The sequence below is a fragment of the Pseudomonas sp. WT-JTC genome (genome assembly GCF_056711565.1).
In genome coordinates this window covers 5028622-5084133 of sequence record NZ_CM160042.1, presented here as the reverse complement: position 1 = coordinate 5084133, position 55512 = coordinate 5028622, and the positions used below count along the sequence as shown (strand labels likewise).

The following is a 55512-nucleotide window of genomic DNA, read 5'->3' as shown; positions in this document are numbered from 1 at the left end:
ATTTCCTATGACCCGCTGTTGGTGCGTTATGTGCTGCAAAGGCTGTATGCAAGTGAAGGCATGCCCCTGGTGCCCTGCCATCCCCGAGATCTCCTGAACATGGCACTCGATCACCAGCGTTATACGGGCGGTTCCGGACCATTGTCACCGAAAGAGTTGGAATGGGCCTGGCACAACTACTTCGTCCAGCTCGACTTTCTTTGATACGGAGATACTGACATGAGCTCTCGTACGCTTACCCTGATAGGCGCTTCCCTGGTCATGGGCCTTGGGGCAGCATGGCTGGCCGATTCCTGGCTGAGCGCGCGGCTCAATGCCACCCCGGATGACCACCTTCGAAGCGTAGTGGTCGCCACGGTAGAGATTCCATTCGGGCAGATGGTCGAGGCCCAGCAGGTCACGACTGTACGCATGCCCATGGACACGATCCCGGACGATGCCTTCGATGCCAGCGAAAAAGCCGTGGGCAAGATCGCAACGTTCGACATTCTGCGCGGCGACATCGTGCGCGGTGCACGTCTGAGCGAGCACCTGGGGGGCAGCACCCTGGCCTCTTTGATTGCGCCTGACAAACGCGCCATATCGGTACGCGTGGACGATGTGGTCGGCGTGGGCGGATTCCTGTTGCCGGGCAACCGGGTCGATGTACTGGCGACCAAAACCACCAATGCCGGCAGTAACAGCGCCACGTCCAGGACCATCCTCGAGAACCTGCGGGTGTTGGCGGTGGATCAGACCGCGGGTACCGACAAGACCCAACCGGTCGTAGTGCGCGCCGTGACCCTGGAAATGTCGGCCGCTGAAGCGGAAACCCTGGTTACGGCGCAGACCGAAGGCAAGTTGCAACTGGCGCTGCGTAACCCGTTGAACCTCGAGAAGAAAACCGCGACCGGTGCGCCTGTTGCGCCGGCCATGGCTGTGGCCACCGTCGCGGAGCCAAAACCCGTGGTACCGCGCTACAGGGGCGAGGGTGGCGGGGCTATCACCGTTATCCGCGGGATCGAAACCAAAGAAGTCAGAGTTCGCTGACAGGGAGCAACAGGTGCCTGGGCACCTCGGCATTGGCAAAGCCGATCCGGATCAGTATCGGCAATCGAGGGCTTGATGATGAATCTTCGTATTCAGCGGCCGTTCACTTCGACGCCAAGGCGCCAGGTAGGATCGGTGAGTGTATTGATGGTACTCTCGTTGGCGGTGATGGCCATGATGGCAGCGTTGGCTTTGGACGGCGGGCATATGCTGCTGAACAAAACGCGCCTGCAGAATGCGGTGGACGCCGCCGCCCTGAGTGGCGCCAAGACCCTGAGTCAGGTGGAGGGGGGCGTCAACAGTGCCAGCGCGACGCGTACCGCCGCCCTCAATACGCTGACACAGAATGCCAATGCCACGGGCAACAACGAATTGGCCACGTCTGTCGGCGGCAATGCCGGTGCATTTGCAGTTGTGGAACTGGCAAGCAGCGTCTATGGCCCGTTCTCCTATCCCGGGCCGGCCGATGCCAAGTACGTTCGGGTATCGGTACCAAGCTATAACCTGACGGGATTTTTCTGGAACTTCGCCCAGACATTCGGCCCTGGCGGCCTGGGAGCCAAAGCGGTGGCGGCGATCGCCACCGCTGGCCCCAGCCCTACCACCCCCTGCGATCTTGCACCTTTGATGGTTTGTGGCAATCCGGCTCAGTACAACCCGGGCGCCGGCCTGTTCTGGGGCTTTCAATTTGGTGATTTGCAAGTATTGAAGACGGCTGCCGGCAGTTCGTCGCCCATTGGTCCAGGCAACTTTCAGTTACTCGATTTTGGCTCGGGCGGCAGTCAGGTCAGGGAGGATCTGGCCGGAGGCGGCAAGGTCTGTCGCGATGTTGGGGACAATGTCCAGACCGCTCCTGGCAACACGGCCGGCCCCACCTCTCAAGGCCTGAATACGCGCTTCGGCATCTACAACGGCGGCCAGATCAGTGCCTCCGCCTATCCACCGGATCTGGTGACCACGTCCAGTAACCCTGCAATCACTGACAACGGCACAGGCCCGAAATACCAGGGGCAAGCCGTCACCTCGAACAATGGCAATCTCACGGCGGGCGGCAACGCGATACTGGACTATAACGACTGGCGTGCGAGCGTTGCCGCGTGTGTGGCAGGGGGGAGTGGTTGTCAGGGCAACGGGGTGTTCGAGCGTCGGATGCTGAAAGTCGTGGTGGGCAACTGCACCGGCAAACAGGGCGGTTCAACCTCGATCCCCGTCCTCGGTTTTGGCTGTTATTTCGTTGTGCAGCCCATGAGTGGCGGCGGCGGCGACTCGCAGATCTTTGGCCAGTTCGTGAAGGAGTGCGAAGGCGACAACGTGGCCGGCCCCTCGCCGTCAACCTCTTCCGGCCCGCAGATCATTCAGCTCTACAAAACCTATCTCAACGGCAGCGGCACTCCGAGCACTGACTCGTAGGAGGCGTCATGAGACTTCACGGATTTAAGAATCGGCAGCGCCAGCAAGGCCTGGCCATGGTGGAGTTCACCCTGGTCCTGCCGGTGTTGCTGTTGCTGATGCTGGCCTTCGGTGAGTTCGGCCGCATGCTCTATCAGTACAACATCCTGCTACAGGCCAGCCGCGATGCCGACCGTTTCGTCGCCAACCAGGCCTGGAACTCGACGCTGGGTACGATCACTCTGAGCAATACGCTACTGACCCAGACGAAAAACGTTGCGGTGTATGGCGTGCCGGCCAACACCGGGACCGCTGTGGTGTCAGGGTTGACGACTGGCAACGTGGTCGTCGCCGCGGTGGGCACCGACCATGTGCGGGTCACCATCACTTATACGTTCTGCCCGGTGATTGGCGCTGGCAATTGCACCGGATCGCTTCCCGGTTTTTTTGGTAATCAGATTGCACTGAGCATTCCGCTGGTCGCCACTACCGTGATGAGGGCTCTGTGATGAATAGAAAACACATGCGCGGCACCTATACGGTGGAGTTCGCCTTCATTGGTCTGCTGATGTTCACGTTGTTGTTCGGCGTGTTGGAAATGGGCCGCCTGTACTTCACGATCAATGCGCTGGATGAAGCCGTGCGCCGCGGTACACGCCTGGCGGCGGTGTGCAATATCAGCGATCCGGTGGTGTTGCGGCGGGCGATCTTCAACGCGGCGGGCGATGCAGGTAATAGCCAGCTGATCGGCAATCTGGCCACCACCAACCTGACGTTGACCTATCTGGACGTGAATGGTGCTCTGGTGGCCAACCCCGGCGACCTGGTCAGCGCCAACGGTTTTCGTGCCATCCGCTATGTCCGGCTAAGTTTGCAAAACTTCGTTTTCAATCTGTTTATTCCCGGGTTCGGCGTGCCCATTACCTTGCCCGCATTCAGGGCAACGTTGCCACGTGAAAGCCTCGGGCGTCATTCCGATTCCGGGGAGATCACGCCATGCTGAATACCAGGGACACTCCTCTCTCCAGTTCGACCGGCAAAGCCGGGCTCAGGTTGCTGATCAGCAGCCGTGATGCCACGTCGTTGCGCGATCTGCAGAGCGTCTGCCAACGCATGCCCGGCCTGGAGGTGAGTACTCGCCTGGTGAGCAATGGGCATGTCGACCCGCTCTACGGTCTGGACCGGATGCCCGATCTGTTGCTGTTGCGCGTCAGCCACCTATGGCGTGAAGAGCTGGCGGCACTGTTGCAGCGCCCGGCCCATGAACGTCCGCCGATGTTGGTGTGCGGACTGCTGAGTGAACAGGAAGGCATGCGCCTGGCGATGCAGGCCGGCGCCCGTGATGTGCTGCCGGAGCCCGTCGCCGAGACAGAACTGGTTGCCGCCTTGAATCGGCTGGTCATGGAGGTTCGGACAGGCAGCGGGGCAGTAGGAAAATTGCTCGCCGTGATCAGCGCCAAGGGCGGTTCCGGCGGCACCATGCTGGCCTGCAACCTGGCTCAGCAGCTCAGCATCAAGGGTGGCAGTACCCTGTTGCTGGACATGGACCTGCAATTTGGCAGCGTGACGCATTACCTGGATGTGGCGCAGACCCACAGCCATCTGGAGGTGTTGCATCAGATCGACGGCATGGACAGCGTCGCGCTGCGCGGTTTTTGCAGCCACTTCAGCCCGACCTTGCATGTGCTGGGTGGCCGGGCCGGTGAACTGTGTCTGCCGCAGGATGCCCAACCCGAGCAACTTGACACCCTGATGCAGTTGGCCCGCGCCAGCTATGACTGGGTGGTGGTCGATCTGCCGCGGCAGATCGACCACCTCACAGGCTCCGTGCTGGAACAGGTGGATAGGGTGTACGTGGTGGTGCAGCAGAGCGTCAGCCATCTGCGCGATGCCAGCGCCCTGGTGCGGATTCTTCGCGAAGACCTGGGCGTGCGTGGGGATCAATTGCAGATAGTGGTCAACCGCTATGACAAGACGGCAGCGGTCAGCCTCAAGGATATCGGCGAGGCCCTGCGCTGCACGAACCTGTCGAAATTACCTAACGACTTCAACCTGGTCAGCCAGAGTCAGAACACTGGCGTGCCGTTGGGTGTGCATGCGCCGAAGGCGGCGATCACCGTTGCCCTGCGCAACGTGGCCGATGAGTTGGTCGGCAACCAGATGGCTGGAAAAAAAGGCGTGCTCAAACGCGCCTTCAACCGTTTTTTCGGGGGGTGACCCATGATCAGCGACTTTCGTAACCGCTTGCGCAAACAGGCCGGTAAACCCGCCTCATCACCGGCTGGCCAGCCGGGTGACGAGCTGCTGGATCCGGCGGAGGAAGTCATGGCGTGGGAACGTGCAACGCCGGACGTTCTTTACGAAACCAGAAGTCAGGTCACCCCGGTAGAAGCCGAGTGGCGAGAAAGGATCTACCAGCAGTTGCTCAAGGTCATGGACCTGTCCATGCTGGACTCCCTTGAACAGGCTGAGGCCGCGCGGCAGATTCGCGACATTTGCCAGCGCCTGCTCGATGAACATTCGGCACCGGTGAGTACTTCCAGCCGCCAGTTGATCATCAAGCAGATCACCGACGAGGTGCTCGGCCTTGGCCCTCTGGAACCGTTGCTGGCTGACCACAGCGTGTCCGACATTCTGGTCAACGGCTTTGCCTCGGTCTATGTCGAGCGCTTCGGCAAACTGCAACGCACCGATGTGCGCTTTCGCGATGATCAGCATTTGCTGAACATCATTGACCGCATCGTCTCCAGCCTGGGTCGGCGTATCGACGAGTCCTCGCCATTGGTGGACGCCCGGCTCAAGGACGGTTCACGGGTCAACGCGATTATTCCGCCGCTGGCCATCGACGGCCCGAGCATGTCGATCCGGCGCTTTGCGGTGGACCTGCTCAATACCGACAGCCTGATCCAGGTTGGGACCTTGACCCCGGCCATTGCCCTGCTGCTCAAGGCGATTGTCCGTGGGCGCTTGAACGTGCTGATTTCCGGCGGTACCGGCAGCGGCAAGACCACCATGCTCAATGTGCTGTCCAGTTTCATTCCGCACAACGAGCGCATCGTCACCATCGAAGACTCGGCCGAACTGCAACTGCAGCAGCCCCACGTGGTGCGCCTGGAAACCCGGCCTTCGAACATCGAGGGACGTGGCGAGGTGAGCCAGCGGGAGTTGGTACGCAACAGCCTGCGTATGCGGCCGGACCGCATCGTGATCGGCGAAGTGCGCGGCGTCGAGGCGCTGGACATGTTGACTGCGATGAACACCGGCCACGACGGCTCGTTGACCACGATCCACGCCAACACCGCGCGCGATGCGTTGGGGCGGATCGAGAACATGGTGTCGATGACCGGGGCGACCTTCCCGATCAAGGCCATGCGTCAGCAGATCGCTTCGGCCATCGATGTGGTGATCCAGCTGGAACGCCAGGAGGACGGCAAGCGCCGACTGGTCAGTGTGCAGGAAATCAACGGCATGGAAGGCGAGATCATCACCATGACCGAAATCTTCTCCTTTGCGCGCCATGGCATGGGCGAAAACGGCGAAGTGCTGGGTGATTATCGGCCCAGCGGCATGATCCCCGCCTTCCGCGATGTGCTGGCCAAGCGCGGCATCGAGTTGCCGCTGACGATGTTCAGACCTGAGTGGATGGAGGCACGGCAGCCATGAACCAGGTTCCCAGTGAATTCATTCTGATGTTCCTCGGCATGGTGTTTATCGCTGTCTTCCTCCTGTCCCAGGGCGTGGCGGTGCCGGTATTCGGCGAGGCCGGCAAGATGCGCAAACGCATTCGCGGTCGCTTGCATGTACTGGAGAAAGCCAACCATCTACCCAACATGCAAACGGTATTGAGACAGAAGTACCTGACGCGTTTGTCGCCACTGGAGGCCAGGCTTGAGCAGCTGCCCTTTATGGAAGCATTGACGCAAATGATTGAGCAGTCCGGGCACGAGTATCGGGCCTATCGGGTATTGCTGCTCGGGCTGGTGCTGGGTGTCTGGGCGGGTATCCTGATCTGGATGGTCTCGCCAATCTGGTGGATGGCACTGATCGCGGGTTTCGCGGTCTTCTGGTTACCACTGCTAAAAATCTCTCGTGACCGTAGCAAGCGTTTCGCTGCGTTCGAGGAAGGCCTGCCGGACGCGCTGGATGCCATGTGCCGCGCTCTGCGCGCCGGACACCCATTCAACGAAACCCTGCGCCTGGTGGCCGAGGAGCACAAGGGGCCGGTGGCTCAGGAGTTCGGCCTGACCTTCGCCGATATCAACTATGGCAACGATGTGCGCCGGGCCATGCTCGGTCTGCTGGAGAGAATGCCCAGCATGACGGTGATGATGCTGGTGACCTCGATCCTTATTCATCGCGAGACCGGCGGTAATCTGACCGAGGTGCTGGAGCGTCTGAGTAGCCTGATTCGCGGGCGTTTCCGTTTCCAGCGCAAGATTAAGACCTTGTCGGCTGAAGGACGTATATCGGCTTGGGTGCTGGTGGCCACTCCCTTCGTGTTGGCTGCGGTGATCCTGGCCACAACCCCCAGTTACTTGCCTTTGCTGGTCAATGATCCGCTTGGCCACAAGCTGATCATCGGGGCTTTCGGCGCCATGTTGCTCGGGATTCTCTGGATCCGCAAAATCATCCGGATTCAGGTTTGAGTGGTATTCGTTTCGCGGAGGTGCAGGTCATGGACTATTTGCTCGGGTTGTTCAGTCAGGTGGCGGGCAATGCGCAGTTGGCGCGTATGTTGTTCGTCTGTGCCATCGGTTTGAGTGCGGTGTTCGCAGCCTTCACTGTGATGTTGCTGGTGTTGGGGCTACAGGATCCGGTACAGCGTCGTCTGGCACTTATCAAACGCGGTCATTCAGGGAATGTCGCCGGGCAGGACGCGCCGGGCAATCTGCAGTTATTGCTGGAGCGGGTCGGTCAACGCTTTGGCTCGGCTGAGGCGGCTAAGACGTCTGCCACCCAAACCCTGTTGATGCACGCCGGTTACCGCTCGCCTTCGGCGGTTCAGATGTACTGGGCGGTGCGCTTGCTGTTGCCACTGATTTCGGTTGGCCTTGCGCTGTTATTGTTGCCGATGTTCTCCGGGCTTACTCTGAATATGGGGTTGTTGGTGGTGTCAATGACGGCTGCTGTCGGGTGGTTGCTACCCGCGGTGTATGTCGACAAGCGCAAGCAGGCCAGGCAGGGCAGCCTGCGTGCCGCCTTTCCGGATGCCCTGGACCTGATGGTGGTGTGCGTGGAGTCGGGTCTGGCATTGCCGCAGACCATCGAGCGGGTGGCGGAGGAAATGTCGGTCAGCCAAGTTGAATTGGCGGAGGAGCTGGCGCTGGTCAACGCGCAAATCCGCGCCGGTGTTCCCAGTACCGAAGCGCTCAAGCAACTGGCTGTGCGCACCGGGCTGGAGGATGTGCAAGGGTTGGTCAGCCTGTTGGCGCAAAGTATCCGCTTCGGCACCAGCGTGGCCGACACCCTGCGCATCTATGCCGATGAGTTCCGTGACCGGCGTACGCAGGCCGCCGAAGAGAAGGGGGCGAAAATCGGTACCAAGCTGGTATTTCCGCTGATTTTCTGCCTGTGGCCAAGCTTCTTTCTGGTAGCCATTGGTCCCCCTCTGATCAGGGTAATCAGAGCATTCGGGTGAGGTCAAACGGCCGGAGGCTGTCGAGTGCGATGGCCTTGCCACCCGAGTCTGATCTGCACTTTCCTGCCATGGACCTACACCTCTGTTCCGGTGTAATCCGGTCAGGGTTGGACAATGTGTAGAGACCACTACTTTCCTGCACACGACATCAAGCCCGGCTTTGCAGCCAGGCCACTCTGGACTACGCCAGAGGCTGATCACCCATCGACAGGCCTCAGTTGCCGCTACCGATAGTCATTTGTCCCGCTGCATCTTGGTCAAAATATTGCGGAATCGGGTAGCTGAAGCTATTCAGCCAGCGCTGCATGGCCAGGTCACGTTCGGTGGCCGAAGCGGTTTGCAGTATTGGGGAGGCAACCACACCGCGAATCTGCAGCTGCAACCACTGTTCGGTGCCTTGTTGATACGGCGAAGAAGGGCCCGGCTCAATGGCCCAGGCAGTGGTGGACAGGCAAGTCATGCACAGGATCAACAGCCTTTTGGTATTCATCTCGACTCCTCGTACGTTCTACTTGTTCGCACTGGAAGAGGCATCGGCTACCTCAGCCTTGCGATTCCCATCGGTAGCCACCACTTTCTTGGCGGAGGCCTTGAGTTTTTCCGCGCGGCTTTGAGCCTCTGCGACTTGCTTGGGGCTCAAGTCAGCGCGGGTCACCAGTTCAGCAGCCCCCTTCCAGTTATCCTGGTAGATCAGCAGCGTCACCATGTTGAGTGCCGCCAGTGTGTTGGCCTGCTTGAGCTCCATGGCGGTCATGAACTCAAAGCGTGCTTCGGGGATCCGTCGCTGATTGAGGTAGACGACCCCCAGGTCATTGCGCATCCTTTCGTCGGTAGGGGCCATCTTCACCGCACGCTCAAGGTGAGTGGCAGCGCTGGCGTTATCATTTCTGGCGGCGGCCAACTGGCCCAGGCCATGTTCCCCTTCAGCCGCCAAACAGGTGCCGAGCAAGCTTTCGTACAACGGCTGCGCGTCGCCGCCACGGCCCATCAAGCGCAGCACCCGAGCCTTGCGCAGGCGAACCTGGACCAGGTTATCGGGCAAACCTTCCAGATTCGCCAGGCTGGCATACAAACGGCCTTCTTCGGCCATGTTGTCGGCCAGGTTCAGGGACAGTTCTTGCTCCGAACCGGGCTTGGCACAGCTGGCCGGCCGCGAAGCAGTGCCATTGCTTGCACAACCTGCGAGCATCAATGTCGCCACTATTGCAATGACTGCTTTCATCGAAGGTCCTCTGGCGACAACAGGTTGAACGCCTGGCCAATGGCAATACAGCTGGCCCGGCAAGCGTTCAAGGTCACCGTTACGAGTGAGGGCGAGGCAAGTCCGGTTCAGGCTTCGGTTCATTGCGAGAGCCCGCTGAGACTGTCGAAGTCGCCATTTTCGAGGAAAAACATGCGGTAGAAGTTCGGGTCGTAATTGCGCAGTTGTTCGCCAGGCAATGACGGCAGTTGTGCATTGGCCGCCAGTGGCTGGACCAGATGCGGGGTGACGATCATCAGCAGTTCGCGCTCTTCACGGTTGATGGTGTTGTCGCGGAAAAACGCACCCAGCACCGGGATATCGCCCAGCCCCGGAAACTTGTTCACCTGAGAATCGTTGTGGGAGCTGATCAGGCCGCTGATGACGAAGCTTTCGCCGTCGGCCAGGGAGATGCTGGTATCGGTACGGCGCACGGTCAGGGCCGGGACTACCGTGCCGGCGATGCTCACGGCGTTGGTGAAGTCCAGTTCACTGACTTCCGGCGCCACCTTCAGCGCGATACGGTTTTTCCCGACGATGGTCGGCGTCAGGGTCAGGCGGATACCGAACTCCTTGTACTCGATGAAAATGTTATCGCTGCCTGAACTGGGCACCGGAATCGGTATTTCACCGCCGGCCAGGAAGCTCGCACTCTGCCCACTGAGCGCTACCAGGCTTGGCCGCGCCAGGGTGTAGGCGAAACCACTGCCTTCCAGCGCATTGAGCGCCACCAGGGTATTGCCGGTAGCAAAAGTGAGGTTGAAGTTGTTGTTGTTCACCGGTACCACCGGCGTGACAATGCCGCCGATGGTGGGCAAGGTTCTCGGCGAGCCGAACAGGAAATTGCCGCGGATGCCGAAAATCGAGGCGGAGGCTTCCTTGAGCTTGGTCCGGCTGACTTCAACGAAGCGGATATCGGTCTGCACCTGGCTCGGCAGCAGCGGGTCGTCGGAAGGCACCGACGGCACGCTGGTCAGCGCCGACGTGGCTTTACCCTTGACGAACACCATGCTTTGGCGCGGCGTTTTCGAACAGGCGGTCCAGACCATCAGGCTGGTGGTCCCCGGCGCAATGCCCGTGAGTATGAAAGCGTTGCTGCCGCTGGGTTGCACGTCGGCAATTTTCGGGTCACCCACCGCCAGTTGCGTTACCGGAACGGGGCTGCGCAGTTCACTCTGCAGTCCCTGGCCGACCTCGTACGTTGTCGGCCAATTTTCCAGTTGCGGACAGTTGGCCGGCGCGGCCTGAGCCGCATCCACGCTGAGGCCCACCCAGAACAGGCCATGGATAATTCGCTTGAAAGCGGGCACGGGATGAAGGCTCATTTGGTACATCCTCACTGGATAGGCCGTCTTTAGGCAGACTTGGTTGTCTCGGATCACTTCACGGGGATCGGGCTATCCCCCCCAATGCGCCAGACCTCTTATCCACGGCCCTGGCGTTATTCCTTGCGTACTACACACGAGCGGGTGCAATTCGCTGATCCGGCTGGACAGCGAGCGACCTTTGCTGAAACGGTTTTTAGTGATCCGGTTACCTGGACTGCCTGTCGGAGCGATACTCGCGCCTGTGGACGGTACGGTCCGCCAACCTGGTTCCCCCGCAAAGTAATCGGCACTGAAGGTACAGAGCCGGAAAACGCCTGCCAGGATCATGGTGAGGTAACTCCTTTTGCCAGTCCGCTATCTGATCACTGAAGCTGACGTGGAAATTCGGTCCGTCATGACTTCTTATTGTTTGAAGGTAGTTCAATCAATCCAAAGTGCCATGATTTTTAAGAAAACCATTGGTGCAAAGACTGGAGCCAGGCGGGTGGGCGGGGTCGCAGCGCAATGCGCTCGCCTGATGTCGACCCGTTGCGCTGAAGCAAAAAAAGGCCCGCCAGTCTGACTGAGCGGGCCTTTTGCGTTCCAGGCAATGCTTGCATCGAAAAAGTCAGGCGTCTCACGAACGCCCTGTGTTCAGTCCACGTGGTAGTGGACCGACAGCGTGCCTTTCTTTTGCGAAAGGGTGCTGATCGTGATCGCGCCCAAATCCTTCAGGCTACGTACATGGGTGCCGCCGCAACCGTAGGCGGGCAGTTCACCGAAACCGATCTCCCGGACGCCTTCGCGCAGTGAGGTCAGGCGCGGCAGATCGTGGTCGATCCACTGCCCGATGCCCTGCTCAATTGTCCGGGCCTCAACGTCCTGCGCCGAGTTACCCGGTTTGAATTGCACACGACCTTCACCAGGCCAGTGATGCGCCTTGATCGGCATCCAGCCCATGGCTTGTACAAAGTGCCCGATCAAATGCCCGGCCGAATGCATGCGCGTGTTGAACAACCGCTGTTGTTCGTCGACGCGGATTTGAGTCATGCCGGTTTTTACGGGGCGGTCGACAAAGTGAATGATCCGCTCGGGATCCTGGACCACGCGCAGCACCTGGCTTTCGCCGATCCAGCCGGTGTCGCAAGGCTGTCCGCCGCCTTGAGGGTGGAACAGGGTTGCTCGCAAGACCACGGCAAACTCGTTTTCGTGGGGGATGCATTCCAGGACTTCCACGTTGGCCTTGAGCTCATCACTATGGAAAAAAAGGCGCAGCGTCATATTCCAGGCTCGTATTGAATATCTGTTTTTATTATAGAAAGCCGGTAAATGCGTGATAATCCGGGCAAACATCAAAGGACTGTTGCGCTGTGAGCATAAATCTTCCGCTGCCGCTGCTGGGTGAAATGGCGATTTTCGTCAAGGTTGTCGAGACGGGCAGTTTCTCCGAGGCGGCTCGCCAGTTGGGTACTTCGCCCTCGGCGGTCAGTCGTAGCATTTCGCGTCTGGAGAAGGCGCTCGCGACCCGGTTGCTGCAACGAACCACGCGCAAGCTGCGCCTGAGTGACGGTGGCGAGGAGGTGTTCAAGCGCTGCCAGGATATGGTCAATGCCGCCCGGTCAGTGATGGAAATCAGTGGTCAGTTCACCGATGAACCCGAAGGGCTGGTGCGTATCAGCGTGCCGAAAGCGGTGGGCCGGATCGTGATTCACCCGCACATGCCGGAGTTTTTGCGCCGTTATCCCAAAGTGGATGTGGAGATGTTGCTTGAGGACCGTCAGGTCGATCTGATTGACGATCACGTCGACCTGGCGATTCGCATCACCGACCGGCCGCCTGCGGGGCTGGTGGGGCGGCAGTTGCTGACGATCGATCATTTGCTCTGCGCCACACCGCAGTATCTGGCCGAGCACGGCACGCCGACTCATCCCCATGATTTGCTCAACCACAGTTGCATTTACCTGGGCGAAACCCCGAGCGATGCACGCTGGAAATTCAAGAAGGGCAGCAAAACCGTAACCGTCGGTGTGCGTGGGCGGTATGCCGCCAATCACACCGGCGTGCGTTATGGCGCGGTGTTGCAGCACATCGGGATTGGCAGCCTGCCGTATTTCACGGCGCGGTATGCCCTGGAGAAGGGGTTGATGGTGCAAGTGCTGCCGGACTGGACCTTTCTGGCGTCCTATCACGGCGGCGCCTGGTTGTTGCACTCGCCAACCCGGTACCTGCCTCCCAAGCTTCGGGTGTTGATTGATTACCTGGTGGAGTGTCTGGAGAAGGAGCCGACGTTGGGCAAGCCGGGCAGGTCGAATGGTCCGGGTTGGTCGCCATCGGAGTATGAACTGCCGGAGAGTGAGGGCTTGTTCTGAACGCAAAAAAGGCCCGCATGTTCAACCATGCTGGCCTTTTGCGTGAATCAGTCGGGGGATCAGTGCTTACTGTCCTGGTTCGACAGCGCCAGCAGCTGCTTTTCCTGGTTCCAGTCGAACGGTTCGTCGTTCTGTTCGGCTTCGAAGCGACGCTCTTCCAGTGCCTGATACAGGTCGATTTCTTCATCGGACAAGTAGTGCAGGCAGTCACCGGCGAAATACCACAGCAGATCCCGTGGAATCAGGTGGGCGATTTGCGGATAACGGGAAATGACTTGAGTCAGGATGTCCTGGCCCAGGTATTGGCTTTCGATCGGATCGATCGGCAGTGACGCCAGCAGTTCGTCGAAGCGCTCAAGGAACAAGGCATGGCTTTCTTCGGGAACCTGCTCGGCCTCACCTACGGCGACCAGGATGCTGCGCAGGTGGTCGAGTAAAACGAGATGATCGGCAACGATGTTGGACACGAGATAAGTCCTCAAGAGCAAAACGGGCGCGGGAGTATAAAGCGCCCGCGCCCGTTTTTACATGTTTGAAGGGATCAGCGGACTTTTCCCTTGGCCAGTGCCAAAGCCTTTTGGTCAAAGTCATCGACATCGATCACCTTGCGCCGGGCCGCCTCGGCTTCACGCAGGGTTTGGGCCTCCACCGGCTGCAACACGCCAGCCTCGAACGCGGCATCGATCAGCGACTCGCCGGGAAGCGGTTTGACCTGGCCACTCTTGAGTGCCACATGCAGCTTTTTGTACAGCGGCTGTGCGGCGCTCAACAGATTGCAGGCGTGTTGCAATGCAGCCACCGGATCGTCGCTCGCTTGCGGGCGATAGCAACCCAGGAGCAATTCCTCCAGGGCCGGGTCGCCCTTGGCGCGGCCAATCAACGCAGCGACTTCGGCCGCGAGTTTGTCCGATGGCCCTTTGTGCCGGCGACCGAACGGGAACACGATCACCCGCAGCAGGCAGCCCACGACCTTGTTCGGGAAGTTGCTCAGCAGTTCATCCATGGCGCGTTCGGCCTGCCCCAGGCTTTCCTCCATGGCCCAGGCCAGCAGCGGCGTCATGTACTGCGGTGAGTCGAGATCGTGGTAGCGCTTGAGGGCGGCGCTGGCCAGGTAAAGGTTGCTCAGCACGTCACCCAACCGCGCGGACAGACGCTCCCGGCGTTTCAGTTCACCTCCCAGTAGCATCATGCTGAGGTCGGCGAGCATGGCGAAAGCAGCGGCCTGACGATTGAGTGCGCGGAAGTAGCCCTGGCTGAGTTTGTCGCCCGGGGTGTGTTCCAGGTGCCCGAAACCAAGATTCAACACCAGAGTACTGGCGGCGTTGCTCACGGCAAAGCCGATGTGCTTGAGCAGCAGGCCATCGAACTCTGTGAGCGCCTGATCCTTGTCTTCACGGCCAGCAAGCGCCATTTCCTTGAGGACGAAGGGATGGCAACGAATCGCGCCCTGGCCGAAAATCATCAGGTTACGCGAGAGAATGTTCGCGCCTTCCACAGTGATGCAGATCGGCGCGCCCTGCCACATGCGTCCGAGATAATTGTTCGGCCCCAAGATGATCGCCTTGCCGCCGTGCACATCCATGGCGTGGCTGATGCACTCGCGGCCGCGTTCGGTCAGGTGGTACTTGAGAATCGCCGACAGCACCGACGGTTTCTCGCCGAGGTCCACCGCGTTGGCGGTGAGCATCCGCGCGGCGTCCATCATCCAGGCGTTGCCGCCGATGCGGGCCATGGCTTCCTGAATGCCTTCGAAAGCGGCAATCGGTACATTGAACTGCTCGCGAACCTGAGCGTACTGGCCCGTCACCAGGCTGGTGAACTTGGCCATGCCGGTGCCCACCGCCGGCAGGGAAATCGAACGCCCGACCGACAGGCAATTCATCAGCATCATCCAGCCTTTGCCGAGCATTTCCTGGCCGCCGATGAGGAACTCCAGCGGGACGAACACGTCTTTGCCTGAGTTCGGGCCATTCATGAAGGCGGCGCCCAGCGGCAGATGCCGGCGGCCGATCTCGACACCGGCGGTGTCAGTCGGTATCAATGCCAGGCTGATACCCAGGTCTTCCTGTTCGCCCAGCAGGTGATCCGGGTCATAGGCCTTGAAGGCCAGGCCGAGAAGGGTGGCCACCGGGCCGAGGGTGATGTAGCGCTTTTCCCAGTTCAGGCGCAGGCCGAGGACTTCCTGGCCCTCCCATTGCCCTTTGCAAATCACTCCGGAGTCCGGCATGCCGCCAGCGTCGGAGCCGGCCAGCGGACCGGTCAGGGCAAAGCACGGGATGTCGTCGCCGCGTGCCAGGCGTGGCAGGTAATGATTGCGTTGTTCGTCGGTGCCGTAATGCAGCAACAGTTCGGCCGGGCCGAGGGAGTTGGGGACCATCACGGTGGAGGCGAGGTCGCCGCTGTGGCTCGCCAGTTTCATCGCCACTTGCGAGTGGGCATAGGCGGAAAAGCCCTTGCCGCCAAACTCCTTGGGGATGATCAGGGCGAAAAAGCCGTTGTCCTTGATGAATGTCCAGGCTTCGGGCGGCAGGTCCATGGTTTGACCGAGCTGCCATTCATTGACCATGGCGCAGAGTGTTTCGGTCGGCCCGTCGATGAAAGCCTGTTCCTCTTCGTTCAATTGCGCTTTGGGATAGGACAGCAGTTTGCTCCAGTCCGGACGGCCACTGAACAGTTCGCCGTCCCACCAGACCGTGCCGGCCTCGATGGCATCGCGTTCGGTTTGCGACATGGGCGGCAGGGTTTTCTGGAACCAGTTGAATATCGGTGTGCTGAACAATTTGCGGCGCAGGTCGGGCAGCAGCAAGGGCGCGGCGACGGCGGCGATCAAGACCCAGAGGACCAGCAGCAACCAGCCCGGCGCGCGACTGAAAGCGCCCATTGCCACGACATAGACGGCCACGACGACCAGGGTGGGGAGCGGGGCGATGCGGCGGTGGGCCAAACAGGCAATACCGACCAGCAAAACCAGTATCCACAACAGCAGCATATTCATTCCTCCGTGAAACCAGGGCGAACCAGCCCTCAGAGCTTAGACGGCATCCGCAAAACAGGCAGGCCTGAGCGATGTGATTGGAATCTTGAAAACCCCGGATGATTTTCGTGCGGCAGGCGGGCCGCCACACACGTGGGAAAAGCGTTTATCGAGTGAACGGCAAAGCGCCCATGTTTGGCCGAAACGTCGTTATCTCTGTGCTGAAGCTCTCGCTAGACTCGGGGCTTCCCCAGGAGATTATTCTCATGCACGAGTACCTGAGTCCCGGCCGCTTCATCGATAGTGACCATCCGTCGGTGGTGGAGTTCGCCGAAATACATCGTGGCGCCAGTCGCGATCCGATTGAGCAGGCGATCAGCCTCTATTACGCCGTGCGTGAAGCGGTGCGCTACAACCCGTACACATTCAGTCGCGATCCGCAGACCCTGCGCGGCAGTCATGCATTGGCGACCGGGGAGAGTTACTGCGTGCCCAAGGCCACGTTGCTGGCAGGCGCGGCGCGGCATTGCGGGATTCCCGCGCGGATCGGCCTGGCGGATGTGCGCAATCATTTGTCGACGCCAAGGCTGCTTGAATTGCTCAAGAGCGACATGTTCGCCATGCACGGCTACACCGAGTTTTATTTGCAGGATCGCTGGATCAAGGCGACACCCGCGTTCAACCGGAAACTCTGCGACCTGTTCAATGTGGCGCCGCTGGAATTCGACGGGATCAACGACAGTGTTTTTCATCCCTTCAACCGCGATGGCGCGAAGCTGATGGAGTACCTGGTCGATCACGGCCAGTTCGCCGACGTACCTGAGGCGTTCTTTTTCGAGCACCTGGAAAAATGCTATCCGCACCTGTTCGGTGAGCAACAGCAACCGCTGTTGGGCGACATGCAGAGCGATTTGAGTCGTGCCTGATCCGGCGTATGCTGCCTGCCCACTTACCGAAAAAGAGGCGGTCATGCTGAAGATCTGGGGTCGGAAAAACTCATCGAATGTCAGAAAACCATTGTGGGCCGCCGAAGAACTGAGGCTGTCCTACGAGGCTATCGATGCCGGTGGCGCCTTCGGTGTCGTCGATACGCCCGAGTACCGCGCGATGAACCCCAACGGTCGGGTTCCGGTGATGGAAGACAATGGTTTTGTGTTGTGGGAATCCAACGCCATCGTACGTTACCTGATGGCCCGTCACGCCGACGGCACGGCCTGGTATCCGGCGGATCTGCAAGCCCGTGCCAGCGCTGACAAATGGATGGACTGGACCACCTCAAGCTTTGCCGGCCCGTTCCGTACCGTGTTCTGGGGTGTGCTGCGTACCCCGGCAGACCAGCAGGACTGGCCCGCCATCAAGGCCGCGATCAAGGAATGCGACACGCTGCTGGCGATGGCCGATCAGGCGTTGGCGAACAAACCCTACCTGTCCGGAGACGAGATCGGCATGGGCGATATTCCCCTGGGCAGTTTCATTTATGCCTGGTTCGAGATGCCGATCGAGCGTGCGCCGCAGCCTCATCTGGAAGCCTGGTATGCACGATTGCAACAGCGTCCGGCGTATCGCAAAGCCGTCATGACCGCGTTGACTTAATACTCACTATCGACACACTTGACTGTACTTGTGTGGCGGCGACAAGCACCATTGCGCTCATGCGACGTGGTTGCAATGCGCGCCGCCCGCCCTTACCTGACCCTTTCTTCCCTTCTTGGTGCGTAAATCCGATATGAGTTCCGCTCTGTCCATCCGGCAGCTAACCAAAACCTACGGCAACGGTTTCCAGGCCCTGAATGGTATCGATCTGGATGTCGCCGAAGGTGACTTTTTCGCCTTGCTCGGCCCTAACGGCGCCGGCAAGTCCACGACCATCGGCATTCTCTCGACCCTGGTGAACAAGACCAGCGGCACAGTGAATATCTTCGGCCACGACCTGGACAAAAATCCTGCGCAGCTCAAACGCTCCATCGGCGTGGTGCCTCAGGAATTCAACTTCAACCAGTTCGAAAAGACCTTCGACATCGTCGTGACCCAGGCCGGGTACTACGGCATTCCGGCGAAAATCGCCAAGGAACGCGCCGAACAGTACCTGACCCAGCTCGGCCTGTGGGACAAGAAGGATGTGCCTTCGCGTTCACTGTCCGGTGGCATGAAGCGTCGCCTGATGATCGCCCGCGCGCTGGTCCATGAACCGCGCCTGCTGATCCTCGACGAACCGACTGCCGGGGTGGATATCGAGCTGCGTCGCTCAATGTGGAGCTTCCTCACCGAGCTGAACCAGAAAGGCATCACCATCATCCTCACCACCCACTATCTGGAAGAGGCTGAGCAGTTGTGCCGCAACATCGGCATCATCGACCACGGCACCATCGTCGAGAACACCAGCATGCGTCAGCTGCTCAGCCAACTGCATGTCGAAACCTTTCTGCTGGACCTCAAGGGCGTTCTGCCAGCCGCGCCTCAGTTGCTCGGCTACCCGTCCCGGCTGATCGACAGCCACACCCTGGAAGTCCAGGTGGACAAGTCCATGGGCATCACCGCGCTGTTCACCCAGTTGGCACAGCAGAACATCGAAGTGCTGAGCCTGCGTAACAAAACCAATCGCCTCGAGGAGTTGTTCGTGTCCCTGGTGGAGAAAAATCTGTCGAAGGTGGCGGTATGAGTTCAGAGCTGCGCCCCAACCTCGTTGCCCTCAACACCATCGTTTACCGTGAAGTCCGGCGATTCACCCGGATCTGGCCGCAGACCTTGCTGCCGCCGGCCATCACCATGGTCCTGTACTTCGTGATCTTCGGTAATCTGATCGGTCGGCAGATCGGCGACATGGGTGGCTTCACTTACATGGAGTACATCGTGCCGGGGCTGATCATGATGTCGGTGATCACCAACTCCTACGGCAACGTGGTGTCGAGTTTCTTCGGCAGCAAGTTCCAGCGGTCCATTGAAGAATTGATGGTCTCGCCGTTGTCGCCGCACACCATCCTGATCGGCTACACCCTGGGCGGCGTGCTGCGCGGCTTGATGGTGGGGATCATCGTGACCCTGCTGTCACTGTTCTTTACGCATTTGCAGGTGCATCACCTGGGCGTGACCATTCTGGTGGTGGTGTTGACCGCGACGATCTTCTCGCTGCTGGGCTTCATCAATGCCGTGTTTGCGCGCAACTTCGATGACATTTCGATCATTCCGACTTTCGTGCTGACGCCACTGACCTACCTGGGCGGGGTCTTCTACTCGATCACCTTGCTGCCGCCGTTCTGGCAGACCGTGTCCCTGGCCAACCCGGTGCTGCACATGGTCAACGCATTCCGTTACGGCATCCTCGGCGTATCGGATATCCGGATCAGCGTGGCCATCGCCTTCATGCTGGTCGCGACCGTGGTGCTGTATTTCGGTTGTGCACGGTTGCTGGTCAGCGGGCGCGGGATGCGTACCTGAGAAATACCGAGTCGTCTGTTTCGCGAGCAAGCCCGCTCCCACACTCGATCTATGTCGCTAAGTAGATCCCCTGTGGGAGCGAGCTTGCTCGCGATGGCGCCAGTCCGGACACCAAAATAAAACGGCCTCCCAAGTGGAGGCCGTCTTGCATTCTCACATCCGGCTCTTCTTGCGCCGCTTCCACTGCCTGGCCACCCACCAGCGCCAATACATCATCACCAGGAAGTAGGCCAGCGCACCGAGTGCCAGCCCCGTCACTACCGAGCCCAACAGAAACGGTTGCCACAAGGTCGAGATTTCCCCCCTGATCCATTCCCAGGTCAGTGAGTCCGGCAACTGCCGGGCGGGAACGTCCATCAGCCAGGCGCCGGTCTGGTAGGTGCAGAAGAATACGGCGGGCATGGTGATCGGGTTGGTCAGCCAGACCAGGCTCACGGCAATCGGCATGTTGCCGCGCACGATGATGGCGAGGATTGCCGCCAGCAACATCTGCAGCGGGATCGGCAGGAACGCCGCAAACAGGCCCACCGCCATGGCGCGGGCAACGGAGTGGCGGTTGAGGTGCCACAGGTTGGGGTCATGCAACAGTGTGCCGAGAAAGCGTAAGGACTTGTGTTCCCTGATACTCATCGGGTCTGGCATGTAACGTTTGAATAAGCGCCGGGGCATAAGGCTTCTCGGTCGGTCAGGGTGGCAAGTATGTCTGGATTCTATGAACGCCCCATTCAGACTTTGTGACAATTGATAACGGCGCCTGCGCGACGGGCGGGCTAAGCCTTGGAGGGGACTCTCAAGGACGGGCTTATGCGCACAGGGATGATGGCGCTGGCGTTGGGTCTGCTGACCTTGCGTTTTTTACCGGCATTACCGCCGGTCTGGTTGTGGCTGGCGATGCCGGTGGCGGGCTTGATGTTGTTGCCGTTCAGGACGTATCCGCTGGCGTTTTATTTGTTCGGTTTGAGTTGGGCCTGCGCGAATGCGCAGTGGGCGCTGGATGACCGGTTGCCGCCGGCGCTGGACGGAGAAACCCGTTGGGTCGAAGGGCGGGTCACAGGTTTGCCCCGGCATGACGACGGTGTCGTGCGTTTCGAATTGACCGACATCCAGTCTCGACGTACCCGGCTGCCGCGGCAAATGCGTCTGGCCTGGTATGGCGGGCCGCCGGTGAATAGTGGCGAACGTTGGCGCCTGGCAGTCAAGCTGAAGCGCCCGGTCGGGCTCCTCAATCCGCAGGCCTTCGACTACCAGGCCTGGTTGCTGGCACAGCGCATCGGGGCGACCGGGACGATCAAGGCGGGCGAACGCCTTGCGCCAGCCCAATGGGCCTGGCGCGACGGAATCCGTCAGCGCTTGCTGGCGGTGGATGCCCAGGGGCGAAGCGGCGCGTTGACGGCGCTGGTACTCGGGGACGGCGCCGGGCTGAGTCGTGAAGACTGGCAGGTATTGCAGGACACCGGCACGGTGCATCTGTTGGTGATTTCCGGGCAGCACATCGGATTGCTGGCGGGAGCTGTGTATCTGCTGATCGCCGGCCTGGCCCGCTTTGGGTTATGGCCGAACCGTCTGCCATGGTTGCCTTGGGCGTGTGGCCTGGCATTCGCCGCTGCGCTGGGTTACGGGATGCTGGCCGGTTTCGAGGTGCCGGTGCGACGAGCCTGCCTGATGCTTGGTCTGGTGTTGTTGTGGCGTCTGCAGTTCCGCCATCTCGGTGCATGGTGGCCCCTGTTGTTGGCACTCAACGGCATTTTGCTGCTGGAGCCGCTGGCGAGTCTTCAGCCTGGTTTCTGGCTGTCTTTCGCGGCTGTGGCAATCTTGATATTTACCTTCGGCGGCCGGTTGGGGCCCTGGCGGTGGTGGCAATCCTGGACCCGCGCCCAGTGGCTGATTGCAATCGGACTGTGTCCGTTATTACTGGCACTGGGGTTGCCCATCAGTCTCAGCGGGCCGCTGGCCAATTTGTTCGCCGTGCCCTGGATCAGTCTGGTGGTACTGCCACCATCGTTGCTCGGGACGCTGTTGCTGTCGGTGCCTTACGTGGGTGAGAACTTGCTGTGGCTGGCGGGCGGCTTGATCGACTGGTGGTTCAGGGGATTGGGGCTCGTCTCCGGTCAGGTTCCCGCGTGGGTGCCCATGGCGGTCCCGCCATGGGCCTGGGCAATCGGTGCCATTGGCGCTTTTTTGCTATTGCTGCCGCGAGGCGTACCGATGCGTCCGTTAGGGTGGCCCATGCTGTTGATCCTGGTTTTTTCGCCCAGGCCGATGGTGCAGGAAGGCAGGGCCGAAGTCTGGCAACTGGATGTCGGCCAGGGTCTGGCGATCGTGGTGCGCACCCGGCATCACACGTTGCTGTATGACGCCGGACCGCGTTTCGGTGAACTCGACCAGGGGGAGCGGGTGGTGCTGCCGGCGTTGCGCAAACTGGGGGTGAAGGACATCGACCTGATGCTGATCAGTCACGCCCATGCCGATCATGCAGGCGGTGCCCGGGCGATTGCCAAGGGCTTGCCGGTGAAACAGGTGGTCAGTGGTGAACCGTCAGACTTGCCCGTGGAGTTGCAGGCCGAGCGTTGTGAGAGTGGACGGCAATGGACCTGGGATGAAGTCGATTTCCAGCTTTGGCACTGGCCATTGGCCGGCGACAGCAATCAGAACTCCTGTGTCCTGCTGATCGAGGCCAATGGCGAACGGTTGCTGTTGAGTGGCGACATTGATGCCGCCGCCGAGAGGGCCCTGCTGGACAGCCCGTTGGCCCTGCCCACCGACTGGCTGCAGGCGCCACACCACGGCAGTCGCAGCTCGTCGTCCGGGGCCCTTCTGGATGTCCTGCAACCTAAAGGTGCGCTGATCTCCCGTGGCCAGGGCAATTCGTTTGGCCATCCGCATCCCACGGTGATCGCGCGTTATCAAAAACGTGGAATGGCGATCTACGACAGTGCAGAACACGGTGCCATTCGTCTGCAACTGGGACGCTTCGAGCCGCCGTGGTCAATGCGCCAGGAACGGCGTTTCTGGCGCGATCCGCCGCCCTCGAACCAATAAGCGAGCGCTATTAATGCCCGACCGGATGCGACATCACGGTCTTCGGTGCTTCCACCCCCTATGTTAGAGTGGCGCACTTTTTCGAGGGGACTGTCACTGTGTGGGAATTGGTCAAATCCGGCGGCTGGATGATGCTGCCGATCATTCTGAGTTCCATCGTGGCCATGGCCATCGTCGCCGAGCGTCTCTGGACGCTGCGCGCCAGCCGCGTGACCCCGGAGCACTTGCTCGGGCAGGTCTGGGTCTGGATCAAGGACAAACAGCTCAATAAGGAAAAACTCAAGGAACTGCGCGCCAACTCCCCGTTGGGCGAGATCCTGGCGGCCGGCCTGGCCAATTCCAGACATGGTCGCGAGATCATGAAAGAGTGCATCGAAGAGGCCGCTGCCCGGGTGATTCACGAGCTGGAGCGCTACATCAACGCGCTGGGCACCATTGCCGCCATGGCGCCTTTGCTGGGGCTGCTGGGTACCGTGTTGGGCATGATCGATATCTTCAGTTCGTTCATGGGCACGGGCATGATGACCAACGCCGCAGTGTTGGCCGGCGGTATTTCCAAAGCCTTGATTACCACGGCCTCGGGCCTGATCGTCGGTATCCCGGCGGTGTTCTTCCACCGGTTTCTGCAACGGCGCATCGATGAGCTCGTCGTGGGCATGGAGCAGGAAGCCATCAAGCTGGTTGAAGTGGTGCAGGGCGACCGTGACGTTGATCTGGCTGAGGGCAAAGCGTGAAATTCCGCCGCAAGCAACGGGAGAACGTGGACATCAACCTCGTGTCGCTGATCGACGTGGTGTTTGTCCTGCTGCTGTTTTTCGTCGTGACCACCACTTTTACCCGTGAGACCCAGCTGCGCGTCGACCTGCCGGAAGCGGTCAGCGGCTCTCCGTCCGAAGACCAGAACAAGCCGCTGGACATCGCCATCAGCGCCGACGGCGTGTTCTCGGTGAACAACCAGATCCTGCCGAAAAGCGACCTGGCCTCTCTGATGGACGCGCTGCAAAAGGAAGCCAATGGCGACACCAACCGGCCACTGTCGATCAGCGCTGATGGCAAGACGCAGCATCAGTCCGTCATCACCGCCATGGATGCGGCCGGCAAGCTCGGTTTCAGCCATTTGCGCATGACCACTGTCGAAGCGGCACCCCCCGCATCCTGATGGCCATGTCCGAACGATTGCTGGCGGCGTGGTACGCAGGTCATCCGGCCCTGAAACTGTTGCAGCCACTGGAGTGGCTGTACCGGCGCGTGGTCATGCATAAGCGCAAGCGCTTTCTGGCGGGTGAGGGCGAGATCTACCAGCCGCCGGTGCCGTTGATCGTGGTCGGCAATATCACCGTGGGTGGCACTGGCAAGACGCCGCTGATTCTATGGATGATCGAGCACTGCCAGCGCAGCGGCCTGCGGGTCGGTGTGGTCAGCCGCGGCTACGGTGCCAGACCGCCGCAGTTGCCATGGCGGGTCGAGGCCGAGCAGAGCGCCGACGTCGCCGGTGACGAGCCGTTGCTGATCGTCCAGCGCACGGGCGTGCCGCTGATGATCGACCCCAATCGCAGCAACGCTGTCCAAGCGTTGCTGGCCAGTGAGCCGCTGGACCTGATCCTGTCCGACGACGGCATGCAGCACTACCGCCTGGCCCGTGACCTGGAACTGGTGCTGATCGACGCCGCCCGCGGCCTGGGCAATCGCCGTTGCCTGCCTGCCGGGCCATTGCGTGAGCCGGTCGAGCGCCTGCAAAGCGTCGACGCGGTCCTCTACAACGGCGCCGCGGCTGACCGCACTGACGGGTTTGCCTTTCAATTGCAGCCCACCGCGCTGGTCAATCTGCGCAGCGGCGAACGGCGTCCCCTCGACCACTTCCAAAGCGGCCAGGCCCTGCACGCGGTGGCCGGCATCGGCAATCCGCAACGTTTCTTCAAGACCCTCGAAACGCTACACTGGAAGCCGGTTCCACATGCGTTTGCCGACCACGCCGAATACAGCGTGGAGACTTTGAATTTCGCGCCGTCGTTGCCGTTGGTGATGACGGAAAAAGACGCGGTGAAATGCCGTGCCTTTGCCGCCACCGATTGGTGGTACCTGGCGGTCGATGCTGTGCCATCGCCGGCCTTCGTGGCCTGGTTCGACACACAGCTGATGCGCCTGTTACCGGCTCGTTTGTTGCCTTAACTCCGTTTTTTCCAGGGAATGCTCATGGACACCAAATTGCTCGACATCCTCGCTTGCCCGGTCTGCAAAGGCCCGCTCAAGCTCAGCGCCGACAAAACCGAGCTGATCAGCAAGGGCGCAGGCCTGGCCTACCCGATTCGCGATGGCATCCCGGTGATGCTCGAATCGGAAGCGCGCACCCTGACCACCGACGAGCGCCTGGATAAATGACCACAGCCTTTACCGTCGTCATTCCATCGCGTTATGCCTCCACCCGCCTGCCGGGCAAACCGCTGCTGCTGATCGCCGGCAAGCCGATGATTCAGCACGTCTGGGAACAGGCGAGCAAAAGCAGCGCCGAGCGGGTGGTGGTGGCCACCGACGACGCGCGCATCGTCGAGGCCTGTAAAGGCTTTGGTGCCGAAGTGGTGTTGACCCGTGAAGATCACAACTCCGGCACCGATCGGCTGGCCGAAGTCGCGATGAAGCTGGGCCTGGCGCCTGACGCCATCGTGGTCAACGTCCAGGGCGACGAGCCGCTGATCCCGCCGAGCGTGATCGATCAGGTCGCCGCCAACCTGGCTGCCCACGCCGAAGCGCGCATGGCCACCCTGGCCGAGCCGATCGAAGACGTGGACACCCTGTTCAATCCCAACGTGGTCAAGGTCGTCAGCGACCTCAACGGCCTGGCGTTGACGTTCAGTCGTTCCACCTTGCCCTGGGCGCGGGATGCGTTCGCGGTGAGCCGTGAGCAGTTGCCGCAAGGTGTGCCGTATCGTCGCCATATCGGCATCTATGCCTATCGTGCCGGTTTCCTGCAGGATTTTGTCAGCTGGGGCCCGTGCTGGCTGGAAAACACCGAGAGCCTGGAGCAGTTGCGTGCCCTGTGGCACGGCGTGCGGATCCACGTAGCCGATGCACTGATCGCGCCGCCAGCCGGCGTCGACACTGTTGAAGATCTTGAGCGCGTTCGTCGCCTTCTGGAGGCGTGATGCGGGTTCTGTTTGTCTGCCTGGGCAACATCTGCCGCTCTCCCACGGCCGAAGGCGTGCTGCGGCACAAGTTGCGTGAAGCGGGGCTGGCTGAACTGGTCGAAGTCGCTTCCGCCGGCACCGGTGACTGGCATGTCGGCAAGGCACCGGACAAGCGTAGTCAGGCCGCGGCGAAGCTGCGCGGTTACGACTTGTCCGCCCAGCGCGCCCAGCAAGTCACCCGCGCCGATTTCGCCACCTACGATCTGATCCTGGCGATGGATAACAGCAACCTGCGCCATCTCAAGGCTTTGCAGCCGGCCCAGGGCAAGGCCGAACTCGACCTGTTCCTGCGTCGCTACCAGTCGCCAATCGATGAAGTGCCGGACCCTTACTACGACGGCGAACAAGGCTTCGAGCAGGTGCTGGACCTGATCGAGCGCGCCAGCGATCTGCTGGTCATCGAACTGAAGGGACGGTTATGAGTTTGCAGGTTCAATCGCAGGTTTCGCTCAAGCCGTTCAACAGCTTTGGCGTGGATGTCCAGGCCCGGCTGTTTGCCGAGGCCCGTAGCGACGCCGATGTGCGTGAAGCCCTGGCCTATGGCCTGGAACACAAGGTCCCGGTTCTGGTGATCGGCGGTGGCAGCAACCTGTTGCTGACGGCGGATATCGATTCACTGGTGCTGCGCATGGCCACTCGCGGGATTCGCGTGTTGAGCGATGACGCCGGCAAAGTGGTGATCGAGGCCGAGGCGGGCGAGCCCTGGCATCCATTTGTGCAACACACACTGGCCCTGGGGTTGTCCGGCCTGGAAAACCTCAGCCTGATTCCCGGTACCGTCGGTGCGGCACCGATGCAGAACATCGGCGCCTATGGAGTCGAGATCAAGGACGTGTTCGCCGGCCTGACCGCCCTCGATCGCCAGACCGGCGAACTGCGCGACTTCAGCCTGGCGCAATGCAACTTCGCTTACCGCGACAGCCTGTTCAAGCAGGAACCGGGACGTTGGGTGATCCTGCGTGTGCGTTTCGCTCTCGACCGCGCCGCGCATTTGCATCTGGAGTACGGCCCGGTGCGTCAGCGCCTGACCGAACAAGGCATCGAGCATCCGACCGCCAGTGATGTCAGCCAGGCCATTTGCAGCATCCGCAACGAAAAACTGCCAGATCCGGCCGTGCTCGGTAACGCCGGCAGCTTTTTCAAGAACCCTTTGGTATCGGCGGCGCTGGCTGCACGGCTCAAGGGCGAATACCCGGACCTGGTGGCCTATGCGCAACCCGACGGGCAGATGAAGCTGGCCGCGGGTTGGTTGATCGAGCGTGCAGGGTGGAAAGGTTTCCGCGAAGCCGATGCGGGCGTGCATAAATTGCAGGCGCTGGTGCTGGTCAACTACGGCAGAGCGACCGGTTTGCAGTTGCTCGACCTGGCGCAGCGTATCCAGAAAGACATTTCAGAACGTTTCCATGTTGACCTGGAAATGGAGCCGAACCGGTATTGAGCTAAGCTTTCCGGACGGATCAAAAAGCCCTGCACAGTGTTTATTGTGCAGGGCTTTTTTGTTAATGCTCGGTTAACTTAGTCAGCTAACGATGCACACACTTGTTCCATCAAAGGCCCGGTGCAGACCGTTTGCGTCTGCACAAGAGAGCCCATTAGCCTGAGTCGATCTGCGTAATGCCAACCGCCGATGTTCGGGCGGCAGATTGCTCGACCCCATAACCCAATACTATGCGGGCGTGCCCATGATTACCCTGAAGCTCAACGGTCAAGACCATCAACTCGACGTCAGCGAGGACATGCCGCTGCTCTGGGCCATCCGCGACGTGGCCGGTTACAACGGCACCAAATTCGGCTGCGGCATGGGCCTGTGCGGGGCCTGCACCATTCATATCGAAGGGGCTCCGGCGCGCAGTTGCATCACGCCCATCGGTTCAGTCGTCGGGCAGAACGTCAGCACCATCGACAACCTGCACGCCGACCCGGTCGGCAAAGTCGTGCAGCAGGCCTGGCTCGACACGGCGGTCGCCCAATGCGGTTTCTGCCAGGGCGGGCAAATCATGTCTGCCACCGCGCTGCTCAAGACCAACCCGAACCCGAGCGACGAGCAGATCGAAGAGGCCATGGTCGGCAACATCTGCCGCTGCGGCACCTACAACCGTATCAAGACGGCGATCCGCCAGGCCTCCACTCACCTGAAGGAGGCCAAGGCATGAGCCGGTTACCGAATGATTTCGCCCTGAGCAATCTGAGCCAGCTCAGTCGCCGTGGTTTTCTGAAAGGCGTAGGCGCCACTAGTGCGCTGGTATTGGCGGCGAGCTGGGGCTGGCAAGACGCTTTTGCCGAAGAAAAAGACAAGAAGTTCGGCGCCGACGGCATGCCCCACGGCTGGGTCGACGATCCGAAAGTCTATGTGAGCATTGCTGCGGATGGCACGGTGACCGTGATCTGCAACCGCTCGGAGATGGGCCAGGGCGTGCGTACCAGTTTGACCATGGTGGTGGCCGATGAACTGGAAGCCGACTGGGCGATGGTCAGGGTGCAGCAGGCCCCTGGCGATGAAGTGCGCTTCGGCAACCAGGACACCGACGGCTCGCGCAGCATGCGTCACTGGTACGAGCCGATGCGCCGCTGCGGTGCCGCCGCGCGGACCATGCTCGAACAAGCCGCTGCCAACCAGTGGAAAGTGCCGGCAGGCGAGTGTCACGCGCAACTGCATAAAGTCATCCATGAACCTTCCGGTCGCGAGTTGGGCTATGGGGCGCTCGCTGCCGCTGCAGCTGCGTTGCCCGTTCCTGCGCGGGACAGTCTGAAACTCAAGCAGCCTTCGGAATTTCGCTACATTGGCAAGGAAGGCACCAAGGCCATCGATGGTGAAGACATTGTCAACGGCCGTGCGGTGTACGGCGCCGATGTGCATCTCGACGGCATGCTGTACGCGACCATTGCGCGGCCCGCGGTGTATGGCGGCAAAGTCAAAAGCTACGATGGCAGCGCGGCGATGAAAGTCCCGGGCGTGGTCAAAGTGCTGCAGATCGAAAGCCGGCCTTTGCCTTCGGAGTTTCAACCACTCGGCGGTATCGCCGTGGTGGCGAGCAATACCTGGGCGGCGATGAAGGGCCGCGAGGCATTGAAAATCGAGTGGGACGACGGGCTTAACGCCAGCTACGACTCGATCGCCTATCGCAAAGAGCTTGAAACCGCCTCGCTCAAGCCCGGCAAGGTGGTACGCAATACCGGTAACCTCGATGAGGCCATGACCAGCGCCGATAGCACGCTGGAAGCGTCCTACTACTTGCCGCATTTGTCACAGTCGCCGATGGAGCCGATGGTCGCCATTGCCCGGTTCAAGGACGGTGCGTGCGAAGCCTGGGGGCCAAGCCAGGCACCGCAGGTCACCCGGGAGCGGATCGCTGAACGCCTGGGCCTGCCGTTCGACAACGTCATGTTCAACGTGACCCTGCTCGGTGGCGGATTCGGGCGCAAGTCCAAGCCCGACTTCATCATCGAAGCCGCTATCCTCGCCAAGGAATTCCCCGGCAAAGCGGTGCGGGTGCAATGGACCCGCGAAGACGATATCCACTGTTCGTACTTCCACACGGTATCGGTCGAATACCTCAAGGCCGGCCTGAACAAGGATGGCCTGCCGTCCGGCTGGTTGCACCGTACGGTGGCGCCGAGCATCACTGCGTTGTTTGCGCCGGGCATGAAGCATGAGGCGGCGTTCGAACTGGGCATGGGATTCACCAACATGGCGTACGCAATCCCCAACATTCGCCTGGAAAACCCCGAGGCAACGGTGCATACCCGGGTCGGCTGGTATCGCTCGGTGTCGAACATTCCCCATGGCTTCGCGATCCAGAGTTTTATCGATGAACTGGCGCACAAGGCCGGGGAAGACCCGCTGAAATACCAGATCAGATTGCTCGGCCCCGATCGTCAGATTGACCCGCGCACCTTGAGTGAAGAGTGGAACTACGGCGAATCCCCCGAGCGTTATCCGATCGATACCGCGCGACTGCGCACGGTACTGGAGACCGCCGCCAAAGCCGCCGGTTGGGGGCGCGAGTTGCCCAAGGGGCGCGGTCTGGGCCTGGCGGTGCATTACAGCTTCGTGACGTATGTGGCGGCGGTAATCGAGGTGGAGGTGAAGGACGACGGCACGCTGGTGGTGCACAAGGCCGACATCGCCGTCGATTGCGGACCGCAGATCAACCCCGAGCGGATTCGCGCGCAGTTCGAGGGCGCCTGCGTCATGGGCCTGGGCAATGCGGTGCTGGGGGAAATCAGCTTCAAGGACGGCAAGGTCCAGCAGGATAACTTCCACATGTACGAAGTGGCACGCATGTCCCTGGCACCGAAAGAGGTGGCCGTGCATCTGGTGATGCCGCCGGGCAATGTCCCGTTGGGCGGTGTCGGTGAACCGGGCGTGCCACCGATTGCGCCGGCATTGTGCAATGCGATCTTTGCTGCCACCGGCAAACGCATCCGCAACTTGCCGGTTCGTTATCAGCTGTCGGGCTGGCAGCAGGCCAGAGCCTGATGGACAGCGCCGATCTGAATGTCCTGCGCAGCGTGTTGCAGTGGCATCGCGCTGGTCAGCGGGTGGTGTTGTACAGCGTGGTCGAAACCTGGGGCACTGCGCCCCGGGCACCCGGTGCCATGCTGGCCTTGCGTGAAGACGGGATGGTGATTGGTTCGGTCTCGGGCGGGTGCGTCGAGGATGACTTGATCGCCCGGCTACACGACGGGCGCCTGGCGCTAGATGGGCCGCCGGTGCAATTGATCACGTACGGCGTGACCCGCGAGGAAGCCGCACGTTTCGGCTTGCCCTGCGGTGGCACCTTGCGCTTGACCGAGGAACGTATCGACGATGGGGATTGGGTCGAGCAATTGCTCGCTCGTTGCGAGGCCCATGAAATCGTTGCGCGTGAACTGAACCTGGCCACTGGCGAAGTGCTGTTGCAGTCGGCCAATAAAACTGACGTGTTGATGTTCGACGGCCAGACCTTGCGCTCAATCTACGGTCCACGCTGGCGCCTGCTGCTGATCGGCGCGGGGCAGCTGTCGCGCTACGTCGCTGAAATGGCCCGTCTGCTGGATTTCGAGGTGTTGATTTGCGATCCGCGTACCGAGTTCGTCTACGGCTGGGAGGAGCAGCACGGGCGATTCGTTTCGGGCATGCCGGATGAGGCGGTATTGAATATCCAGACCGACGAACGCACGGCCATCGTGGCCTTGACCCATGATCCGCGTCTGGACGACATGGCGCTGCTCACGGCCCTGGACTCCAGGGCGTTTTACGTCGGGGCGCTGGGTTCGCGGGTCAACAGTCAGAAGCGCAGGGAAAACCTGGCTCAACTGGGGTTGTCACAATCGGCGATTGACCGCTTGCATGGTCCGATCGGTTTACACATCGGCAGTCATAATCCGGCGGAGATTGCCCTGTCGCTCATGGCGGAAATCGTCGCGGTCAAAAATGGCGTCGAACTGAAGCAGAAGAAGATCCTGCAGGAGAGGGTATGAGCGAGTCGATCGGCGTCATCGTATTGGCGGCGGGGCGGGGCAGTCGGTTTCGTCAGGTGGCGGGCGTCGAAAAGGATAAATTGCTGGCCGATTGCACCGGTCGTGACGGTGCGGTTCGATCCGTCATTGAACACACATTGGTCAATCTGCCTGTCGCTCTGGACAAGCGTGTCCTGGTAACAACCGCGGATCGCCCGCAAGTCATCCGTATGGCCAAGGCGTATGGCTGCGAGATCGTCCTGATCGAATCGACGGGAATGGGTGACAGCATTGCGGCCGGGGTGGCGTCGTGTGCGCAACTCAATGGCTGGTTGATGGTGCTGGGGGATATGCCGTTCATCCTTCCCTCGAGCATTGAGCAAGTGGTGGAGCAGATGGCAGATGATTGCATCAGTGTGCCGCTTCAGGGCGGCGAATACGCGCACCCGGTAGGATTTGGACGCAGCTTCGGCCCAGGGTTGATGGCTCTATCGGGTGATCGTGGGGCCAAGGCACTGTTTGCGCAGGGGCGGGTGGTTGAAGTTGTGCTGGATGATCCCGGTGTGTTGTGGGATGTGGATGTGCCGCAGGCATTGATCTTCAAACCCGCCTGGATCTCCGACAAGGGATAACTGTGAATTCGAGACATGAAAAAGCCCCGCCTGGATCACCAGGCGGGGCTTTTTAGTAGCCGTTGGAATCAGACGAGAGGTTTAGGCTCGTGCTCTTTTTCCTGGGCCTGTTCGTGTTGCTCGACCGCTTCCTGAACGGAGCGTGGTGCTTCGTGGATCACTGACTCAACCGGCTCGGCAGCCACTTCAGCGGCAACCGGTGCGGGTTCGGCAGCGACAACCGCTTCAGCCGGAGCAGCAGCGGCGGCCAGTTCGGCTTCCTTCTGCAGACGCTCGGCTTCACGCTTGCGACGACGCACTTCACGCGGGTCGTTAGGCGCACGACCACTTGGGGTCAGGGCGCTGACAGGCGCGGCCTCGACTACCGGTGCAGGCGCTTCGGCAACGACCGGTGCTTCAACGACCGGTGCTTCAACCACCGGCGCTGGAGTCGGCTCCGCTGCGGCAACTACCGGCTCGGAAACCATGGCTTCAGCCACTTGGGTTTCAGCGGCTGGTGCAGCTGCTTCAGCGACGGCTGGCTCGGCCACCCAGTTGAACGCGGTTTGCTCTTCACGTACTTCGCGAACGGTTTCAGTCACGGTCTCGACGACGGCCTCTGCAACCACGGCAGGTGCTTCAACCACGGGAGCCGGCTCGGCGGCCGCTTCAACGGCAGGCTGTGCCTCAGGCGCTGGCGCCAGTTCGATTTCCGGCGATGCGGTGACTTCAACCGGCGTGGTCGCTTCAACGACTGGCGCTTCAACTGGAGCAGACTCCAGGGTCGCGGCAGTGGCGCGTTCGGCTTGCACGTTGGCTTCTGCTTCAGCCGGAGCACTGATCACGCTGCTGGCGACGGCTGCGGTGACAGCCAGGCCGGCGGCCAGGTCGGCAACGCTTGGTGCTTCAGCGTTTTCACCGGACTCGGACTCTTCCGAACCTTCGATCACGTTGCCGTTGGCGTCACGCTGACGCTCGCGACGGTTGCTGCGACGACGCTGGCCACGGGAACGACGGCGCGGACGATCGCCTTCGGCGGCTTCCTGACCCTCTTCCTGCAGTTGCTCTTCGTTGGTGGTCAGTTCTTCTTCGGCTGCGGCTGCGGCTGCGGCAGCTTGTTCGGCACGTGGTTGACGTTCTTCACGCGGCGGGCGTGGAGCGCGTTCTTCGCGTGGCTGGCGAGCTGGACGCTCTTCAGCGGTAGCAGCAGCGGCCGGAGCGGCCGGAGCGGCATCCAGAGGCTCGCGCAGTTCACGAACGCGTTCTTCGCGCTCGCCACGAGGCTTGCGGTCTTCGCGCGGAGCGCGCGGTGCACGTTCTTCACGAGGAGCGCGCGGTGCGCGTTCTTCGCGGGCGACTGCCGGCGTTTCTTCGCGGGACTCACGAGGCTCGCGAACTTCGCGAGGCTGACGCTCTTCGCGCGGTGCGCGTTCTTCACGCGGGGCACGTTCTTCGCGAGGTTTGCGCTCTTCATCGCGGCGACCAGTACGGTTGCGGCTTTGCTGGCGACCGTTGCGACGCTCTTCGTTGCGGGCCGGACGCTCGACGGCAGGTTTTTCAACGACAACCGGCGCGACAGGCTCTTCCTTGGTGGCGAACAGGCTCACCAGCGACTTCACCAGGCCTTTGAACAGGCTTGGCTCTGGCACGGCAACCGGAGCAGGGGCCGGAGCGGCGACTTCGGTCGGAACCGGAGCGTTGGCGCGGGCCGGGGCTGTCTTGACCGCCGCTTCCTGGCGAACCAGGGTGCGGGTTGCAGCAGCTGGCTGGACTTCTTCGACTTCGGCAGCGGCAGCGGCGATTTCGTAGCTGGACTGGTTGGTCGCGGCTTCCGGGCTGTCATCACGCAGGCGCTGCACTTCGAAGTGCGGCGTTTCGAGGTGATCGTTCGGCAGGATGACGATGCGGGCGCGGGTGCGCAGTTCGATCTTGGTGATCGAGTTGCGTTTTTCGTTGAGCAGGAACGCAGCCACCGGGATCGGCACTTGTGCACGAACTTCGGCGGTACGGTCTTTCAGGGCTTCTTCTTCGATCAGGCGCAGGATCGCCAGGGACAGCGATTCAACGTCACGGATGATGCCGGTGCCGTTGCAACGCGGGCAGACGATGCCGCTGCTTTCGCCCAGGGATGGACGCAGGCGCTGACGGGACATTTCCAGCAGGCCGAAGCGCGAGATGCGACCGACTTGCACGCGAGCGCGGTCGGCTTCCAGGCATTCGCGGACTTTCTCTTCCACGGCGCGCTGGTTCTTGGCAGGGGTCATGTCGATGAAGTCGATGACGATCAGGCCGCCGATGTCACGCAGGCGCAACTGACGGGCGATTTCTTCGGCCGCTTCAAGGTTGGTTTGCAGCGCGGTTTCTTCGATGTCGCTGCCTTTGGTGGCGCGCGCCGAGTTGATGTCGATGGACACCAGGGCTTCGGTCGGATCGATCACGATGGAGCCGCCGGAAGGCAGTTCGACAACGCGCTGGAAAGCGGTTTCGATCTGGCTTTCGATCTGGAAACGGTTGAACAGCGGAACGCTGTCTTCGTACAGCTTGATCTTGCTGGCGTACTGCGGCATCACCTGGCGGATGAAGGTCAGGGCTTCGTCCTGGGCTTCAACGCTGTCGATCAGCACTTCGCCGATGTCCTGGCGCAGGTAGTCGCGGATCGCGCGGATGATCACGTTGCTTTCCTGGTAGATCAGGAACGGCGCGGCGCGGTCCAGCGAGGCTTCCTTGATGGCGGTCCACAGTTGCAGCAGGTAGTCGAGGTCCCACTGCATTTCTTCGCTGCTGCGGCCCAGGCCGGCAGTGCGCACGATCAGGCCCATGTCGGCCGGGGCAACCAGGCCGTTCAGGGCTTCACGCAGTTCGTTGCGCTCTTCGCCTTCAATGCGACGGGAGATACCGCCGGCACGCGGGTTGTTCGGCATCAGCACCAGGTAACGACCGGCCAGGCTGATGAAGGTGGTCAGGGCGGCGCCCTTGTTGCCACGTTCTTCTTTCTCGACCTGAACGATGACTTCCTGGCCTTCGCTCAGGACGTCCTTGATGTTGACGCGACCTTCCGGGGCTTTCTTGAAGTATTCGCGGGAGATTTCTTTGAGGGGCAGGAAGCCATGGCGCTCAGAGCCGAAATCGACAAAGGCAGCCTCAAGGCTTGGTTCGATGCGAGTAATCCGGCCTTTATAGATGTTGGCCTTCTTCTGCTCGCGTGCACCGGATTCGATGTCCAGGTCGTAGAGGCGCTGGCCATCTACCAGTGCAACACGCAACTCTTCGGGTTGAGTTGCGTTAATCAGCATTCTTTTCATGTAGTACCGTCGGTTTCCGGGCTGCCGGAAACGGCGTTCGGCACACACGACTTCTCACGGTCGGTGTCAGGTGCGTCGGGAGTGGTTGGCCATTTCCCGTGTCCAGCGAAGTCCGGCCAATGTGGGCCTTCATCGCGACGTACGCGTCCTGCTTGCTGTGGCTACTTAAGCACTCAGTCAGGAGGAGGAATCAACCAGCGGCTGTGGACGAGATGAAGCGTCTTGAGAAATCCTGTTGCTACACAGTCCGGCGGTTGTGCATCTCCACCCTACACGTATCCCTGATAATTCGGGTGCTGCCGCGCGCAGAATCCGCAGCGGGTTGGCATTTACCGTGAGCTCCGAAAGGGGAGGTCACGCATCATGGCTAATTTAGGCGTTGTTTCCGATGCCTTCGCTCGGGGTCATTCGCAGCTGACTGCACTTTGTGAACTGGCCGTGAATATGGCTCGCAAAACGAGTGGAAAACTCTGCTTTGTGGCGTGATTCAGGCCTCATGTCACCTGCGCTCGTTACACCTGCAAACTCCACCGTTACGTAGCGAAAGCCCCGTAGGACGGCCTCGCGTCCTGGTGAATTGCGTTGGTCAGGGCCGGTTTTTGACCGTTGGTCCGCTGTCCAGGCCGCTTTTGGCGACGTTCGCGACTATAGCAGCAATGATTAAGTGCTTCAATTCCATAAAAAATTGTTATCATCCGCGCCATGACGACGACTACCCCCCCGACTCCAGGCGTACAACTGCTTGAGGTCTCGCCGGAATATGCCGGCCAACGCATTGATAATTTCCTTCTCGCCCGACTCAAAGGCGTGCCCAAGACCTTGATTTACCGCATTTTGCGCAAGGGCGAAGTGCGCGTGAACAAAGGTCGGATCAAGCCCGAGTACAAGCTGCAGGCGGGCGATATCGTGCGCGTGCCGCCGGTGCGCGTGCCTGAACGCGACGAGCCGGTGCCACTGGCACAAGGCCTGCTGCAGCGACTCGAAGCCTCGATTGTCTTCGAAGACAAGGCGCTGATCGTGATCAACAAGCCTGCGGGCATTGCGGTGCACGGCGGCAGCGGGCTGACTTTCGGTGTGATCGAAGCCTTTCGTCAGTTGCGCCCCGATTGCAAGGAGCTCGAGCTGGTTCACCGTCTCGACCGTGATACGTCCGGCCTGTTGATGATCGCCAAGAAGCGCAGCATGTTGCGCCACTTGCATACCGCGTTGCGCGGTGATGGCGTCGACAAACGCTACATGGCGCTGGTCCGCGGTAACTGGGCGAGCTCGATCAAGCAAGTCCGTGCGTCGCTGGGCAAGAGCAATCTGCGCTCCGGCGAACGCATGGTCGAGGTCGACGAGGAGGAGGGGAAGGAGTCCGTGACCGTGTTCAAGGTCCTGCGCCGCTTCGGCGACTTTGCCACCCTGATCGAAGCCAAGCCGATTACCGGCCGGACTCACCAGATCCGCGTCCATACCTTGCACGCCGGGCATTGCATCGCTGGCGACACCAAGTATGGCGACGAAGGTTTCAGCAAGGAAATCCGCGATCTGGGCGGCAAGCGCCTGTTCCTGCACGCCTACATGCTGACTGTGCCGCTGCCTGACGGTGGCGAGCTGAAGTTGCAGGCACCGGTCGACGAGATGTGGGCCAAAACCGTGGAGCGATTGAGTGCGCCCATCTGATTACAAACTGCTGATCTTCGATTGGGACGGGACGCTGGCCGATTCCATCGGTCGGATTGTCGAGGCAATGCACGTTGCCTCGCAGCGTTCCGGGTTTGAACAGCGCGATGATTTTGCCGTCAAAGGTATTATCGGGCTGGGCTTGCCGGAAGCGATCCGCACCCTGTACCCCGAGATTGGCGACACCGAACTGATCGCGTTCCGCGAGCATTATGCCGAACATTACATTGCGTCGGAGGCTGTGCCTTCACCGTTGTTCGAGGGTGTGGTCGAGTCGCTCGAGGCATTCCGTGCCGAGGGTTATCATCTGGCTGTGGCGACCGGCAAGGCCCGTCGCGGGCTGGACCGGGTGTTGAAGTCCCATGGCTGGGAGAATTACTTCGATATCACCCGTGCCGCTGACGAGACCGCCAGCAAGCCTCATCCGTTGATGCTCGAGCAGATTCTCGCGCATTGCGAGGTTCGCCCGGAACAGGCGTTGATGGTCGGTGATTCGTCCTTTGATTTGCAGATGGCGCGCAACGCCGGTATGGACTCGGTGGCAGTCAGCTATGGTGCTCAAACGATCGATGCGTTGAAGTTATATGAGCCGCGACTGGCCATCGACCGCTTTTCAGAATTGCATGCCTGGCTGAGTCAGCAGGCTTAACCGGTTGTTTTTGGGGTGGATGGCATGACCGACGAATGGAAAGCGCCCGCCAAGGCGAGCGCAGAGAGCGGTGACGACAAAAGCTGGGCGCTGCTGGAGAAGACGCTGCTGGCTGGCGTGCAGGAGCAGCGTCGGTCCCGTCGCTGGGGCATATTCTTCAAGCTTCTGACTTTTGTGTATCTGTTCGGCGCTATTGTTCTGTTTTCGCCGCTGATGGATGTGGAAAAAGCCGCCACCCGCAGTGCCCATTACACGGCGCTGATCGATGTGACGGGCATGATTGCCGACAAGGAGCCGGCCAGTGCAGACAATATCGTTGGCAGCCTGCGCGCGGCTTTCGAGGACGAGAAGGTCAAGGGTGTCATCCTGCGGATCAATAGTCCTGGCGGCAGTCCGGTGCAGTCGGGTTATGTCTATGACGAGATCAAGCGTCTACGCGGCCTGCATCCGGATACCAGGCTGTATGCGGTCATTTCCGACCTGGGGGCTTCCGGTGCCTACTACATCGCCAGTGCGGCGGATCAGATCTATGCCGACAAGGCCAGCCTGGTCGGTTCCATCGGTGTGACGGCAGCCGGTTATGGCTTTGTCGGCACCATGGAGAAGCTGGGTGTCGAGCGTCGCACTTATACCTCTGGCGAGCACAAGTCGTTCCTCGATCCGTTCCAGCCACAAAAGCCGGAAGAAACCGCCTTCTGGCAGGGTGTGCTCGATACGACCCACAAGCAGTTCATCAATAGCGTCAAGCAGGGGCGGGGCGATCGCCTGAAGGACAAAGAGCATCCGGAGCTTTTCTCTGGTCTGGTCTGGTCCGGCGAGCAGGCGCTGCCACTGGGATTGATCGATGGGCTGGGTAATGCCAGTTCGGTTGCGCGGGATGTGATCGGCGAGAAAGAACTGGTGGACTTTACCGTTCAGGAGTCGGCATTCGATCGCTTCTCGAAAAAGCTCGGTGCCAGCGTGGCTGAGCATTTGGCGATGTGGATGGGGTTCAACGGTCCGTCGTTGCGCTGATTGTGGAGTGACATGAAAAACCGGCCTGCGAGGCCGGTTTTTTAATATTTGGACTCAGGGGATTTGTACGCCTTCGGCCAGCAACATATCGATCAGGCGAATCAGCGGCAGGCCGATCAGGCTGGTGGCGTCGGGTCCCTCGGTGCTGCGAAACAGGCTGACCCCCAGGCCTTCGGCCTTGAAGCTGCCTGCGCAGTCATAGGGTTGCTCGGCGCGCAGGTAGCGTTCGATGCGGGGCGTGTCGAGTGTGCGCATGTGTACGGTGAACGGCACGCAGTCGACCTGACAGTGCCCGGTCTGGCTGTTGAGCAGGGCCAGACCGGTCAGAAACGTCACGCTGGCACCGCTGGAGGCCAGCAATTGCTCGCGGGCTCTTTCGAACGTGTGGGGCTTGCCGATTATCCGGTCTGCCAACACTGCGACCTGGTCGGAGCCGATTATCAGATGAGCGGTATGGCTGTCGGCCAGGGCGCGCGCTTTCTCTTCGGCGAGGCGCTTGACCAGTTCCATGGCCGATTCGCCGGGACGATGGCTTTCGTCGATATCCGGCGAGCTGCACGTGAAAGGCAGCTGCAGGCGAGTCAATAATTCCCGGCGATAGACCGAGCCGGAAGCGAGTAATAAAGGCAGCATGCGCATCTCCAGAAGGCAGGTGCGAATTCTAGCGAGGCTTCCAAGTGACGGACAGGGCTGAATTTCCTTTGACATGGGCGGGTGCATCCCTATAATGCTGCGCCTATGTTGAATGACCCGATTCCACCTCACGTTGACCCGCGCAAATTGGCTGATCGTGGCACCACCCTTCAAGGTGAAATGCTGCTGGCCGATTTGGAGAGACTCTGCGACCCGCTTTCCGACAATGTCGGTACGGTGCAGGCTAAATTCGTTTTTGAACGAGATGAACGTAAATCTGTGGTCATCCACAGCTTTATCGACACTGAAGTCAAAATGGTTTGCCAGCGTTGTCTTGAGCTGGTCACCCTGCCGATCCATAGCGAATGCAGTTACGCTGTGGTGAAGGAGGGTGCGAATACCCAGTCGTTGCCGAAAGGTTATGACGTGCTGGAACTGGGCGAAGATCCTTTGGATCTGCAGTCACTGATCGAGGAGGAGCTTCTGCTCGCCTTGCCCATTGTGCCTGCTCATCATCCGGAAGAATGCCAGCAGCCGGCGGGAGCAGATGAGCCCGAACCGAGCGAGGACGAGGTAACGCGGTCCAACCCGTTCAGTGTATTGGCGCAGTTAAAGCGTGACCCAAACGTTTAGGAGTTAATCAATTATGGCTGTTCAGCAGAACAAAAAATCCCGCTCTGCCCGTGACATGCGCCGTTCGCACGACGCTCTCGAGGCTAGCACCCTGTCTGTAGAAAAAACCACCGGTGAAGTTCACCTGCGTCACCACGTATCGCCAGAAGGCGTATACCGTGGCCGTAAAGTGATCGACAAGGGCGCTGACGAGTAATCACTTGTCCGCTCAAGTCATCGCGATTGACGCAATGGGCGGGGACTTCGGTCCCCGCAGCATTGTCCAGGCCAGCCTTGCTTGCCTGTCTGCCACGCCCTCGCTGTACCTGACCCTCGTCGGTCAACCCTCCCTTCTTGAAGAATTGATCGCTGGCCATTCGGCTGTGGATCGCGCGCGCCTGTCGATTGCTCCGGCGAGTGAAGTCATCACCATGGACGAAAAACCTGCCCAGGCCTTGCGTGGCAAGCCGGACTCGTCGATGCGCGTGGCCCTTGAGCTGCTGCGCGACGGCAAGGTCCAGGCCTGCGTCAGTGCCGGCAATACCGGTGCGCTGATGGCGTTGTCGCGGTTCGTACTCAAAACCCTGCCGGGTATTGACCGCCCGGCCATGGTGGCGGCGATTCCGACACAAAAGGGTTACTGCCAACTGCTTGACTTGGGTGCCAACGTCGATTGCAGTGCCGAGCACCTGTTGCAGTTTGCGGTCATGGGCTCGGTTGCGGCCGAGACCCTGGGTATCACCCGTCCACGGGTAGCGCTGCTGAACATCGGTACCGAAGACATCAAGGGGAATCAGCAGGTCAAGCTGGCTGCGACGTTGCTGCAAGCCGCCCGAGGTATCAACTACATCGGCTTCATCGAAGGTGATGGTTTGTATCGCGGTGAGGCGGACGTGGTGGTCTGCGATGGCTTTGTCGGTAATATCCTGCTCAAGTCCAGCGAAGGTCTCGCGACCATGATTGCCGCGCGCATCGAAGCCTTGTTCAGGAAAAGCCTCGCTTCCCGCGCTGTCGGTGCCTTGGCGCTGCCTTTGATGAAACGCTTGCAGGCCGATCTGGCGCCGGCGCGACATAATGGCGCAAGCTTCCTCGGCTTGCAGGGCATCGTGGTGAAAAGTCACGGTTCGGCCGGGGTTCAGGGCTTCCAGAGTGCAATTCAACGCGCGTTGATAGAGATTCAGGAGAACTTGCCTGAGCGCCTCCATGGCCGTCTGGAGGATTTGTTGTCTTAGGCGTTTTCGTCGGACAATGCTTAAATGTGACTGCCCGGTTCAAAGGGCCATCCAACTGTCAGTTTCTTGCGTCCCCAAGCGGGGCGTCATTCTCCGACGACAAGATCATTAGGGGCTTGTTACATGTCTGCTTCCCTCGCATTCGTCTTTCCAGGACAGGGTTCGCAGTCCCTCGGCATGCTGGCCGAGCTGGGCGCGCAACATCCGCTGATCCTCGAAACCTTCAAAGAAGCTTCCGAAGCACTGGGTTACGACCTGTGGGCACTGACCCAGCAAGGGCCGGAAGAGCAACTCAATCAAACCGATAAAACCCAGCCGGCCATTCTGACCGCTTCGATCGCCTTGTGGCGTTTGTGGCTGGCGGAAGGCGGTGCGCGTCCGGCTTACGTTGCCGGGCACAGCCTGGGCGAATACAGCGCGCTGGTTGCTGCCGGTAGCCTGACGCTGGCAGACGCGGTGAAGCTCGTTGAGCGCCGCGGCCAATTGATGCAGGAAGCGGTGCCGGCCGGACAGGGTGGCATGGCTGCCATCCTCGGTCTGGAAGATGCCGATGTGCTGGCTGCCTGTGCCGAAGCGGCGCAGGGCGAAGTGGTCAGCGCCGTCAACTTCAACTCCCCGGGCCAGGTAGTGATTGCCGGCGCCAAGGCTGCGGTTGATCGCGCCATCGAAGGCTGCAAGGCCCGTGGCGCCAAGCGCGCCATGCCGCTGCCGGTGAGCGTGCCATCGCACTGTGAACTGATGCGTCCGGCTGCCGAGCGTTTCGCCGAATCGATCGCGGCAATCGACTGGCAGGCACCGCAGATTCCTGTGGTCCAGAACGTCAGTGCCGAAGTGCCGGCCGATCTGGAAACCCTCAAGCGCGATCTGCTCGAGCAGCTGTACAAGCCGGTACGCTGGGTCGAATCCGTGCAGGCGCTGGCAGCCAGGGGCGCGACCAATCTGGTCGAATGCGGCCCGGGTAAAGTGCTCGCCGGTCTGAACAAGCGTTGCGCCGAAGGCGTGTCGACATCCAACCTCAATACCCCAGACGCTTTCGCTGCCGCCCGCGCAGCGTTGGCCTGAACTCAGGAGAAGCTTGCATGAGTCTGCAAGGTAAAGTTGCACTGGTCACTGGTGCGAGCCGTGGCATCGGCCAGGCCATCGCCCTGGAACTGGGTCGTCAAGGCGCCATCGTTATCGGTACTGCGACCTCCGCGTCGGGTGCTGAACGCATTGCCGCCACCCTGAAGGAAAATGGTATTCAGGGCACCGGCCTGGAACTCAATGTCACCAGCGACGAGTCCGTGGCGGCAGTCCTGGCGAGCATTCAGGAGCAGTTCGGTGCGCCGGCGATCCTGGTCAATAATGCCGGTATTACCCGCGATAACCTGATGATGCGCATGAAAGACGACGAGTGGCACGACGTTGTCGATACCAATCTGAACAGTCTGTTCCGCCTGTCCAAGGGCGTTTTGCGTGGCATGACCAAAGCCCGTTGGGGCCGAATTATCAGTATTGGTTCGGTTGTGGGTGCCATGGGCAACGCAGGCCAAGTAAACTACGCTGCCGCCAAGGCCGGCCTGGAAGGTTTCAGCCGTGCACTGGCGCGTGAAGTCGGTTCGCGTTCGATTACGGTAAACTCGGTGGCCCCAGGGTTCATCGATACCGATATGACTCGTGAATTGCCCGAGGCGCAGCGTGAAGCCTTGCAGACGCAGATTCCGCTGGGTCGTCTGGGGCAGGCTCAAGAGATCGCGTCCGTGGTCGCTTTTCTTGCGTCGGACGGTGCGGCTTACGTTACCGGAGCTACAATCCCGGTGAACGGCGGGATGTACATGTAATTCAAATGTGACGGATTGCTTCAAAAAAATGTCATACGAGCTGTCTAAAATCCGTTATAAAGCTGCAATCTATTTTATAGGCATAGGGTCACCGGGTTTGAGGAGTGAAGCTTTCAGTTGAAAAGCTGAAAAGTCTTTCTATACACTTACCCACTGGCCAGCTGCCTGAATTTGTCCATTAGGAGTGAAAACAAGGTATGAGCACCATCGAAGAGCGCGTCAAGAAAATCGTTGCTGAGCAACTGGGCGTTAAAGAAGAAGAAGTGGTCAACACTGCTTCCTTCGTAGAAGACCTGGGTGCCGACTCCCTTGACACCGTTGAGCTGGTGATGGCTCTGGAAGAGGAATTCGAGACCGAAATCCCTGACGAAGAAGCCGAGAAGATCACTACTGTACAAGCTGCAATCGACTACGTTACTAGCCACCAGGCGTAATAGTTTGTAATCGTTGCTCGCTGTCATGGAAAAACCGCACTGCCATCATGGCGTGCGGTTTTTTCTTTAGGCCTGATGCAAAGTCGTCATTTGAAAAAGGAGAGTGCTGTGTCGCGTAGACGCGTCGTAGTCACCGGTATGGGTATGTTGTCGCCACTGGGCACGGATGTGCCGAGCAGCTGGCAGGGCATTCTGGCTGGCCGCAGTGGCATTGGTCTGATCGAACACACCGACCTTTCTGCCTATTCCACCCGTTTTGGCGGCTCGGTAAAGGGCTTCAATGTCGAGGAGTACCTGTCGCTCAAGGAAGCCCGCAAGCTCGACCTGTTCATTCAATACGGTCTGGCCGCAGGTTTTCAGGCGGTACGCAACGCCGGCCTGGAAGTCACCGACGCCAACCGTGAGCGCATCGGCGTGGCCATGGGGTCGGGTATTGGCGGACTGACCAATATCGAAGAGACCAGCCGCACCCTGCATGAGACCGGCCCACGGCGGATTTCCCCGTTTTTCGTGCCGGGCTCGATCATCAATATGATTTCCGGTTTCCTGTCGATCCACCTGGGGGCACAGGGACCTAACTACGCCATCGCCACGGCCTGTACCACCGGTACCCACTGCATTGGCATGGCAGCCCGCAACATCATGTACGACGAAGCCGACGTGATGATTGCCGGTGGCGCCGAGATGGCGGCCTGCGGCCTGGGTATGGGCGGCTTCGGTGCCTCGCGCGCACTGTCGACCCGCAACGACGAGCCGACCCGCGCCAGCCGTCCATGGGACAAGGGCCGCGATGGCTTCGTATTGTCCAATGGCGCCGGTGCGCTGGTGCTCGAAGAACTCGAGCACGCCAAGGCCCGCGGTGCGACCATCTACGCCGAGCTGATCGGTTTCGGCACCAGTGGCGATGCCTACCACATGACCTCGCCGCCTGCAGATGGCGCGGGTGCTGCGCGCTGCATCACCAATGCGCTGCGCGACGCCAAAATCAATGGCGATCAAGTGCAGTACATCAACGCCCATGGCACCTCGACTCCCGCTGGCGACCTGGCCGAAGTCAATGCGATCAAGTCGGTGTTCGGCGATCACGCCTACAAGCTGGCGATCAGCTCCACCAAGTCCATGACCGGTCACCTGCTGGGTGCGGCGGGCGCAGTCGAGGCGATCTTCAGCGTGCTGGCAATCAACAGTCAGGTAGCGCCGCCGACCATCAACCTTGATGAGCCGGACGAAGGCTGCGACCTCGATTTCGTGCCGCACACGGCGCGCAACATGGATATCGATGTGGTCGTTTCCAACTCATTCGGTTTTGGCGGCACCAACGGCTCGCTGGTGTTCCGCCGGTTCGCAGGCTGATGGACAGCTGGGTCGACGGTCAGCCGGCTGACGCTTTGTCGCTGAAGGATCGCGGCCTGGCTTACGGCGATGGTCTGTTTGAGACCATCGCCGTGCGCAACGGGCAGCCAGTGTTGCTGGACCGGCATCTGGCGCGTCTGGCGGAAGGCTGTTCGCGCCTGGCAATAACAGCCGGGCATGAGCTGATCCGCAGCGAACTGCTGGCCTACGCCGCAGCACTGGGTGATGGTGTGCTCAAGCTGATCCTCACCCGTGGTGACGGTCTGCGCGGTTATGCCCCCGATCCTTCGGCTCAGGCCCGACGCATTCTGCAAGGCAATCCACCTGCGGCTTACCCTGCCGCGCATGGTGAGCAGGGTGTTCGTTTGTTCCCTTGCGCCACGCGATTGTCCAGACAGCCGTTACTTGCCGGCCTCAAGCACCTCAATCGCCTTGAACAAGTCCTCGCCCGTGCCGAATGGCAGGACGCCGAGCATGCCGAAGGCTTGATGCTCGATCAGGCCGGGCGCGTGATTGAAGGCGTGTTCAGCAATTTGTTCCTGGTGCGTGACGGTGTACTCGTCACCGCTGACCTCAAGCGCTGCGGCGTGGCCGGCGTAATGCGTGCCGAAGTATTGTTTCAGGCCAAGTCGCTGGGAATCCCCACGCAAATCACCGATATTCCTCTTGAGCAGCTGCAATGGGCTGACGAAGTCTTTGTTTGCAACAGCGTATATGGCGTTTGGCCGGTGCGTGCCTATGCAGCACTGAGCTGGCCGGTTGGGCCGCTCACCCGTAAACTTCAATCCATTGCCCATGCACTACTGGATGCTTGATACGTGAGACGTAAATTCTTGCTGCTGCTGGAAACCGGACTGGTTCTGGCAGGGCTGCTGTTGGGTGCTTCAGCCTGGAAAATTCATTCGGCGCTGGTACAGCCGCTGAACATTGCCCAGGAACAATTGCTGAATGTGCCCAAGGGCACCACACCGACTCGCACCTTCTACCGACTCGAAGCCAATGGCGTCATCAAGGACGCATTCTGGCTACGCGTGTATTGGCGCTTCAATCTCGCCAAACAACCCCTGCACAGCGGCGAATATCGCATGCAACCGGGCATGACCGTCGAAGGCCTGATCGACCTGTGGAAACGCGGGGAAATGGTTCAGTACAGCCTGACCCTGGTCGAAGGCTGGAATTTCCGTCAGGTCCGCGCAGCGCTGGCCAAGGAAGAGAAGCTCGATCACAGCCTCAATGGTTTGAGCGATAGCCAGGTCATGGACAAGCTCGGTCACACCGGGATTTTTCCGGAAGGGCGCTTCTTCCCTGACACCTATCGTTACGTGCGCGGCATGTCCGACATCGAGCTGCTGAAAACCGCTTACGACCGCCTCGACGAAGTGCTCGCCAAGGAATGGGAGCAGCGCGCCGCGGATGCGCCGTACACCGAACCCTATCAAGCGCTGATCATGGCCTCGCTGGTCGAGAAGGAAACCGGCGTACCGCAGGAGCGTGGGCAGATTGCCGGTGTGTTTGTCCGGCGCATGGCGATAGGCATGCTGCTGCAGACCGACCCGACGGTGATCTACGGCCTCGGCGACCGCTACAGCGGCAAGCTGACCCGGGCTCACCTCAAGGAAGCGACGCCCTATAACACCTATATGAATGCGGGCCTGCCACCGACGCCGATTTCGATGGTCGGTCGCGAAGCCATCCATGCGGCACTGAATCCGGTGGAGGGCAACAGCCTTTACTTTGTGGCGCGCGGTGACGGCACTCACGTGTTCTCCGATGACCTGGATGCCCACAACAATGCAGTGAAGGAGTTCCAGCTCAAGCGTCGCGCCGATTACCGCTCCAGCCCGGCGCCCGTTTCCGTGTCAGAGACACCGCCAAACCAGGCTGAACAAGCCGGAACGCAGGAGGCGCAGGCTTCGCAAGAGCAGGTGCCGATCCCGGCGGCTTCACCGAACACGGCCCCCGAGGCGCTGCCGCAGGTGCCGTCGCAAGATCCTGCGCCGGCCCCTGAAACGCCGGTCCTCGATGCCAGCGCACCGAAAAGCCCGCAATGACTCTGACTAAGGACTGCCTGTGACTGGCTTGTTTATTACTCTGGAAGGCCCGGAAGGCGCCGGCAAGAGCACCAATCGCGAATACCTGGCCGAGCGCTTGCGCGCTGCCGGCATCGAGGTGGTGCTGACCCGCGAGCCGGGCGGCACGCCATTGGCCGAGCGCATCCGTGATGTTCTGTTGGCCCCCGTCGCCGAAGTCATGAACCCGGATACGGAACTGCTGTTGGTGTTCGCCGCGCGTGCCCAGCACCTGGCTGAAGTGATTCGCCCGGCGCTGGCCCGCGGTGCCGTGGTCTTGTGTGATCGTTTTACCGATTCGACATACGCCTACCAGGGCGGTGGTCGCGGCTTGTCGCTGGAGCGCATTGCGACCCTGGAAACCTTCGTTCAAGGCGATCTGCGCCCGGACCTCACGCTGATTTTCGATCTGCCAGTCGAGGTGGGATTGGCCCGCGCCAGTGCTCGCGGTCGCCTGGATCGCTTCGAGCTCGAAGGCCGGGCCTTTTTCGATGCCGTGCGCAATGCCTTCCTCAAGCGGGCCGAGGCGGATCCGGCGCGTTATGTGCTGGTCGATGCTGCCCAACCTTTGGCACAGGTTCAGCAATCGCTGGATGCCTTGTTGCCGCGCCTGCTGGAGTTGAGCCGTGGCTGAGGCCTATCCGTGGCAGGAAACCCTTTGGCAGCACCTGGCGGGTCGCGCCCAGCATGCGCACGCCTACCTGCTGCATGGCCCGGCCGGGATCGGCAAGCGGGCACTGGCCGAGCGCCTGATGGCCAGCCTGCTGTGCCAGCGCCCGATCGCGCTGGACGCCTGCGGCGAATGTAAATCCTGCCTGTTGCTCAAGGCTGGCAGCCACCCGGATAACTACATCCTGGAGCCGGAAGAAGCCGACAAGGCGATCAAGGTCGATCAGGTTCGCGATCTGGTCAGTTTCGTGGTGCAGACTGCGCAGTTGGGCGGTCGCAAAGTGGTGCTGATCGAGCCGGTCGAGTCGATGAACATCAACGCCGCCAATGCCTTGCTCAAGAGCCTTGAAGAACCGTCCGGCGATACGGTTCTGTTGCTGGTCAGTCATCAGCCGAGCCGTTTGTTGCCAACCATCAAGAGTCGTTGCGTTCAGCAGGCCTGTCCGCTGCCGGGCGAGGCCATGAGCTTGAAGTGGCTGGCTCAGGCGTTGCCGGAGTGTTCCGAAGAAGAGCGCGTCGAACTGCTGACGCTGGCCGCCGGTTCGCCACTGGCGGCGGTCAACCTTCAGGCCCAGGGCGTGCGTGAACAGCGCACGCAAGTGGTCGAAGGGGTGAAGAAACTCCTCAAGCAACAGCAGTCGCCAACGCAACTGGCAGAGGAATGGAAAAACATTCCGATGCTGCGCCTGTTCGACTGGTTCTGCGATTGGTCGAACCTGATCCTGCGCTATCAGTTGACCCAGGACGAAGCCGGCCTCGGCCTGGCCGACATGCGCAAAGTCGTGCAATACCTGGCGCAGAAAAGCGCCCAGGGCAAAGTCCTCGATATTCAGGACTGGATCCTCGCTCAGCGCCAGAAAGTCTTGAGCAAGGCCAACCTCAATCCAGCCCTGCTGCTGGAGGCATTGCTGGTGCAATGGGCGTCGTTGCCTGCCCAAAGATGACTGCCTGCGCCTAGACTCTGATTATCAGAACACCCGACCGTCCCACCCATTCGATGTAAGTTGCAGCCCTTTATGCTCGTAGATTCCCATTGTCACCTTGATCGTCTCGACCTGGCCGCCCACGACGGCTCCCTGGATGCTGCCCTGGAGGCTGCCCGGCAACGCGGGGTGGGGCACTTTCTGTGTATCGGTGTCAGCGCGGACAACGCGGCCGACGTCAAGGCCCTGGCCGAACGTTATGACGACGTCGACTGCTCGGTGGGCGTGCACCCTCTGGATGTGCAGCCGGGCGCCGCGCCAGCGCTGGACTGGCTGTTGCAGGAGCTCAATCACCCGCGTGTGGTCGCCATCGGCGAAACCGGCCTCGATTACCATTACGAGCCGGAAGCGGCGCAGTTGCAGCAGGAATCCTTTCGCCTGCACCTGCAGGCGGCGCAGCAGACCGGCAAACCGGTGATCATCCATACCCGCGGGGCCCGCACCGATACCCTGGACTTGCTGCGTGAGGCGGCGCTGTCCCAGGCGGGCGTATTGCACTGCTTTACCGAAGACTGGGAAATGGCGAAGGCCGCGCTGGACATGGGCTATTACATTTCCCTGTCCGGAATTGTCACTTTCCGCAATGCCGATGCGTTGCGCGATGTGGCCAGCAAGGTGCCGGCCGACCGACTGCTGGTGGAAACCGACTCGCCATACCTGGCGCCGATTCCCTATCGGGGCAAGCCAAACCTGCCGCAGTACGTGCGTGAAGTAGCGGAATTCCTGGCAATGTTGCGCGGTGAATCCTACGAGCGGTTTGCCGAGCAGACCACGGCCAATTTCAAGCGGCTGTTCCCGCTGGCACACGTAAAAGGTTAAATCGCAGGCAAAAAAAACCCGGGTTCTGGGGGGTGAATCCGGGTTAAGACCATTAGGAGTAAAACAATGGCACGCGGTCCGTTGGTACCAATATCAGCGTGACACTTGGGGGAGATGCCCCGCCGACATTTCAAGTATTGATCAGGATTGCGCCTAGTCCAGTTTGGTGGCACGGGTTTTTAAACAAATTTGGAATACGTGCGCTTCGGAAGCGTTCTCATCAGGCTGCAAACGTGCGCGGAATGACCAGAAAGCACAGATATGGTCGGATGATCCGTGCATTTTTGCGCAAGTTAGGCATAATACGCGGCTTCGAATTTTGACCCGACAGACCTTTTCTTATGCATAAAGAACCTCGTAAGGTCCGTGAGTTTCGTCGCCGCGAGCAGGAAATTCTCGATACCGCGCTCAAGCTGTTCCTCGAACAAGGTGAAGACAGTGTCACCGTCGAGATGATTGCTGATGCCGTCGGTATCGGCAAAGGCACGATCTACAAGCACTTCAAATCCAAGGCGGAAATCTATCTGCGCCTGATGCTCGACTACGAGCGCGATTTGAACGAATTGCTGCATTCGGCCGATGTCGACAAGGACAAGGAAGCCCTGTCCCGTGCGTACTTCGAATTCCGCATGCGCGATCCTCAACGCTATCGCCTGTTCGACCGCCTCGAAGAGAAAGTGGTCAAGGGCAACCAGGTACCGGAGATGATCGAGGAGCTGCACAAGATCCGTGCCTCGAACTTCGAACGCCTGACCTTGCTGATCAAGGGCCGGATCAGCGAAGGCAAGCTTGAAGACGTGCCACCGTACTTCCATTACTGCGCGTCCTGGGCGCTGGTGCACGGTGCCGTCGCGCTGTATCACTCGCCGTTCTGGAGCAACGTGCTGGAAGACCAGGAAGGTTTCTTCCAGTTCCTCATGGACATCGGCGTGCGCATGGGCAACAAGCGCAAGCGCGACACCGACACTCCGAGCAGCTGAGCCATTCAGTTGCCTTATTGCGCCATGATTTCGCTACTTGGCGCGGTACCGCAGGAATATACTCAGGTAGAGGACTTGCTAAAACTTGATTTCTGAGTCAAGTTTTAGCGGCCCGATATTCTTCCGCCGGAGTGACCATGATCGTTGACCGTCAAGGCAGGCGTTTTCGCAACTTGCGAATCAGTCTGACCTCTGCCTGCAATTACGCCTGCACCTACTGCGTGCCCAACGGCAAGCGGCTGGTGGCTGCGCAGGATGAATTGTCGGCCGAAGCCATGGCGCGCGGTGTGGCTTACCTGATTGAAGCGGCGGGGATCGAGCGTCTGCGCATTACCGGCGGCGAGCCGCTGGTCAGCCCGAAACTCGAAGCGTTCATGACGGCGGTCGGGAAGATGGGCCTGGAAGACATCAGCCTGACCACCAATGGTCAGTTGCTGGCGAAGAAACTGCCGCTGCTGGTGGACGCCGGCATTCGGCGCCTCAACGTCTCCCTCGATACCCTCGACGCCAGTGCGTTCCGCGGCATTGCCAGGGGCGGCGACTTGGCCACCGTGCTCAACGGCATGAGCGAGGCCAGTGCGGCCGGCATGAAGATCAAGGTCAACATGGTACCGCTGCGCGGGCAGAACCTCGATCAAGTGATGCCGTTGCTCGACTACTGTCTGGAGCGCGGTTATGAATTGCGCTTCATCGAACTGATGCGCATGGGCCACCTGGCCAACGATTCCAATGCTTTTCTGCAACAGTTCGTCAGCCTCCAGCAACTGCTGAGCCTGATCGGCGAGCGCTACGAATATCTGCAGGCCGATGCCCCGATCGATGCGACGGCCGTTCGCTATGAAATTCCCGGCCAGGGTCATTTCGGCGTGATCGCCAACGAAAGCGTGCCTTTCTGCCGCACCTGCTCGCGACTTCGTCTGTCCTCCACCGGGTGGCTGCATGGCTGCCTGTCGTCGAGCAATCGCCATTACATCGGCGACCTGCTGGACAAGCCCCGTCACCAGGCGCTGCCGGCCTTGCAACGCCTTCTGGTGAAAGCCTTGGGCGACAAGCAGGAAGTGGCGTTCTCTGGTGGCGCGACTGTCATGAAAATCATCGGCGGTTGAACCGGCCTCATCGCGGGCAAGCCACGCTCCGTGTAGGAGCGAGCTTGCTCGCGATGGCTATAGATAAGCCAACAATGCTCATGAGCTGGCGCAAAAGCTGCATCCTACGGCCATTCGCCGGTTTTCCGACACTGGCCTCTGGAGGATAGGATGCGTAGCCTGGTTTTGCTGCTGGCCGTTTTGGCACTTGGTGGCTGCATGAACGTCAGCGATATGGCCGAAGGGACTCGTTACCATATGAGCGATGCGGGGTTGCTCGATCACAGCGACAGCCGTCGCGTAAACAACCTGCGCATTCAGCCGGACTCGTTCGTCTATATCGCCCAAGGCGCTTTCATGCCGCCGGGCAGCGCCCTTTACCCACGGCCCAACGTGATTGCCGAAGTCGCATTCGATGGCTTCGTCGAATACTTCCCGATGGTCCGCCGTGCCCGTACACCGGAGGGCCTCGACCAGGCCATGGGCGAAGCCCGTGCCGCCGGTGCGCACTACCTGCTCTACACCCGATTTGCCAAGTCTGACGACCGTATCGGCAACTCTGACGAGTGGCTGGATCAGGAAGCCCTGGACCGCCTCGGCATCGACAGCGGTATGATTCAGATCATGTTGATCGAGACCAGCACCCAGTATTTGATTGATACTGCAACCATCAAGAGTCGTGGCGGTTTACTGACGTTCCACGATAAAAAACCCGAAGACCTGATGGGCCCGCCGCTGGAACAATATGCGCGCAGCCTGCTGGGGATCAGCGACCAGTAATGCCAAGGAGAACGCCATGAGTGGCCCGCAAAAAGCCAACGACCTGCTGGGGCAAATCCCCAAGACCCAAGGCTTGCCGCCGGTGCACCTGTGGAATCCCGATTTCTGCGGCGACATCGATATGCGCATTGCCCGCGACGGCACCTGGTATTACCTGGGCACGCCGATCGGGCGCAAGCCGATGGTCAAGCTGTTCTCCACCATCATCCGCCGCGATGGCGATGATTATTTCCTGATCACTCCGGTGGAAAAGGTCGGCATCAAGGTCGACGATGCGCCGTTCGTGGCGATTGCGGTGGATGTGGAAGGCGAAGGCGAGGCTCAGGTGTTGCGCTTTACCACCAATGTCGATGAAACCACCGAGGCAGGTAGCGAGCACCCGATGCGGGTGGTCATCGACCCGGTAACGCAGGAGCCAGCTCCTTACGTACATGTGCGCAGCAATCTTGAAGCATTGATTCACCGCAATGTGTTCTATCAACTCGTGGAGCTGGCGGTGAGTCGCGAAATCGACGGCCAGCGCTGGCTCGGCGTCTGGAGTGGCGGCGAGTTTTTCCCCATTGGTCTCGAGCCCTGACGCATAACCCTGTGGGAGCGGCGGTGCGACGATTCGACTTGCTCGCGAAAGCGCCGGGTCAGCCGACATCTTTGTCGGATGTGACTCCGTCTTCGCGAGCAAGTCGAATCGTCGCACCGCCGCTCCCACATTAGGCTTATGAGTTTCTCCAAAGAATCAAATTGACATCCAATCGTATGATGATTAGCGTGGGCTTCCATTGCGAACGGCTTTGAGGTGTCCATGTCCAGCAGTTTTCATGCATCGACGGTTGACTGGTTGGGATGCTGGCTCGCCACGGGGCAGGTCAAGCCGGGTGAGTCGCTCAAGGTCGAAGCCGACCTCGGCGAACAACTTGGCGTGAGCCGCACGGTGATCCGCGAAGCGATCAAGACCCTGGTTGCCAAAGGCATGCTCGAGGTCGGTCCGAAAGTAGGCACGCGGGTGTTGCCGGTGCGGCGCTGGAACCTCTTCGATCCACAGGTCGTCGGCTGGTTGTCGCGCAGCGGCTTGCCGGAAAACTTCGTCGACGATCTGCTCGACCTGCGTCGCACCATCGAACCGATGGCCGTGCGCTGGGCTTGCGAGCGCGCAACGGGCGAGCAAGTGGACGCTATCCTGATGGCCTGCAACGCGCTGGAACGGGCGGTGGACAGCGGCATTGACTACAACCGCGCCGACCAGTTCTTTCACGAGTGCATCCTCGCTGCCAGCCACAATCAATTCATAGAACAGATGGTTCCCGCCCTCGGCGCCTTACTGGCAGTGGCCTTTGAAGTGTCCGCCGCCGACCCGGATGAACTGCGTCGTACCTTGCCGATTCACCGGGACCTGGCCGAGGCAATCGCGGCCCGTGACACCGCCCGGGGTGTCTGGGCCTGCATGACCCTGATCGATAACGCCGCCCTGGCGATCAAGCGTTACTACCCGCAAGTCATGGCTGATAGAAAAGCCAGCTGAGAACGAAGAGCTGCTGTAGGAGCGAGCTTGCTCGCGAAGGTGTATCAGCTAGCACGAGGTCGACTGACACACCATCGCCAGCAAGCTGGCTCCTACATCATAAAAACAAGAACACTGCAGGAGGTTTCATGACGTTCACGGCGGTTACCGGGCATCGGGCAAAACTGGGCGAGGGCCCGTTCTGGGATGCGCCGACCCAGGCCCTGTATTGGGTGGATATTGCCGGTAAACAGGCGTTGCGGCTGATCGGCGCCAATGTGCAGATCTGGCAGATGCCGGAGCATGTATCGGCGTTCATCCCCTGCGTCAGCGGCGACGCCCTGGTGACACTGAACAGTGGCGTGTATCGGCTGGACCTGGACTCACCCGGGCTGGACCCGCGCCTGACATTGTTCTGTGTGGCCGATCCGCAACCGGGCAACCGCCCCAACGAAGCCCGCTGCGATGCCCAGGGCCGGCTCTGGCTCGGCACCATGCAAAACAACATCGACGAGCGGGGCGCAGACTTGCCCATCGAACGGCGCTCCGGCGGGCTGTTCCGCATTGATCGGGACGCTTGGGTCATGCCGCTGCTCCGAGGGCTGGGCATCCCCAATACGCTGTTGTGGAGCGATGACGGCACCAGCGTTTATTTCGGCGACAGCCTCGATGGCACCTTGTATCGACATTTCATCCGTACCGACGGAGCCCTCGATGCGCCGCAGGCCTGGTTTGGCCCACATGGGCGCGGCGGCCCGGACGGTTCGGCGATGGATGCCGAAGGTTTTATCTGGAATGCCCGTTGGGACGGTAGCTGCCTGCTCAGGTTGAGTCCTGACGGCAAAGTCGATCGGATCATCGAGCTGCCGATCAGTCGTCCCACCAGTTGCGTGTTCGGCGGTGCGGACCTGAAAACCCTGTACATCACCAGCGCGGCAAGTCCGCTGGGCCATCCGTTGGATGGGGCCGTATTGTCGATACCAGTGGATGTGCCTGGAAAGTATTGCACGCGTTTTGCTGGATAAATCCCATAATATGGGATGTAAATATATATATTGAGATTTTAAGCGGGCCGGGTTTATAGTCGGCCTCACCAGTGACATGCACTCACACTTAAAAAAACAAAACAGGTGAAGTGATGCAGCGAAGTTCCCTCGCACTCCCTTGTGGAGACAAGGCCTCGGACCGTTTTCAAGCTGAAACGGTTTCGCACCCACCTGTTTCTTACTCAGCGCCTTTTTACCGGACATCGACAGATGCCCGGTTTTCGTCGTGTTTTCGAACAGGAGTCCTGATCCATGGCTGAACCGTTGTCATTGCCACCGGTACCCGAACCACCGAAGGGCGAACGCCTGAAAAACAAGGTCGTATTGCTGACCGGTGCCGCCCAGGGCATTGGCGAAGCGATTGTGGCGACCTTTGCATCCCAGCAAGCCAGGCTGATCATCAGCGACATTCAGGCCGAGAAAGTCGAGAAGGTCGCGGCATACTGGCGCGGTCAAGGCGCCGATGTGGTGGCGATCAAGGCCGACGTGTCGCGCCAGCAGGATCTGCAGGCCATGGCCAGGCTGGCAATCGACCTGCACGGCCGGATCGATGTGCTGGTCAACTGCGCCGGGGTCAACGTGTTCCGTGATCCGCTGGAAATGACCGAGGAAGACTGGCGCCGCTGCTTTGCCATTGACCTGGATGGTGCGTGGTACGGCTGCAAGGCGGTGTTGCCGCAGATGATCGAGCAGGGTATCGGCAGCATCATCAACATTGCCTCCACCCATTCCTCCCACATCATTCCGGGCTGCTTCCCGTACCCGGTGGCCAAGCATGGCCTGCTCGGCCTGACCCGCGCGCTGGGCATCGAATATGCGTCCAGGGGCATCCGCGTGAATGCCATCGCACCGGGCTACATCGAAACCCAGATCAACATCGATTACTGGAACGGTTTCGCCGACCCCCATGCCGAACGCCAGCGCGCGTTTGACCTGCATCCGCCACGCCGGATCGGGCAGCCGATTGAAGTGGCAATGACTGCCGTGTTCCTGGCCAGTGATGAAGCGCCCTTCATCAACGCCTCATGCATCACCATCGATGGTGGGCGCTCGGTGATGTACCACGACTGAGTGATCGGTTACGTGGGCGCCTTACTGCGTCCAAAATGCAATCATCATATGATATGACTATTGGTGGTGCGGTTTTACCGCCCATTGGCTTACAAAGAACGCTCAAGAACAATAACAAGGAGTCTGCTTATGAATCGTCGTCATGC

At 60.4% G+C, this 55512-nt stretch carries 58 protein-coding genes (2 of these 58 cut by a window edge); 49 read left to right on the top strand and 9 right to left on the bottom strand.

What is annotated here, in order from left to right; translation table 11 throughout:
* The 9 genes from AC06G5_RS23005 to AC06G5_RS22965 all read left to right on the top strand — a co-directional run.
* Positions 1-204 carry the 3' end of an ATP-binding protein gene (locus AC06G5_RS23005; RefSeq protein ID WP_480458374.1) on the top strand. Its footprint begins 1125 nt before the window's first position, so the window shows 204 of its 1329 coding nt (coding positions 1126-1329); its start codon lies beyond the left edge, outside the window; the stop codon is at positions 202-204.
* 15 nt (positions 205-219) lie between these two features.
* Positions 220-1029 (top strand): Flp pilus assembly protein CpaB, encoded by an 810-nt coding sequence (cpaB, locus tag AC06G5_RS23000; RefSeq protein ID WP_480458372.1) that lies wholly within the window; start codon positions 220-222, stop codon positions 1027-1029.
* Positions 1030-1104: 75 nt separating this feature from the next.
* The gene (locus AC06G5_RS22995) at positions 1105-2439 is read left to right on the top strand and encodes a Tad domain-containing protein (protein ID WP_480458370.1); all 1335 of its coding nucleotides are present in this window, start codon (positions 1105-1107) and stop codon (positions 2437-2439) included.
* A gap of 8 nt (positions 2440-2447) precedes the next feature.
* Positions 2448-2927: a TadE/TadG family type IV pilus assembly protein gene (locus AC06G5_RS22990; protein WP_480458368.1), complete on the top strand. Its 480-nt coding sequence runs from the start codon at positions 2448-2450 to the stop codon at positions 2925-2927.
* Positions 2927-3421: a TadE/TadG family type IV pilus assembly protein gene (locus AC06G5_RS22985; protein WP_480458366.1), complete on the top strand. Its 495-nt coding sequence runs from the start codon at positions 2927-2929 to the stop codon at positions 3419-3421. Before AC06G5_RS22990 ends, AC06G5_RS22985 begins: the two co-directional genes overlap by 1 nt.
* Positions 3415-4635 carry an AAA family ATPase gene (locus tag AC06G5_RS22980; protein WP_480458364.1) on the top strand — a complete coding sequence of 407 codons (1221 nt, stop codon included), beginning with the start codon at positions 3415-3417 and terminating at the stop codon, positions 4633-4635. Before AC06G5_RS22985 ends, AC06G5_RS22980 begins: the two co-directional genes overlap by 7 nt.
* A gap of 3 nt (positions 4636-4638) precedes the next feature.
* Positions 4639-6081: a TadA family conjugal transfer-associated ATPase gene (locus tag AC06G5_RS22975; protein WP_480458362.1), complete on the top strand. Its 1443-nt coding sequence runs from the start codon at positions 4639-4641 to the stop codon at positions 6079-6081.
* Positions 6078-7064: a type II secretion system F family protein gene (locus AC06G5_RS22970; protein WP_480458360.1), complete on the top strand. Its 987-nt coding sequence runs from the start codon at positions 6078-6080 to the stop codon at positions 7062-7064. Before AC06G5_RS22975 ends, AC06G5_RS22970 begins: the two co-directional genes overlap by 4 nt.
* Positions 7065-7093: 29 nt before the next feature.
* Entirely contained in the window at positions 7094-8056 is a 963-nt protein-coding gene (locus AC06G5_RS22965) for a type II secretion system F family protein (RefSeq protein WP_480458358.1), read from the top strand.
* Positions 8057-8270: 214 nt separating this feature from the next.
* Here the strand turns inward: AC06G5_RS22965 and AC06G5_RS22960 are convergent, their stop codons facing one another.
* The 4 genes from AC06G5_RS22960 to AC06G5_RS22945 all read right to left on the bottom strand — a co-directional run bounded on the left by AC06G5_RS22960 (position 8271) and on the right by AC06G5_RS22945 (position 11884).
* Positions 8271-8546 (bottom strand): DUF3613 domain-containing protein, encoded by a 276-nt coding sequence (locus AC06G5_RS22960; protein WP_480458357.1) that lies wholly within the window; start codon positions 8544-8546, stop codon positions 8271-8273.
* Positions 8547-8564: 18 nt separating this feature from the next.
* Positions 8565-9278 carry a tetratricopeptide repeat protein gene (locus AC06G5_RS22955; RefSeq protein ID WP_480458355.1) on the bottom strand — a complete coding sequence of 238 codons (714 nt, stop codon included), beginning with the start codon at positions 9276-9278 and terminating at the stop codon, positions 8565-8567.
* Positions 9279-9397: 119 nt separating this feature from the next.
* Complete coding sequence (locus AC06G5_RS22950) at positions 9398-10621, bottom strand: type II and III secretion system protein family protein (RefSeq protein WP_480458354.1); 1224 nt, start codon at positions 10619-10621, stop codon at positions 9398-9400.
* A gap of 636 nt (positions 10622-11257) precedes the next feature.
* Positions 11258-11884 carry an alanyl-tRNA editing protein gene (locus AC06G5_RS22945; protein ID WP_413704187.1) on the bottom strand — a complete coding sequence of 209 codons (627 nt, stop codon included), beginning with the start codon at positions 11882-11884 and terminating at the stop codon, positions 11258-11260.
* Positions 11885-11973: 89 nt separating this feature from the next.
* On the opposite strand from AC06G5_RS22945, the gene AC06G5_RS22940 reads away from it, so the two are divergent.
* Positions 11974-12972, top strand: a complete 999-nt coding sequence (locus AC06G5_RS22940) for a LysR family transcriptional regulator (protein ID WP_413422612.1) — start codon at positions 11974-11976, stop codon at positions 12970-12972.
* Between the two features lie 59 nt (positions 12973-13031).
* Here the strand turns inward: AC06G5_RS22940 and AC06G5_RS22935 are convergent, their stop codons facing one another.
* Positions 13032-13439 (bottom strand): PA2817 family protein, encoded by a 408-nt coding sequence (locus AC06G5_RS22935; protein WP_007991629.1) that lies wholly within the window; start codon positions 13437-13439, stop codon positions 13032-13034.
* Positions 13440-13513: 74 nt separating this feature from the next.
* Positions 13514-15961 (bottom strand): acyl-CoA dehydrogenase, encoded by a 2448-nt coding sequence (locus AC06G5_RS22930; protein WP_413422614.1) that lies wholly within the window; start codon positions 15959-15961, stop codon positions 13514-13516.
* 251 nt (positions 15962-16212) lie between these two features.
* On the opposite strand from AC06G5_RS22930, the gene AC06G5_RS22925 reads away from it, so the two are divergent.
* The 4 genes from AC06G5_RS22925 (at position 16213) to AC06G5_RS22910 (ending at position 19381) form a co-directional block, all read left to right on the top strand.
* On the top strand, positions 16213-16872 hold the full coding sequence (locus tag AC06G5_RS22925) for a transglutaminase-like domain-containing protein (RefSeq protein ID WP_413422616.1): 660 nt from the start codon (positions 16213-16215) through the stop codon (positions 16870-16872).
* 43 nt (positions 16873-16915) lie between these two features.
* Entirely contained in the window at positions 16916-17539 is a 624-nt protein-coding gene (locus AC06G5_RS22920) for a glutathione S-transferase family protein (protein WP_480458352.1), read from the top strand.
* A gap of 133 nt (positions 17540-17672) precedes the next feature.
* A complete protein-coding gene (locus tag AC06G5_RS22915) occupies positions 17673-18605 on the top strand; it encodes an ABC transporter ATP-binding protein (RefSeq protein WP_007991636.1) in 933 nt (310 codons plus the stop codon).
* Positions 18602-19381 carry an ABC transporter permease gene (locus tag AC06G5_RS22910; protein WP_007991638.1) on the top strand — a complete coding sequence of 260 codons (780 nt, stop codon included), beginning with the start codon at positions 18602-18604 and terminating at the stop codon, positions 19379-19381. The genes AC06G5_RS22915 and AC06G5_RS22910 overlap by 4 nt, the downstream gene beginning before the upstream one ends.
* 153 nt (positions 19382-19534) lie before the next feature.
* Here AC06G5_RS22910 and AC06G5_RS22905 read toward each other — a convergent pair whose 3' ends face one another.
* Entirely contained in the window at positions 19535-20050 is a 516-nt protein-coding gene (locus AC06G5_RS22905; protein ID WP_413422621.1) for a DUF2062 domain-containing protein, read from the bottom strand.
* 135 nt (positions 20051-20185) lie between these two features.
* On the opposite strand from AC06G5_RS22905, the gene AC06G5_RS22900 reads away from it, so the two are divergent.
* The 12 genes from AC06G5_RS22900 (at position 20186) to AC06G5_RS22845 (ending at position 31676) form a co-directional block, all read left to right on the top strand.
* Positions 20186-22420 (top strand): DNA internalization-related competence protein ComEC/Rec2, encoded by a 2235-nt coding sequence (locus AC06G5_RS22900; RefSeq protein WP_480458351.1) that lies wholly within the window; start codon positions 20186-20188, stop codon positions 22418-22420.
* Positions 22421-22518: 98 nt separating this feature from the next.
* A complete protein-coding gene (locus tag AC06G5_RS22895) occupies positions 22519-23154 on the top strand; it encodes a MotA/TolQ/ExbB proton channel family protein (RefSeq protein WP_057400367.1) in 636 nt (211 codons plus the stop codon).
* Positions 23151-23579: an ExbD/TolR family protein gene (locus AC06G5_RS22890; protein ID WP_413422625.1), complete on the top strand. Its 429-nt coding sequence runs from the start codon at positions 23151-23153 to the stop codon at positions 23577-23579. The genes AC06G5_RS22895 and AC06G5_RS22890 overlap by 4 nt, the downstream gene beginning before the upstream one ends.
* A complete protein-coding gene (gene lpxK, locus AC06G5_RS22885; protein WP_413422627.1) occupies positions 23579-24589 on the top strand; it encodes a tetraacyldisaccharide 4'-kinase in 1011 nt (336 codons plus the stop codon). The genes AC06G5_RS22890 and lpxK overlap by 1 nt, the downstream gene beginning before the upstream one ends.
* A gap of 24 nt (positions 24590-24613) precedes the next feature.
* The gene (locus tag AC06G5_RS22880) at positions 24614-24799 is read left to right on the top strand and encodes a Trm112 family protein (protein ID WP_003179363.1); all 186 of its coding nucleotides are present in this window, start codon (positions 24614-24616) and stop codon (positions 24797-24799) included.
* Entirely contained in the window at positions 24796-25560 is a 765-nt protein-coding gene (gene kdsB / locus AC06G5_RS22875; protein ID WP_413422629.1) for a 3-deoxy-manno-octulosonate cytidylyltransferase, read from the top strand. The genes AC06G5_RS22880 and kdsB overlap by 4 nt, the downstream gene beginning before the upstream one ends.
* Positions 25560-26024, top strand: a complete 465-nt coding sequence (locus tag AC06G5_RS22870; RefSeq protein ID WP_413422631.1) for a low molecular weight protein-tyrosine-phosphatase — start codon at positions 25560-25562, stop codon at positions 26022-26024. The genes kdsB and AC06G5_RS22870 overlap by 1 nt, the downstream gene beginning before the upstream one ends.
* Positions 26021-27040, top strand: coding sequence for a UDP-N-acetylmuramate dehydrogenase (gene murB, locus AC06G5_RS22865; RefSeq protein WP_480458350.1), 1020 nt, complete (start codon positions 26021-26023; stop codon positions 27038-27040). The genes AC06G5_RS22870 and murB overlap by 4 nt, the downstream gene beginning before the upstream one ends.
* Before the next feature lie 244 nt (positions 27041-27284).
* The gene (locus AC06G5_RS22860) at positions 27285-27755 is read left to right on the top strand and encodes a (2Fe-2S)-binding protein (protein ID WP_413422635.1); all 471 of its coding nucleotides are present in this window, start codon (positions 27285-27287) and stop codon (positions 27753-27755) included.
* Positions 27752-30082: a xanthine dehydrogenase family protein molybdopterin-binding subunit gene (locus AC06G5_RS22855; protein WP_480458349.1), complete on the top strand. Its 2331-nt coding sequence runs from the start codon at positions 27752-27754 to the stop codon at positions 30080-30082. Before AC06G5_RS22860 ends, AC06G5_RS22855 begins: the two co-directional genes overlap by 4 nt.
* The gene (locus tag AC06G5_RS22850; protein ID WP_480458348.1) at positions 30082-31065 is read left to right on the top strand and encodes an XdhC family protein; all 984 of its coding nucleotides are present in this window, start codon (positions 30082-30084) and stop codon (positions 31063-31065) included. The genes AC06G5_RS22855 and AC06G5_RS22850 overlap by 1 nt, the downstream gene beginning before the upstream one ends.
* Positions 31062-31676, top strand: coding sequence for a nucleotidyltransferase family protein (locus AC06G5_RS22845; protein ID WP_413422641.1), 615 nt, complete (start codon positions 31062-31064; stop codon positions 31674-31676). Before AC06G5_RS22850 ends, AC06G5_RS22845 begins: the two co-directional genes overlap by 4 nt.
* 68 nt (positions 31677-31744) lie before the next feature.
* Here AC06G5_RS22845 and rne read toward each other — a convergent pair whose 3' ends face one another.
* On the bottom strand, positions 31745-34957 hold the full coding sequence (gene rne / locus AC06G5_RS22840; protein ID WP_480458347.1) for a ribonuclease E: 3213 nt from the start codon (positions 34955-34957) through the stop codon (positions 31745-31747).
* Positions 34958-35659: 702 nt separating this feature from the next.
* Here rne and rluC point away from each other — a divergent pair.
* The 3 genes from rluC to AC06G5_RS22825 are packed head-to-tail and all read left to right on the top strand — an operon-like array spanning position 35660 to position 38285.
* Positions 35660-36622, top strand: coding sequence for a 23S rRNA pseudouridine(955/2504/2580) synthase RluC (gene rluC, locus AC06G5_RS22835; protein ID WP_007977058.1), 963 nt, complete (start codon positions 35660-35662; stop codon positions 36620-36622).
* Positions 36609-37271, top strand: a complete 663-nt coding sequence (locus AC06G5_RS22830) for an HAD-IA family hydrolase (RefSeq protein ID WP_413422647.1) — start codon at positions 36609-36611, stop codon at positions 37269-37271. Before rluC ends, AC06G5_RS22830 begins: the two co-directional genes overlap by 14 nt.
* Positions 37272-37295: 24 nt before the next feature.
* Positions 37296-38285, top strand: coding sequence for a S49 family peptidase (locus AC06G5_RS22825; protein ID WP_413422649.1), 990 nt, complete (start codon positions 37296-37298; stop codon positions 38283-38285).
* A gap of 54 nt (positions 38286-38339) precedes the next feature.
* Here AC06G5_RS22825 and AC06G5_RS22820 read toward each other — a convergent pair whose 3' ends face one another.
* Positions 38340-38918 carry a Maf family protein gene (locus AC06G5_RS22820; protein WP_413422651.1) on the bottom strand — a complete coding sequence of 193 codons (579 nt, stop codon included), beginning with the start codon at positions 38916-38918 and terminating at the stop codon, positions 38340-38342.
* Positions 38919-39023: 105 nt separating this feature from the next.
* Here AC06G5_RS22820 and AC06G5_RS22815 point away from each other — a divergent pair, with 105 nt between their 5' ends.
* The 20 genes from AC06G5_RS22815 to AC06G5_RS22720 all read left to right on the top strand — a co-directional run.
* The gene (locus AC06G5_RS22815) at positions 39024-39551 is read left to right on the top strand and encodes a YceD family protein (protein WP_007942001.1); all 528 of its coding nucleotides are present in this window, start codon (positions 39024-39026) and stop codon (positions 39549-39551) included.
* A 13-nt stretch (positions 39552-39564) separates the two neighbouring features.
* Complete coding sequence (gene rpmF / locus AC06G5_RS22810; RefSeq protein ID WP_003179396.1) at positions 39565-39747, top strand: 50S ribosomal protein L32; 183 nt, start codon at positions 39565-39567, stop codon at positions 39745-39747.
* A 4-nt stretch (positions 39748-39751) separates the two neighbouring features.
* Entirely contained in the window at positions 39752-40762 is a 1011-nt protein-coding gene (gene plsX, locus AC06G5_RS22805; RefSeq protein WP_413422653.1) for a phosphate acyltransferase PlsX, read from the top strand.
* 123 nt (positions 40763-40885) lie between these two features.
* Positions 40886-41824 carry an ACP S-malonyltransferase gene (fabD, locus tag AC06G5_RS22800; RefSeq protein WP_413422655.1) on the top strand — a complete coding sequence of 313 codons (939 nt, stop codon included), beginning with the start codon at positions 40886-40888 and terminating at the stop codon, positions 41822-41824.
* Between the two features lie 17 nt (positions 41825-41841).
* The gene (gene fabG / locus AC06G5_RS22795; protein WP_008016438.1) at positions 41842-42582 is read left to right on the top strand and encodes a 3-oxoacyl-ACP reductase FabG; all 741 of its coding nucleotides are present in this window, start codon (positions 41842-41844) and stop codon (positions 42580-42582) included.
* A 197-nt stretch (positions 42583-42779) separates the two neighbouring features.
* Positions 42780-43016: an acyl carrier protein gene (gene acpP / locus AC06G5_RS22790; protein WP_003175607.1), complete on the top strand. Its 237-nt coding sequence runs from the start codon at positions 42780-42782 to the stop codon at positions 43014-43016.
* Positions 43017-43124: 108 nt separating this feature from the next.
* A complete protein-coding gene (gene fabF, locus AC06G5_RS22785; RefSeq protein WP_413422658.1) occupies positions 43125-44369 on the top strand; it encodes a beta-ketoacyl-ACP synthase II in 1245 nt (414 codons plus the stop codon).
* Positions 44369-45184, top strand: coding sequence for an aminodeoxychorismate lyase (gene pabC / locus AC06G5_RS22780; RefSeq protein ID WP_413422660.1), 816 nt, complete (start codon positions 44369-44371; stop codon positions 45182-45184). Before fabF ends, pabC begins: the two co-directional genes overlap by 1 nt.
* A 3-nt stretch (positions 45185-45187) precedes the next feature.
* On the top strand, positions 45188-46420 hold the full coding sequence (gene mltG / locus AC06G5_RS22775; protein ID WP_413422662.1) for an endolytic transglycosylase MltG: 1233 nt from the start codon (positions 45188-45190) through the stop codon (positions 46418-46420).
* A 19-nt stretch (positions 46421-46439) separates the two neighbouring features.
* Complete coding sequence (gene tmk, locus AC06G5_RS22770) at positions 46440-47072, top strand: dTMP kinase (protein ID WP_480458345.1); 633 nt, start codon at positions 46440-46442, stop codon at positions 47070-47072.
* Complete coding sequence (locus AC06G5_RS22765; RefSeq protein WP_480458344.1) at positions 47065-48051, top strand: DNA polymerase III subunit delta'; 987 nt, start codon at positions 47065-47067, stop codon at positions 48049-48051. The genes tmk and AC06G5_RS22765 overlap by 8 nt, the downstream gene beginning before the upstream one ends.
* 72 nt (positions 48052-48123) lie before the next feature.
* Positions 48124-48909, top strand: a complete 786-nt coding sequence (locus tag AC06G5_RS22760; RefSeq protein ID WP_480458342.1) for a TatD family hydrolase — start codon at positions 48124-48126, stop codon at positions 48907-48909.
* Positions 48910-49250: 341 nt separating this feature from the next.
* A complete protein-coding gene (locus AC06G5_RS22755) occupies positions 49251-49889 on the top strand; it encodes a TetR/AcrR family transcriptional regulator (RefSeq protein WP_034149949.1) in 639 nt (212 codons plus the stop codon).
* A 137-nt stretch (positions 49890-50026) separates the two neighbouring features.
* On the top strand, positions 50027-50995 hold the full coding sequence (locus AC06G5_RS22750; protein ID WP_413422671.1) for a GTP 3',8-cyclase MoaA: 969 nt from the start codon (positions 50027-50029) through the stop codon (positions 50993-50995).
* Positions 50996-51145: 150 nt separating this feature from the next.
* On the top strand, positions 51146-51754 hold the full coding sequence (locus AC06G5_RS22745) for a DUF4823 domain-containing protein (RefSeq protein ID WP_413422673.1): 609 nt from the start codon (positions 51146-51148) through the stop codon (positions 51752-51754).
* Positions 51755-51770: 16 nt separating this feature from the next.
* Entirely contained in the window at positions 51771-52331 is a 561-nt protein-coding gene (locus tag AC06G5_RS22740; RefSeq protein ID WP_413704199.1) for a DUF1285 domain-containing protein, read from the top strand.
* 222 nt (positions 52332-52553) lie between these two features.
* Complete coding sequence (locus AC06G5_RS22735; RefSeq protein ID WP_413422677.1) at positions 52554-53270, top strand: FadR/GntR family transcriptional regulator; 717 nt, start codon at positions 52554-52556, stop codon at positions 53268-53270.
* 128 nt (positions 53271-53398) lie between these two features.
* Entirely contained in the window at positions 53399-54274 is an 876-nt protein-coding gene (locus AC06G5_RS22730; RefSeq protein WP_480458341.1) for an SMP-30/gluconolactonase/LRE family protein, read from the top strand.
* A 273-nt stretch (positions 54275-54547) separates the two neighbouring features.
* Positions 54548-55366 carry an SDR family oxidoreductase gene (locus AC06G5_RS22725; RefSeq protein WP_413422681.1) on the top strand — a complete coding sequence of 273 codons (819 nt, stop codon included), beginning with the start codon at positions 54548-54550 and terminating at the stop codon, positions 55364-55366.
* A gap of 129 nt (positions 55367-55495) precedes the next feature.
* Positions 55496-55512, top strand: partial view of a substrate-binding domain-containing protein gene (locus tag AC06G5_RS22720; RefSeq protein ID WP_480458340.1) — the 5' end (the start) only. The gene runs 988 nt beyond the window's last position; the window shows 17 of its 1005 coding nt (coding positions 1-17); it begins with the start codon at positions 55496-55498; its stop codon lies beyond the right edge, outside the window.

What these genes read in the sequence shown, in the direction of transcription:
- AC06G5_RS22880 (WP_003179363.1), top strand. Translation starts at nt 24,614, where the DNA reads ATGGACACCAAATTGCTCGACATCCTCGCTTGCCCGGTCTGCAAAGGC.
- AC06G5_RS22740 (WP_413704199.1), top strand. Translation starts at nt 51,771, where the DNA reads ATGAGTGGCCCGCAAAAAGCCAACGACCTGCTGGGGCAAATCCCCAAG.
- AC06G5_RS22960 (WP_480458357.1), bottom strand. Translation starts at nt 8,546, where the DNA reads ATGAATACCAAAAGGCTGTTGATCCTGTGCATGACTTGCCTGTCCACC.
- acpP (WP_003175607.1), top strand. Translation starts at nt 42,780, where the DNA reads ATGAGCACCATCGAAGAGCGCGTCAAGAAAATCGTTGCTGAGCAACTG.
- AC06G5_RS22745 (WP_413422673.1), top strand. Translation starts at nt 51,146, where the DNA reads ATGCGTAGCCTGGTTTTGCTGCTGGCCGTTTTGGCACTTGGTGGCTGC.
- AC06G5_RS22825 (WP_413422649.1), top strand. Translation starts at nt 37,296, where the DNA reads ATGACCGACGAATGGAAAGCGCCCGCCAAGGCGAGCGCAGAGAGCGGT.
- AC06G5_RS22725 (WP_413422681.1), top strand. Translation starts at nt 54,548, where the DNA reads ATGGCTGAACCGTTGTCATTGCCACCGGTACCCGAACCACCGAAGGGC.
- rpmF (WP_003179396.1), top strand. Translation starts at nt 39,565, where the DNA reads ATGGCTGTTCAGCAGAACAAAAAATCCCGCTCTGCCCGTGACATGCGC.
- AC06G5_RS22735 (WP_413422677.1), top strand. Translation starts at nt 52,554, where the DNA reads ATGTCCAGCAGTTTTCATGCATCGACGGTTGACTGGTTGGGATGCTGG.
- AC06G5_RS22955 (WP_480458355.1), bottom strand. Translation starts at nt 9,278, where the DNA reads ATGAAAGCAGTCATTGCAATAGTGGCGACATTGATGCTCGCAGGTTGT.
- AC06G5_RS22845 (WP_413422641.1), top strand. Translation starts at nt 31,062, where the DNA reads ATGAGCGAGTCGATCGGCGTCATCGTATTGGCGGCGGGGCGGGGCAGT.
- cpaB (WP_480458372.1), top strand. Translation starts at nt 220, where the DNA reads ATGAGCTCTCGTACGCTTACCCTGATAGGCGCTTCCCTGGTCATGGGC.
- AC06G5_RS22755 (WP_034149949.1), top strand. Translation starts at nt 49,251, where the DNA reads ATGCATAAAGAACCTCGTAAGGTCCGTGAGTTTCGTCGCCGCGAGCAG.
- AC06G5_RS22855 (WP_480458349.1), top strand. Translation starts at nt 27,752, where the DNA reads ATGAGCCGGTTACCGAATGATTTCGCCCTGAGCAATCTGAGCCAGCTC.
- pabC (WP_413422660.1), top strand. Translation starts at nt 44,369, where the DNA reads ATGGACAGCTGGGTCGACGGTCAGCCGGCTGACGCTTTGTCGCTGAAG.
- AC06G5_RS22950 (WP_480458354.1), bottom strand. Translation starts at nt 10,621, where the DNA reads ATGAGCCTTCATCCCGTGCCCGCTTTCAAGCGAATTATCCATGGCCTG.
- AC06G5_RS22820 (WP_413422651.1), bottom strand. Translation starts at nt 38,918, where the DNA reads ATGCTGCCTTTATTACTCGCTTCCGGCTCGGTCTATCGCCGGGAATTA.
- AC06G5_RS22945 (WP_413704187.1), bottom strand. Translation starts at nt 11,884, where the DNA reads ATGACGCTGCGCCTTTTTTTCCATAGTGATGAGCTCAAGGCCAACGTG.
- rluC (WP_007977058.1), top strand. Translation starts at nt 35,660, where the DNA reads ATGACGACGACTACCCCCCCGACTCCAGGCGTACAACTGCTTGAGGTC.
- kdsB (WP_413422629.1), top strand. Translation starts at nt 24,796, where the DNA reads ATGACCACAGCCTTTACCGTCGTCATTCCATCGCGTTATGCCTCCACC.
- AC06G5_RS22910 (WP_007991638.1), top strand. Translation starts at nt 18,602, where the DNA reads ATGAGTTCAGAGCTGCGCCCCAACCTCGTTGCCCTCAACACCATCGTT.
- fabG (WP_008016438.1), top strand. Translation starts at nt 41,842, where the DNA reads ATGAGTCTGCAAGGTAAAGTTGCACTGGTCACTGGTGCGAGCCGTGGC.
- AC06G5_RS22925 (WP_413422616.1), top strand. Translation starts at nt 16,213, where the DNA reads ATGCACGAGTACCTGAGTCCCGGCCGCTTCATCGATAGTGACCATCCG.
- AC06G5_RS22815 (WP_007942001.1), top strand. Translation starts at nt 39,024, where the DNA reads ATGTTGAATGACCCGATTCCACCTCACGTTGACCCGCGCAAATTGGCT.
- AC06G5_RS22975 (WP_480458362.1), top strand. Translation starts at nt 4,639, where the DNA reads ATGATCAGCGACTTTCGTAACCGCTTGCGCAAACAGGCCGGTAAACCC.
- lpxK (WP_413422627.1), top strand. Translation starts at nt 23,579, where the DNA reads ATGGCCATGTCCGAACGATTGCTGGCGGCGTGGTACGCAGGTCATCCG.
- AC06G5_RS22850 (WP_480458348.1), top strand. Translation starts at nt 30,082, where the DNA reads ATGGACAGCGCCGATCTGAATGTCCTGCGCAGCGTGTTGCAGTGGCAT.
- AC06G5_RS22905 (WP_413422621.1), bottom strand. Translation starts at nt 20,050, where the DNA reads ATGCCCCGGCGCTTATTCAAACGTTACATGCCAGACCCGATGAGTATC.
- AC06G5_RS22750 (WP_413422671.1), top strand. Translation starts at nt 50,027, where the DNA reads ATGATCGTTGACCGTCAAGGCAGGCGTTTTCGCAACTTGCGAATCAGT.
- murB (WP_480458350.1), top strand. Translation starts at nt 26,021, where the DNA reads ATGAGTTTGCAGGTTCAATCGCAGGTTTCGCTCAAGCCGTTCAACAGC.
- AC06G5_RS22870 (WP_413422631.1), top strand. Translation starts at nt 25,560, where the DNA reads ATGCGGGTTCTGTTTGTCTGCCTGGGCAACATCTGCCGCTCTCCCACG.
- AC06G5_RS22915 (WP_007991636.1), top strand. Translation starts at nt 17,673, where the DNA reads ATGAGTTCCGCTCTGTCCATCCGGCAGCTAACCAAAACCTACGGCAAC.
- AC06G5_RS22985 (WP_480458366.1), top strand. Translation starts at nt 2,927, where the DNA reads ATGAATAGAAAACACATGCGCGGCACCTATACGGTGGAGTTCGCCTTC.
- AC06G5_RS22970 (WP_480458360.1), top strand. Translation starts at nt 6,078, where the DNA reads ATGAACCAGGTTCCCAGTGAATTCATTCTGATGTTCCTCGGCATGGTG.
- AC06G5_RS22920 (WP_480458352.1), top strand. Translation starts at nt 16,916, where the DNA reads ATGCTGAAGATCTGGGGTCGGAAAAACTCATCGAATGTCAGAAAACCA.
- AC06G5_RS22995 (WP_480458370.1), top strand. Translation starts at nt 1,105, where the DNA reads ATGATGAATCTTCGTATTCAGCGGCCGTTCACTTCGACGCCAAGGCGC.
- AC06G5_RS22930 (WP_413422614.1), bottom strand. Translation starts at nt 15,961, where the DNA reads ATGCTGCTGTTGTGGATACTGGTTTTGCTGGTCGGTATTGCCTGTTTG.
- fabD (WP_413422655.1), top strand. Translation starts at nt 40,886, where the DNA reads ATGTCTGCTTCCCTCGCATTCGTCTTTCCAGGACAGGGTTCGCAGTCC.
- AC06G5_RS22990 (WP_480458368.1), top strand. Translation starts at nt 2,448, where the DNA reads ATGAGACTTCACGGATTTAAGAATCGGCAGCGCCAGCAAGGCCTGGCC.
- rne (WP_480458347.1), bottom strand. Translation starts at nt 34,957, where the DNA reads ATGAAAAGAATGCTGATTAACGCAACTCAACCCGAAGAGTTGCGTGTT.
- AC06G5_RS22980 (WP_480458364.1), top strand. Translation starts at nt 3,415, where the DNA reads ATGCTGAATACCAGGGACACTCCTCTCTCCAGTTCGACCGGCAAAGCC.
- AC06G5_RS22860 (WP_413422635.1), top strand. Translation starts at nt 27,285, where the DNA reads ATGATTACCCTGAAGCTCAACGGTCAAGACCATCAACTCGACGTCAGC.
- AC06G5_RS22760 (WP_480458342.1), top strand. Translation starts at nt 48,124, where the DNA reads ATGCTCGTAGATTCCCATTGTCACCTTGATCGTCTCGACCTGGCCGCC.
- AC06G5_RS22730 (WP_480458341.1), top strand. Translation starts at nt 53,399, where the DNA reads ATGACGTTCACGGCGGTTACCGGGCATCGGGCAAAACTGGGCGAGGGC.
- AC06G5_RS22900 (WP_480458351.1), top strand. Translation starts at nt 20,186, where the DNA reads ATGCGCACAGGGATGATGGCGCTGGCGTTGGGTCTGCTGACCTTGCGT.
- AC06G5_RS22965 (WP_480458358.1), top strand. Translation starts at nt 7,094, where the DNA reads ATGGACTATTTGCTCGGGTTGTTCAGTCAGGTGGCGGGCAATGCGCAG.